Raw genomic sequence first — 54870 nt, forward strand, 5'->3', positions numbered from 1 at the left:
TTCCTGTTCAATTTCATTGAAACAAACTCCATTCGGCGCGGGACTCCATCCCCGCCAACATGTGATTGATGATTTCCACAGAACCATCACTACCCAAGCCACCGAAGTTATCAAGGATCGCGCCAAAAAAATTATGGTGTGAGTGATAAACCTATTGGCAGTTTCTGTCCAGGCAGATATTCTTTCAAGTATCCATACCCTATCCAAGGTTGTATATTTTCAACGCTAAACTCGTCAGCCAAAAAGATGGCTTCAATGAAAGCGTCTTGATCTAGTCCTTGCAAATCATAATCCATAATATTTAACGCCGTCTTCTTTTCAAGATAGTAAACAAAATAATTTGTAACCGTTAAACCTGGAGCCTGGTGTATATCAGCACTGGCACCGTCTGGCGTACCAAGCAAATCAATAAAATATTTTACCCGTATACAACACATTTGTTGCAAAGTTATAGATTTCACCACATTAGTCTCCGCCTTTATATATACTCGCATTAAGAAACGGTCTTTCCCCACATACCATTCGGCTTGAATCTCTTGATCCGCTATTTCAGAAAGTCGAACCCCAGATTTGCCATTACCAGCCAATAAGGCCACGGCATCATCTATAGTAGTTACACCGGGTTCAACTCCGAACCAGCATGCTGGCTTACATCTTTCATTAAATTCAAATGCACTCAAAAACTCAGAAGTATGTTGTTCAGATTTCTTTTCAAAATACTCCTGAGTTGCAAGAGCAGGGTCTTCCTGAGGAGTAGGCAGGGATTCAGTACAGGAACACAGAAGCAATAGCACACATAAGAATATTTTCTTGTCTATTTTCATTTACATAAATCTCCTCCATTCGGCAAAGGACTTCATCCCCACCATAATGTAACCGCCACTTTCATACTGCAAGTCTATCACCAACCTCCTTGCAGGTACAATTATCAAATGTCCACAAACAGTATTATCAATATCCTCGGTTGGGTTGGCACGATCTTATATCTCGTGGCGTATGCGTTGATCTCCATGAAAAAAGTGGAGGGCGATTCGGTTTTGTATCAGGGCATGAATGTTCTGGCGGGCGTTCTGCTTGTCGTCAATACGGTTTACTTGCGCGCTTATCCATCTGCGGGGCTAAACGTTGCATGGGTTGGCATTGGCCTCTTCACATTGGGACGAAAATGGCTGAATCGAAATTAACTCCGCGTTTCACGCTGAACGCCCAAGTCGAAGAGATTGCGTCCGAGCAGTATCGGTTGACGGTCCCTGCTGGGAAAGCGGATGCGTATCGACTCGCTCAACTGGATGATTATAGCCATCTCCCCCGTCGAAAGTTTCCGCATCATTCGCTGACGTTGAGTCTGTCCGCTCGCACCTCAAGCGACTCAATCCCCGGCACTTGGGGATTCGGCCTATGGAACGATCCGTTCGGGTTGTCGCTTGGGTTTGGTGGCAGGCCGTGGAGATTCCCTGCATTGCCGAATGCAGTTTGGTTCTTTGGGGCATCGGAGGAGAATTATTTGTCGTTTCGCAACCCTCGTCCTTCGACTACGGATGGAGCAATGAACGCTCCATCCTCCGCTCAGCGCGGATTTGCCAATGGATTTATGGCACAGACATTTCGTGCGCCGAAGTTTCATCCGCTGTTGATGTTGGCAGGGTTGGCGCTCCCCTTTTCGCGGAAGATGACACGGAGGTTGTTGAGCAAGGTCATTGCAGAGGATGCGGTCAATTTGAGTAAGGGCGACCAGCTGGTCGCCCCTACCGATTGGCACAGATACAGGCTGGAGTGGAGAGAGAGGCGAGTGCTATTCGAAGTGGATGATGTCACAGTGTTTGAGTCGGTTGTGAGTCCAAATCATCCCTTGGGCTTGGTCATCTGGATCGATAATCAGTATGCCGCATTTACCCCCGAAGGAAAAATCGAGCTCGGAGTTTTGGAAAACCCCGAACCCGCGTGGTTGGAAATCAAAGAACTACAAGTGGGTTAGATCCAGAAGTTGGGCAGGTAAATGCGCAGAAGAACGTCGATCAACAAGCCAATCATAAAGAGCGAACCGAATTTGCGGTTGTTGTAAAAGGCATAGCCAACGAAGTAAAGCGGCCAGCCGGGTTGCCCTTCGGGTCGTTCGGCTGGTTTGGGCTTGAGGAAGACAGGGTAGTATTGTAAGAAGGTGGGAATGGCAAAGAGCACAATAGCCATAATGGGCGTGAAGAATTTGATAACAATGAGATAGGCGGTAAGGAAGTAAGGGATAACCATCATCGCGATCACGGTATAACGTGAGGCTTTTTCACCGATGACAACAGGCAAGGTGTGAATGCCTTTCTTTTGATCCATATCGAGCTTGTCGATGTGCTTGCCAAAGATGACGGTGGTAACGCCCAATACATAGGGCAGGCTGGCGAGAACAACGTTCCAACTCCATTCCTGTGAAAGAACGTAGTATCCGCCACCGATCATCAACGGGCCCCAAACAATGAGAACCGCCACTTCACCGAGGGCAAGGCCCTTGAGAGGCCATGTGTAGAAGAGCAAAAAGAACGCGCCCAAGCCGAGTAATGTCCATTTGGTGGCATCGAAGCCTTGATAAGAGATGAGATACAACCCCAACACCAAAGCCATGAACACAGTAACAGCAAAATATGTGAGGTGCTGGCGTTTGGTCATCAAGCCACTGGCGATGGGTTGTGCCCCGTAGATGTTGCGGTAGTAGTTGTCTTTATCCACGCCACGCACGTAATCGGTGTAATCGTTAAAGATGTTGTTACTGGCGTGAGCAAGGATGAGGGCGAGTGTAAGCGCCAGCCAGGGCAGAAAACTAAATGAGTGGTTGCGCCAGGCAAAAAGTCCGGCAAGAGCCGCCGAGATGAAGGTCATCACGAGGACAGCGGCGCGGGTTGAGATGAGCCATTTAGAGACAACATCCAATTCATCCCACTCAGATTTTGAAACTTCGGGAATTACATTAAGTGCTTTCTTCCACATTGCGAAATTCATGCTAAAACTCCTTGGTTGAATTTGACAAATTATACCGAAGCAGGCCGATTTGTGTTTGAATGTTTATTAGGAGAGACTGTGGATGTTCATCCGGGCTTTGTTGATTCGCTCGGCAACGTAAAGAAGAATGTCGTGCCTTTCCCCGCTTCACTCTGGACCCAGATCCTGCCACCGTGAAATTCGATGATACGTTTCACCAACGCCAGCCCCACTCCCGTGCCTTCGGCTACAGGATCCAATTTATTGAAGAGATCAAAAATACGCTCATGATGTTCATGGGCGATCCCGATACCGTTATCACACACAAAGAAAATAGGCATGGCATTTTCGTAGCCTGACCAACCGATCTCAACCAATGGCGAAGGCCGGTCTGCTGAAAACTTTATGGCGTTATCGAGCAAGTTCTGCGTTACTTCCAACAGCCTGCGGCGGTCACCGTTGACATTCGGGAACGAATCAGCCACTTTAATTTGCACAGGCGTTGTCTGTAATCTGCCCGTTACAAGCGTCAGAGCTTCATCGACCAATGCACGAAACGGTATGATCACGGGCGAGTTCATCATGCGCCCAATTCGCGAAAGCTCAAGTAACTCATTCAAAAGGCGGTGCATTTTATCGACCGCTTCATTGATGCGGGTAATATCCCTCTCCAAACGATCCGGCCGTCCTGCACGCGCATCTTCTCCCAGAAAGCCAAGGAAGCCTTTGATGGTGATGATCGGCGCTTTGAGGTCGTGTGAAACCGTATAAGTGAATTGTTCAAGTTCGGTATTTTTCGCCGCCAACTCACGGATCAGCCGCTCTCGTTCTAATTCATCATCTTTTCGTTTCGTCACATCCACAACGGTGCCGGCCATGCGTATTGGCTTACCTTTTTCATTCCAATATACTTTGCCGCGTCCTTCCACCCAATGCACGCCCCCATCTGGCCATATAAGACGATGTTCGATCACGTAATCGTATTCCCTCTCCATCAAAGCTTCGCGGATCGCCTTCTGCACTTTGGAAACATCGTCTGGGTGGACGAGTGACAAATACGTATCATATTTTCCATCGAACTGCCCCTTCGCCAACCCAAACATCGCCTCTGTCCCCTCCGACCATGAGATGGATCCTGTTTCAATGTTCCAATTCCACGTCTCCATTTTTGCGGCATGAAGAGCAAGGTTGAGCTTTTCCTGCTCATCCCGAAGGATAACTTCCACGCGTTGGCGTTCCTCTAATTCTGTGCGCGCACTATTCAGAGACCGGGTTAACTCGTTGAGTACGAAATAGATCTCCAGAGATGCAATTACAAAGATAACTGTCAGGTCAACCGCAATCCGTATCGGATTACCCTGAAATTGTTGGATCAACCCCGCGGCTTCAAAAGCAGCCAGTACCCATACAGCAAGAATGGTCCATGTGGTCAACAATGTGACTACCCGCCAGCCAAGCAGGTAACCTGCCGCCAACAGAAGTAAGAAGTAAGCCACCACAGCCACATCATTAACGCCATCTACTTTGCTGGCGATCCATGTCAACGCGACCCAGAGCATAAACAGGAGAAAACCGCTGGCAAAACGGACTCGTCCACTACGCACGAGAAACTGAACAGGAATCTGCAACAAACCGATTCCGATAAGCACACTGTTGACAGAACGCTCTGCATCATTTCCAAGGAAAAGATTGAGCAATATTCCCATCAATGCGACAAAGAATATAGCGATGGACGCCATGCGCAAAAGGGTTGCATGGCGTGCTTTTTCGGGTTCATCTTTTAAAGATAGCAAAAAAAGCATACGACGAGCACGATTCATTCGATCACCTCGCCAGACATCGGTGGAGAGGGAAGCGTGAAGAAGAAGGTGGCACCCTGCCCGAGTTGTGATTCCACCCATATTGTGCCCTTGTGATACTCAATGATCCGCTTAACCAGCGCCAAACCTATGCCCGTGCCGTCGCTACGCGAGTCCAGTTTATTGAACAGGCCAAAGATCTTGTCTTTGAATTGAGGCGAGATTCCCGCACCGTTATCTTTGACATAAAACAAAGGCATGCCGTTGAGTTGATCCTTTTGCCCGATCTCAATCAGCGGATTCGATTGATCGCCCATGAACTTGGCCGCATTATCCACCAGGTTTTGAAGGACTTCAAACACCCTCTGACGGTCTGCATATACAAATGAAAGATTCGGCTGGATACGCACTTGGACATTTGCTTGTGTGATACGCCCATGGATAAGTTCAACGGTCTCCTCTGCAAGTTCGTTCATGTTGACCAATTCAAGCTTATTGACCAGCCTACCAACACGAGAAAGCTCCAACAGGTCACTAAGCAGTTTTTGCATCTTATCAGTGGCATCAGTGATACGCTGAATATCCACGCCGAGTCTATCTATGTTGCCAGCCCTTGCATCTTCTTGTACAAATCCCATAAAGCCCTTGATCGTGATCAAAGGAGACTTCAAGTCGTGCGAAACGGTGTATGTGAATTGTTCCAGCTCAGCATTCTTAGCTTCCAGTTCATCGATCAATTTCTCACGTTCGTTCATCGTCCAATTCCGCACGGTGACGTCGCGCACCATGGCGATGACCGTATCCACATCATTGCGGATCACGCTTGCCTCGTAATAGCGCGGGTCGTTCATCTCAAGGAGTTGATATTCGAACACCTGCAAGTGTCCTGTCTCAAGAGTACGGGAAATCGCGAACATGGTTTGTTCAACCACGTTCAAAGGCATGATCTCGGAAATATTTCTACCTAAAAATTGTTCGGGCGGCAGGAGTGTATTCATGGTCGAAGATGAGATAAATTGCAAGATCCTGCCATCACGATCAAATTCAAAGATCATGTCGGGTGTGGCTTCGAGCAAGGCTCGCAAACGAGCTTCACTTCGTTGCAGTGCAATCTGGGTTTGCTGAAGTGTTGTGACATCCAATTGTGTGCCCCATATGCCGATCAGGTTTTTATCCTTAAATACCCCAACAGCCGAATTCAAAAAATGGATCGTCCTTCCATCAACGGTCTTCTCAACCGTTTCACGTTCTGATGCCCTGTAATTTGCATGGACCAAGCCCAGCGTTGCCTGAAAATTAACATCGGTCACACTTCCCCCATGCAAGTCAAGCAATCGTACACCCAAAGCAGCATCACGAGACGCGTATCCGTACATTCGGGCAAACGTCTCATTACAATCTTGAACATAAGCGAACCGATAAATGAGCCGAACCTGCTCCTCTTCTGGGAGGTCGGTTGGGATCGGTTCATCGAAGGCTAGAAACCAAATCCCTTCTGCGCTGGTTTCTACGAAATTTTTATATTTTTCTTCTGAAGCCTGCAAAGCACGCTGGGAATTGACTTGTTCCGTAATATCATAAAAAATGGAGAGAACCGTTGGTTCACTCGCCGAGTCGATCAGTTCATGAAATACAGCGGTGACACGTTTCTCTCCTTTCGCGTTGATAAATTCAAACACAGGAAGATGAAGTGACCTTTGTTTCAGCATTGCATCCACAAATCGCTTATGCGATTTTTCATCAACCCATAGATTCAATTCTGTGACTAATTTGCCTAACGAGGTTTGCGCATCCAGGCCCATCAACTTCCAATACGCGTCATTGGCATCTAACAACTTCCCTGGTTGCAAGGCAATAACACTGATCGCCATTGGGCTTACACTAAAAATTTTGCTAAATTGTTCCTCGATCTTTTCCACGTCCCTGGCAGATTGGCGCATCACGCTCATCACCATATAAACGAGCGCGATCGCAAACAAAAAGACCACTGAAAGTTCCCAGGCTGTAACAAGTGGCGTCTGGGCTTGCGATATGCGGATGCCTAATGTTTCAGCCAGAGCCAGCCCCCAAATGGATGCCACGCTCAAAACTGTCATACTTACAACGAACTGCCAGCCCATTACCAAGGCACCTGCGAGAATGACCAGCAAATATACGATGATCGAAGAATCATGCACCCCCATTCCTCTCCATGCGTTATAGGTCATGCCCCCCCAAACAAGAATCGAGAGAACGAACGATACCTCACGGGTGTATCCCATGCGCGCAGGGATCAACAAAACGATCTGAACAAAAAACAGAACAATATTGACCATGTTCGACAAACCAAGCACAGCATCACCGCGCAGGGAATGTACAAGAACATATAAACCATTTACTACAATGGATATGATGAGAACTGACACAAGCAACTTCCCCGCCCAAGTGTGCCGCTCCATTTTGATCAAGGGATGAAATGCATTTCGAAGCCGATCAGTCATCGCAATCTCAACGATGGCAGTATATCACCAGCTATAACAACGCCCTTTCATATGACGCAATAATCCTATCAGACAATGCATCCCACTCCTTATCCACTGTTTGAAATTCGGGATGCGCCTCGAACCACGCCAGCGACTTGCGCAAGCCTGCCGCCCAATCCACTTCACAGTGGAAGTCTGGCACAAAACTTTTGATCTTGCTGTTATCAAATACAACTGTATTGGACTTATCGCCAATGAGGCTCCCCACCGCCTCTTCATCGAACCTCGCAATATAATCAGATGGGATGTGGATCACGTTCGGTTCCAGACCGAGAGCCTGATACGCTTCGAGATAAATTTGATCCCAGCTGAGAGCCTGATCTGACGTTATCTGAAACGCTTCGCCTACCGCTTTCTCATTGCCCAATAACCCGACCAAGCCTTTGGCAAAGTCTGAGTTCCAAGTGAGCACCCACAAGGATGAGCCATCGCCGTGACTGATGATCTTCTTGCCACGCTTCATGCGGTCAATGGACGTCCACGGATCACGCCAGGTGCAATAGCCAAAGGGGATTTGAGAATGTCCATAGGTATGCGAGGGACGAATGATCGTGACAGGGAAGCCGTTCTCGCGATATTCCTTCATCAACATGTTCTCGATAGCGATCTTGTTGCGCGAATATTCCCAATAGGGGTTCTCAAGCGGCGTCTCTTCTGTGATGAGATAATTCTTCACAGGCTTTTGGTATGCAGAAGCCGAGCTGATGAAGACGAACTGATCGGTGTTCTTGCGGAAGAGACGCAAGTCACGTTCAATGTCTTGTGTAGAAAAAGCAATGTAGTCCACAACTGCATCGAAGCGGTGACCAGCCAAAAGGGAGGTAAGATGCGCTTCGTCCGCGTGAATATCGCCTTTGAGCAGAGTCGCTCCCTTCGGGAAGGGATACTTCGTCGAAGTTGCACGATTCAAAATAAAAAGTTCGTGTCCGCGCGCGAGGGCGAGGTCGGCACATGCCGAACTGATGATGCCTGTTCCGCCGATAAATAGAATTTTCATTAGCCTTCTCCTAATTCAGGGATGGGTTGTGCAGTTGTACGACTTGCAACATAACTTTCGATGGCAAAAATGATGAGCGCCGCCCAAACGATACTAAAACCGATGAAGTGCGCCATATCAAACGCTTCTTTATATACAAGCACACCAATCAGGAATTGCAAAGTGGGAGCAATGTATTGCAACATGCCCACGATGGTCAGCGGAATTTGTTTGGCCGCCGAAGCAAACATGAGCAAAGGTATCGTGGTTGCGATACCCGCGCCGATCAAGAAAAGATCAACCCGCGTTCCATCATGCAGGAATGCACCTGTGCCAGTAACACCGACGAATACAAGATAAATCAGCGCAACAGGGAAAACAATTCCTGTTTCGAGCGTAAGCCCATACAAAGAGCCAAGTGGGGAAAGTTTTTTGATAAGGCCATACAAGGCAAATGAGAAAGCCAGAGAGAGAGCGATCCACGGTAAACGGCCGTATACAAACGTTAGATACCCAACACCGATGGCGGCAATCCCCACAGGAACCCATTGCAGAGGGCGTAAGCGTTCACGCAAGAAAATAACGCCCAACAGTACACTGAGCAACGGGTTGATGAAATATCCAAGGCTGGTCTCAACAATGAAACCCGAGTTGACGCCCCAGACATAGATCAGCCAGTTCAAGCTGAGAAAAACTGCCGCAACAGAATATACACCGATGGTCTTGCGAGTAAACGCAACCGAGCGGAAATCCTTCCATTGCCCGGTGACAACGATATAGATCATGAGCATGACAAATGACCAACCAATACGATGCCCGATCACTTGTAATGCAGAAACTTCATGTAATTGCTTCCAATAGAGTGGAAAAAGCCCCCACAGCGCATATGCGCCAATGCCATATAAAATGCCGTTATTCATTTTTCTCCAGTGCTTACTCAAAATGTTGTGATTGGTTGCCGCCCTATAAACCCTGCATCCACTTCATGCCAGAAAGCGATATCGTCCTCCCCATATTTCCAACAGAGATAGACTTCACGTCCCTCCCGCAAGGCAGAAAAATCCAGTAACCCTGTGTTGATATCTTTGATCTGTACACCTGTATCCATGATCTGATGGATGAGCGCATCCAACTTCTCAAAATCCACTACCATTTTACTGAGGGCTTTGTTTCCACCATTCCCTGCGGACTTTTCAATAGCAGGCCAAGCTTCCGGTTGATTATCAAGTATCTTTTGACGGATCGCCTGAACTTCGTCCATGATCGGGCGGATGATCTTCAAAGCCTCATTGGCTTGTTGTAGGGTAAAGTATTGGGGCATGGGCAGTAGTATAACGTAAACGGGTATACAGGTAAACAAGTCTGGCTTGTTATCTACTGTATACCCGTTTTCCATGTCCACGTGCTTACACAGGAATAGCTTGATATCCCTTTTTCTTTACAGCGGCGATGATCTCGTCTATTGTTAATTTGGCTTCATCATATTCAACGATCATTTGTTGTTTGTGATAACTGGCGTTGATCTCTTTGATGGCAGGGAAATCATCTTCGATGGACTCGAGTTTCATTGAGCAGTTGGAGCAGTGCATATCGGGAACGGAGAAAGTTTGTTTTTTCATAGTTTCCTCAAAAACCCTAAGAGGCTGTTTAATAAATAGGAAAAAGAGGAAAAATCGGGCAAACTTGGATGATGACCAAATCAAACCAAGAATACCCGACTAACCTGAATGATACCGAATGGAAGCAAATTGCGCCATACTTGCCCAGAGCAAAGCGCAAAGGCAGACCACGAGAAATACCTTGGCGAGCGATTATGAATGGCATCTTTTACATTGTCAAAAATGGTTGTGTTTGGCGAGATTTACCACATGAGTTTCCTGCTTGGCAAACAGTCTATTATTATTTTAGACAGTTTGGGAAGAACCGCATGTGGGAAAAGCTTAATACGATCATTCGAGAGCGCGTTCGAATTCAAGCAGGGCGTAGTCCACAAGCGAGTGCAATGATTCTGGATAGTCAAAGCATAAAAAGTGCAGAAGGTGGTGAAAAAATTGGTTTTGATGGTGGCAAACTGATAAAAGGACGAAAAAGAAATGTGATTACAGATACGATGGGGCTCGTAGTTCTGGCCAAAGTCACTGCCGCTGATGTACAAGATGTTTATGCTGGCGAAGAAACTCTGGTGAAATTGAAAAAGAGGAAGTCTCTCAGAGCGCGTTTGCAAAAAATCTTTGCTGATGGTGGTTATCGTGGGCACCTCGTTGATTGGGTCAAAAATGAACTTCAAGCTGAGATCACCTTCATCTTGAAGGTAGGCAACCAAAAGGATTTCAAGTTCTACCCAAACGCTGGGTCATTGAACGAACTAATGCTTGGATCACGCGCAATCGTCGTATGGCTAGAGACTATGAGCGCTTGGTGCAATCCAGTGAGTCTTTTATTTATATCTTGATGATCCGGCTTGGGCTACGACGTCTTGCTAAATTTAAGATTTATTAAACAGCCTCTAAAGGTCTTTGAGACCTTTAGGGTCTATAAATAAATCTTTATTCAAACACTATCGTCCCGGTGTACATGCCCATCGAGCAGGTGAAGAACATTTTTGTGCCTGCAGGTTGGGCAGGGATGGAGACTTGTGTTGTCCCTGTATCGGGGAGAAGCTGATAATAATTCAAAGAGGGGATGACAAAATCTCGTGAGCAGGAATAGGTCTGGTTTGTGACGAGGCTGAGGTAGATCGCCTCGTTCGCTGTTGCTTTGAGCGTCTGTGGGAAGTAGCCCTCGTTTTTAACCATCAGTGTAAGATCGGTTGAAGGGACAGAAGCAGTCGTCGGTGAGGAGGAAGCGGTTATCAATCCACGAGAGAGGTTGGTGAGGGAATAGGGAGAGCCCACGAGGTTGAGTCCGCCATCAAGGGTGACCAATCCCAAAACAAGCAGGACGATGGCGACAAAACGCATAAAGAATTTTTCAAGGCGTGCGCCGAGTTCGGTTGTTAAGTAAGCAACAATAAAAAAGACCGGGCTTGTGCCAAGGACAAAGGCGAACATGAGGGCCGCACCCATGAAGGCGCTACCTGTGCCAAGAGCGGTCGCCATCATCGCTTGGGTCACACCACAAGGGATGAAGACGGTGAGAAAACCGAGGAAGAGAGGTGTGGCAGTATCAGTTCCTTTGGCCGTACGACGGATGTAGCGTGTGATGAATTTGGGCGGCTCGACCGAGAAGTAACGGAAGATAGGATGCACATCGAACATACGCAATGCATTACCGATCATGAAGATGCCGATTGCAACCATGAGAAGCGCACGTGTGACAGGGCTGAGTGCAAGGAATGAGCCAAGCCAGCCAAGCAATGCACCAAGCAATGTATAGGCAACGAGTTTAGAAGCAAGGAAGAGAAGAATGGGTTGAGCAGAGTTTGTCCGTTTGACCTCGACTTGTTGATTGCGCTTGAGTTGTTTCCGTTTCTGCGGGGTCTGCTCAACGTAATCCTGTTCGATCTGGTGGGCAAGCGAGCTGGCCAGTAAACCACCTTGCACAGCGAGACAACTTAATCCGCCAGTGGTAATGCCTGTGACGAATGCAACCATGAGGTTGGCAGACCCTGAGCCCGAGCCAATGGAAATTCCTTGTTCGCCTAGATTTTGCGTGACCAGCATGATGATGGCAACGGTCAATAAACCGATACCAAGCGCTATGAGGATGACAGGGTCAAACGTCGTTTTGCGTTGATTGGACATGGAGCCTCTATACAAAATAGATGAAATACATACCAAAGACTTCGGAAGTCTTTGAGACTCCCGAAGTCTGAATTGCTTCTATCTCTGACCGCCATCCCATACAACGAACGGCATGTTGACTACAACACCAGGCTGGGCAATAGTTACTTCGCCTGCATCTTTCGCAGACATGATCTCAGCCACAGAGGTGAGCATGCGTGCCTTTGAAGGATCTGCCCATGTGACAACATTGATTCGGCGCAACGGTGAGTATCCTTCTACACCTGGAGGGTTATCGAACACATCCGCTTGAAAGCCGAAGGGGCCCATACCTTCAAGTCCGTTATCGAACACATAAACGTTCGCGAGCGCTTCATCGGGCACATTTGCCAGAGAGGGGACATGGATCACCGGCGACGACATCATAGTAGACAACAACTGCGCCACATCTGCATCAGATGCCTCGGTATGGACAAAGAAAATCTCTTTTCCTTCTGCAAAAGCCTTGCCAGCAGGTAAAGCCGCTGTGGGCATTTCCTCTTTTTTCGGGGCACAGGCCGCAAGCAATGAAATCAACAGCAGGACGATCAACATTTTAGTACGCATATTAAAGCTCCTTTTCTCTTCAATCTTTTATTATCAAACTGCGAGCTAACTAAATTTTCGCTTTTCGCAGTCTCAAACTATTTGTTACAACGAACACACTACTGAATGCCATTGCACCGGCGGCGAGCATCGGGTTCAAATATCCCAGCGCGGCGGCAGGAATAAGCACCACATTGTAGAAGAACGCCCAGAATAAATTCTGTTTGATTGTGCCAAGCGTTTTGCGCGATAGATTGATCGCACGAGCCACGCCACGCAAGTCACCACTCATCAATGTTACAGGAGCCGCAGCCATCGCCACATCGGTCCCCGTTCCAATCGCAATACCGACATCAGCTTGCGCAAGAGCGGGCGCATCGTTCACGCCGTCCCCCACCATCGCTACTACATTGACGCCTGACGATTGACGATTGACGATTGCTTGCTGGAGTTTCTTGACTTCGTTGGATTTTCCTTCTGGCAAGACCTCAGCGAGAACAACATCAATGCCAACCTGTCTCGCGATCGCTTCGGCGGTCTTTTGGTTATCGCCCGTGATCATCGCCACTTTCAAGCCCATCTTATGCAAATCTTCAATCGCATCCTTTGAGCTATCCTTGATCGTGTCAGCAACGGCGATCACGCCTTCCACTTTTCCATCCACGGCAACCAACATCGCTGTCTTCGCTTCAGATTGCAAACGGGCCACTTCGGATTGAAGTCCGTTGAGGGAGTAGTTGTGCGCTTCCATCATGCGGATATTGCCTACGGCAACGCTTCTTCCCTCGACTTCAGCCTGCACGCCATGCCCGGGCTCTGCTTTAAACCCAGCCGCTTCTCCCAAACTCAACCCTCGGGCAGTTGCGTCCGCCCAGATCGCTTCGCCGAGAGGATGCTCCGAGCCACGTTCGACACTTGCGGCAAGACGGAGTAACTCTTCGTTGGCAATCGGTGATTCGGGAATGGTAATTATGTCGGTTACGGCAGGTTGACCTTTCGTGATCGTTCCTGTTTTATCGAGAACGACAACCGAGACGTTTCCTGCACGTTCCAAGGCTTCACTGCTTTTGAACAGCACACCCAATTCCGCACCTTTACCAGAACCAACCATGACGGCCGTCGGCGTGGCGAGCCCCATCGCACACGGACAAGCGATGACCAACACCGCCACCATGTTGATGAGAGCACGGGTGAAATTGTCTACGTCTGCGTTGATAGGTAATGTTGGGCCAAAGAAATACCAGCCTGCAAAGGTTGTCAGTGCAATCGCAATTACGATAGGGACAAATACCGCTGAAACCTGATCTGCCATTTTTTGGATCGGCGCCTTGCTCCCCTGCGCATCTTCCACAAGCTTGATGATCTGTGCGAGAGCAGTCTCTTTACCAACCTTGGTCGCTTCGAATTTCAACATGCCCAACTTGTTGAGCGTTGCACCGATGACCGTGTCACCTTGTTTCTTTTCAACAGGCATCGACTCACCCGTCAGCATGGATTCGTCCACCGCACTGCGACCTTCAACGATCACGCCATCGACAGGAATGGTCTCGCCTGGTTTGACGAGGATCATGTCTCCGACGAGAACAGAGTCGATTGAGACCTCCGCCTCCACCCCGTCACGAATGACGCGAGCAGTCTTGGCGCGGAGTCCCATCAGCTTTTTGATCGCTTCGGAGGTGCGTCCCTTGGCTCGGGCTTCGAGGAATTTTCCAAGTTTAATGAGCGTGATAATGACGGCGGCAGTCTCGTAATAGACGTGCCCCATCAACAAACCAAATGTGATCGGGAGTGAATAGAAGAACGCGGCAGAGGAACCCATCACGATGAGTACGTCCATGTTGGCGGATTTATTGCGAAGGGCCTTGAAAGCGCCGACATAATATTGCCAACCCACATAGAATTGCACAGGGAGAGCAAGGGCGAGCATAAGCCAGCCAAACCAAGGCTGGGCGTCACGCATCCCGCCCATGGATGTTTTTGCGTAAACAAAATCGGGAAGGAGACTGAAGTCTTTTCCCATCGAAAGCAGGAAAAGTGGCACGGTGAAGATCAAGCCGATGATGAGTAAACGACGTTGCTCGTTGATCTCATGTTCACGTGCCATGGCTTCGGCATCTTCTGCTTCGCCACCCAGTTCCACGGCTTCGAAACCTGCAGAAGAAACCGCTCTGCGTAATTCGATCTGTGTGATAACGGTGGGAATGTATTTGACACGTGCTTTTTCGGTGGTGTACGTTACCTGTGCTTCAAGCACGCCTTCGAGATTGGACAAAGCTTTTTCAAGTCGGCGCGCATCGGTATCATCCGAGAGCCGTTTGATGACGAGGTCCGCTTCACCTGTAGCAACGCCATACCCCGCACGATTGACGCGTGCGATGACATCTGTCAACGCAAGTTTGGATGCATCAAAATCTACAGTGGCCCGCTCTGAGGAAAGATTAACCACTGCGGTTTGCACGCCGTCCAATTTCTTGAGATTGCGTTCGACGGTTGCAACACAGTTGGCACAGGTCATACCTGTGATGGGAAGTGTGAGTTGTTTTGTAGTCATGGCTTATACGGACTCCGTTACAGATTTGTGGATGAAAACAGACTTTCTTCTTCTATTCTGTTTTCATCCAATTTCAATAATGCACTTACTAATTTGGCTACGCGCTAAATCGTGATGAGACCTTCAGCAGGATAGTTGATCTCGGCCAACAAGGTTTTGATGCTTTCTTCACTGGCTGGCGCATCAAAAGAGATCACAACTTTCTTGGTGGTCTGGTCCGCTTTCACGGATTGGACTCCCTTCAACTCACCCACTTCGGTCTCGATCGTGTGGGTGCAATGTCCGCATGAGATGGCGGGGACGGTATAAGTAACTGTGGTCATGATATTTCTCCTTTTATTTGTTTATATTGATTTGATATTTATTCTTGTGCAACAACGATCAGTTCACCAGTCATACCTGCTTCAAGATGTCCTTCTACAGAGCAGAAGAATTTATAGGTTCCAGGTTCGTCAATGGTGATCTGGGCAACACTTGTATTCCCTGGCAAGGCAGAAAAGTGCAGATCGTATTTCTGGTCGCCATGCATGTGATGTTCGGTTGAGCCGCCATCCTGTTTGAGTTCGAACTTGGCATTGATCTTTTCGATGACGAAATCATGCTCCAATGCCCCTTTATTGACCAATGTCAGCGTGACGGGTTGGCCCGCAGGGATGGTGAAAGAGGGAGAGCTATAGGCAAAGTCTGTCAACTCCAGAGTAACTTCGGTCGCAGGTTTGGGCGAGCTCCCACAGGCAGAAAGTAAAAAGACGAGCAAGCTTATGGTAAGTAGTACTTTTTTCACGGTACAAGTTCCTTTGGTCATTTAAACTTTGGTTGACATTTCAAATACTTCGGTGATTTCCTTCAAGACACGTTCGCGTTCTGCCTTGTTGTTTCCTTGTATCGCAGTGGTCACACAAGAATTGAGGTGACTTTCCAATATCTGTGCGCTGACTTTGTTCAGAGCCGCCTCTACTGCCTGTATCTGACGGATGACATCGATGCAATAGGCATCTTCTTCCACCATGCGCGTGATGCCACGCAGGTGCCCCTCAATGGTCTTTAATCTTCGCAGAGTGTTGTCGTTTTCCATGTTTACCTCTACTTCTCTGATACAGGTCAAGTAACTTTTCTTACCCCCCCCAGGGGGGTAGGATTAACCCAAATATACCCAAATAGCCCGTCTCACGTCAACATGACAAACATCACTAAAATTGTGTGAATTCAACAAATAAAAAGAGCCTGTGGAACTTCCACAGGCTCACTCAATTATTCGTACAGCTTTTGGTATATGGTTTGTGCCCACAGCAAGATTGCGGCATTGTCGTCTTTAGATGGCCGCCCTGTACCATTTCCATACAGGGACAGTAACACTGTCATGCCGTCTGCTACGCCTTTAGGGTCGGATGCGTCTACATTAACCTGACCATATTTTGCGGTCCACGTGCTGAATTGTTTTCGCTCAGCAACAGAGAGCAGGTTGGCGAATGTGCCCATTCGCCCATCATTGGCTTTACACTGATTTCCATACACTTCACCAGAAAGGAAAACCACCAAGTTATCGCAAAAGCCTGCAATGCCACCTTCACGTTTCCAAGTCAATGCGAGGGTTGCAGGTTGGACGCGTGAACCATCAGCGCTGGTGTGATATTCATATTGAGCACCATTCGCTTCCAACACAATGATACGCCCCGGAGTAATGACCTGCGCACACATCAGGTCTAGCATGGGCACGCCCATGCAAGCATCATTAAATTCGGTGTCGACACTGCTGAGAACAGTAATATCCTCTTTATTCAAGCCGAGGTTGTTCGCAAGTTGTTCGATCACGATATCGTCAACTGAGTTTTGCCCAGACGTGTCATTTTTAGCAAGGACAGCGGCGCTTCCATTTTGGTTCGTGTGAAATTCATATTGTTTGCCATCCGCTTCGAGGATGATCTTGAAACCTTCCACAAGAGCTTGTGAACACATCATGCCCATGCGTTGCACACCGAGACAACCATCTGGCCAGGTAACGGCCTCAGTGGAGATCAAGGTAATTTGATCAGCGGGCAGGCTCAAAGTCTCAGAAAGAGCCGAGACCGCCGCTTGTTGGGCGGGAGTCAAATCCACAGGGATCGGTGTTGGCGTGGGTTTTGGCGCGCGGGCGGTCGGGTCCCTTACGATAAGAGATTGTGGCGGTTGTTCTGGCGTTGCGGGCGCACAGGCGGTCATCAAAAATAATAATGTGATCAAACCCATAAAAACTTTTTTCATTCATGCTCCTTTACAGGAAGGACGCCTGGCCGTTCAGGAATGTTCCGAGATAGCCAGGTCAGGGCGTTGTATAATCGACAGATGCGTTACAAACTTATCTTCCTGCTCGTCGTAATTCTATCAGCCTGCACCTTCCCTGCAAACTCAAATACGGATTTGCAAGTGCAACAAGCGGTGGCGGCAACTCTCGCAGCCATTCCGCAAAACACGGCACAACCCATCCCAACCCCTTACCCATCGCCTACGCCATTCGATCTCAAAGGATTGTTCTGCGAGTATCAATTTTGCGTGGGGCATCCCATAGATATGTCTTTCTTCGATGTCAGTGCGAAGAACAATGCCGCTTCGCCCAGCACCTATTCACAGGGACTGATCGCGGCGTTCAACACCAATCTTTTTATTCAGATGGTCTGGCAAACGTCACCCGGGAGTTCGGACCCGCAATTCATGCTAGACCTTATTTTGGATGACGTGGACACGCGCGTCGGCAACCTGGACGTGAAGCTGATCCGCGATATGAACGTGATCTACACCCCGATCACCACCACGGCAACACCCGTCCTGCCATTCGGCGCCGCCGGGGCATGGATCTGCGGCGACCGCGCCTTTGCATGGAAGGTGTACAGTCCACAAGCGGACAATACGCAGGCATTGTTCGAGCAAGCCATTGACCGTTTTCGATGTAACCGATGAGTAGATCGCTTGCAACCAAACAAGGGACTGTCTTCATTCGCGAAGCGAACCTTGGAGATGTAGTTCAATTCCGCGAGTTGCGGCTTTTTGCGTTGCAGGATAGCCCCACTGCATTTAGTGCAGATTACGAGGTCAACGCGAATCACCCCATGAGCTTTTGGGAAAGCAGATTGAAACCCGATGAGCATGGGACGATCTTCGTTGCAGAACACAATTCGCAACTGGTCGGCTTGACGGGAATCCGTAAAGGCGAATCGCCAAAGACAAAACACAACGCGCTCATTTGGGGAGTTTTCGTCCGCCCGCCGTGGAGAGGACTGCACCTCGCCGAAGAATTGATCACCACCTGCATCGAATGGGCAAAAGCGCGGGATGTTGAGATCGTCAAACTGGGCGTCATGACTGACAACACACCAGCCATTCGCTGTTACGAGCGTTGCGGATTCACAGTCTACGGCACAGAACCACGCGGCATTTTTTATGAGGGTAAGTATTACGACGAGTATTTGATGTACAAGATATTGGATGAATAGCAACCTAAGTTGTGAATACAGGCTGGATGTATAATCTGCATATAGGATGTTACACAAGTAATTTGCTGTACACATGTCCCCAGTGGGATAACCACCCTACGGTGGATTATCTGGTTAAGATGTAGTTGGGCGATTACAAAGATGACCTAAGCTTTTATAACATAAATATTCGATAAGCACTTGAAAAAAGTTATGAACTGTACATCTTATAAATGGTTTATTGGGCTTCGCTTCTATCTTATGGCTAAATCAAATCGAGTTTGTATAATCAAACTGTTCTCATAATGCAAATTTCGGATTTGATTGGATTTGATCTAATTGAATTGTCCATTAGTTTTTTCATAAAGCAAAGGATTTCTGTTTTAGAAGGAGATTGTTATGCCTAAATGGGAATATTGTGCAATTGGACCGATACAACAAGACGAAGCGGCTAAGTGGAAAGGATTCTATCCCCAATTGATTTACTTTTTAAAAGATGGATTAAAAGAACAGAGAATATCTAAAGAGGGCAATATCTCTGAGCGGGACATTCTCGCAAAAACTATAGCTGAACTCGGAGAAAACGGTTGGGAATTGATTAGCACTGGTGATTCTGTTATAACTTCATCAAAAGGTATGCATTACCTTTATTTCAAAAGAATTAAACAATCAACATAATTTATTGTTTCCAAATCAGCCACGCATGTCGCGGGGCGGAAATTTCGTGTACATTAAGGAAGTAGAAATCATGGCAACAGTATGGATTACCTACGCTTGGGATGACAATAAAGACTCTGACGTGGATTTCATTGCCCAAGAGCTTAAGCAAGCTGGCTTAGTAGTCAAATTAGATAGGTGGAATATTGCAGCAGGTAAACGTTTATGGCAACAAATCGAGGATTTTATTTGTAACCCTAACCAGTCAAATGCTTGGATTCTTTATGCGACCCAGAATAGTCTTGGAAGTGAAGCATGTAAAGAAGAATATTCTTATGCGCTTGATCGCGCCCTACGCCAACGTGGATCAACTTTTCCAATTATTGGTCTTTTCCCTTCAACAGTCGATAATACTCTTATACCAGCAGGTCTTCGGACAAGGCTGTATGTGAGTATTACAGACCCAGATTGGAAAGAACGAATTAAGTCTTCTGCTGAAGGTCGTACCCCAAGTTTCACTTCGCCTGTTATACAACCTTATACAATTGGTGTTCATAAGGTTGATTCACGTTTTGTTATAGAGGTCCGACCAAGAGCAGGTACTTGGTCACCCTTTATCGCTGCCATACCAAATACTGAAAAAGAGCGTGTAAATCCAAACATCCTTCATGGTCCCCGTGGACGGATTCCGCATGGAGGTATGCTATCCATGTCAGGATCAGGTGTAAGTAATGATGGTGCATGGTATTTTCACTTTGCACAAAACGAGGCGACGCCAACTCAGAGCTACTTCATTTTTTGCAATGAACTTCCGTCCAAGTTGGTTTTCGGTGTAATGGATGGTCAGCCACAATATATGATTGACGGTTTTGAAGTCAAATGAAAATATCAAGCTATAGCTGAGTCCATGGTCCACTACGCCACAAACAGATACCTATACAGGGACAGGCCAAGTAAATCATCACTCCCCTTTCTTCTTCGCCTCGTTCCAAAACACGTCCATCTCTTCCAGTGTCAAGTCTGATAAATTTCGTCCCTGTTTCTTTGCGCCCTGCTCTACATACCCAAAACGTTTCTTGAACTTCATATTCGTCCCCCGCAACGCGGACTCGGCGTCCACGTTCTTCCAGCGCGCCAGATTGACCAGCACGAAGAACAAGTCACCGATCTCGGATGCGAGTTCAAAATCTGACTCGGCTTTCTTGATCTCTTCGATCTCTTCCTTCACCTTGTCCAATACGCCGTCTATTTCAGGCCAGTCAAAGCCAACACGCGCGGCGCGGTCTTGATATTCCTGCGCCTGACTCAAGGCGGGCAAGGCAAGAGGCACACCGTCGAGCAGTCCCTTTTCCTTTTGGCCTTTGTCCTTGCGTTCAGTTTCCTTCAATTTTTCCCAATTCGCCAGCACACCGTCCACGCCATCCAATTTCAATTCGCCGAAAACATGCGGATGCCTCCGCACGATCTTCGAATGGATTCCATGCACCACCTGATTGACGTTGAACTGTCCCTCATCATTGGCGATCTGTGACTGTAACACGACCTGCAACAACATATCACCGAATTCCTCGCGCATATCGGCGAAGTCTCCCGAGTCAATGGCGGAGATGGCTTCATAGGATTCTTCAAGAAGATGCTTGCGCAACGATTCGTGGGTCTGCTCTTTATCCCACGGGCAACCATCCGGTGCGCGCAAATGGGCAACGATCTCCGCGAACGATTCGAAGGAGGTCCCTTCGCCGAGGGCGGGCACGTACAAACATGCTCTTGCAAAAATACCCGTTCCACTGATCTCGTCCACCCGTTCTTCTTTTATCTTCCCATCACTCACCCACTGCACCAAATGCTCTTTCGGGTAGGTTGTCAACAGAACGGTCTTCAATTGCAAAGCCAGTTCGCTGGAATCAATATCAGTAAACAACACCGGCATATCGGGCGGATAAGGCGGAACATGTGCAGAGGCAAGAGTCCGCGCTTCGAGCAGGGTCAACTTCGAGGGCGGAGTGATGCGAAGCGTCTCAAATGTAGAAGTGACGAGGGAAAAGTCCATGGGAACTCCTTGTTAAAACGAAAAACGTAATCCGTAGATTGTATCCCACGAATTACGCATTTCGTATTGGTTTGAAATTGAAAATTAACGCTTGGTGTAGGTCGGGGCCTTGCGGGCTTTCTTAAGGCCTGGCTTCTTGCGTTCCTTTTCGCGGGCATCGCGGGTGAGCAAGCCCTGCTTGCGGAGTGCAGAAGTCCATGTGTTGTTGACCAAAAGGAGCGCGCGGGAAAGTCCCAAACGCACGGCTTCGGTCTGCCCGGTAACACCACCACCCATTACTTTGACGGTGATATCGTATTTCCCGGCGTCTTCGCCAACAGCGGTGAATGCACGCAGAATGTCGTTCAGGTCGCCGAGACGGGTGAAGTAGGCGGCGCCGTCCTTCTCGTTAACAGTAACCTTGCCCGAACCGGTCATCACACGCACACGCGCGGTGCTTTCCTTGCGACGGCCTACAGCTTCATAATATTGTGCCATATTTCTTCTTCCTGTTTTCCCTACGCCATTGGCTCGGGATTATTTGTGGTATGCGGATGGACGGGGCCTGCATAGACCTTCAAGCGCTTGAGCACGGAGCGTCCCATGCGGTTGTGCGGCAACATGCCCCACACAGCTTCGCGCAAAACACGATCGGGGTGCTGTTGCAACTGGTCACGCAATGAAATGGATTTCAAGCCACCCGGGTAGTTCGAGTGCTTGTAATACATCTTGGTTTCCATCTTGGTGCTGGTCTTCGTGCCGGTCACCGTTACGCGCTCGCAGTTGATCACAACCACGTTATCGCCCATCTCCACGCCGGGCGTGAAGGTTGGTTTGTGTTTGCCGAGCAAAACATGCGCAATGCGTGCCGCAAGGCGTCCGAGGTTCTGGCCATTGGCATCCACCAAAACCCATTTACGTTCGATCTCACTAGCTTTCGGATAGTACGACTTGTACACTTTCCAAATCTCCGTTTCTTTATCTTTTTGACAATTAACTCTTAATCTTTATATTCAACATTGACCAGCGTCAGCCCGGCCGCAGGAGCCAGACCAGACGGAAGTACGCTTCGCTTGCCAGCCGCGGCCTGCTTCGCTAAAGAGCGGGCAATGGCCTCCGCTGGGAGCTTTCCCTGCGCAACCACAGCCTGGATAAACACCATTCTGCGAACCATGCGGTAAAGGAAGGCATCTCCCTGTACTTCAAAATGCCATTCGTCGGCGGTGGCTTGTATCCACTTGGCTGTCATGATGGTCCGCACGGTCGTGCCTTTGGGAGTGGTCGGGGAACCGAAGGCATGAAAATCGTGCGTCCCAATGAACTGCTTCGCGGCAACCGCCAGAGCTTCACCGCTGATCGAGGGCCAAACCCGCCAGGCAAATCGCTCGCGGATCGGGTCTCTTAGCGGTTGGCAGAACAGTCTGTATCGGTAAGTTCGTGATATTGCATCGAACCGCGGGTGAAATGTTTCATCCACTACAGATGCAGACCACACAGATACATCGGCAGGCAACAGAGAGTTCAACGCACGAACGAGAGCATCATCCGTGCCAGACCAGTTCAGGTCAACCGAAGCAACCTGCCCTGTAGCATGAACGCCTGTGTCCGTCCGTCCCGAGATGAGTATCGAGCGTCCAGTCCACCCAAGGTTTTGCAAGGCTGTTTCAAGCTCGCCTTGCACCGTTCTGCTTTTTGCCTGCCGCTGGCTTCCGGAGAAGCTGGCGCCGTCGTAGGCAAGAGTCAATTTGTAACGTGCCATTTTAGCTTCCAGCTTCACCTGCACTTGCGTGCGGCGCAAGTGTTAGCAATGAGCCATCAGCCGAATGCTCAAATCACTATTCTTCAACCAATTCCAGGATGACCATTTCGGCCGAGTCACCCATGCGGGGACCAAGCTTCAACATGCGGGTGTAACCGCCGGGACGATTGGCATAACGAGGCGCAATTTCGTCAAAGAGGCGCTTGATCACCTGATTGTCTCCAAGTTTGGAAACAGCCTGACGGCGGGCATGCACCTTTTCAGCGTCACTGGCTTGCGCACTGTTGCGTGCCAATGTGATCAAACGCTCGGCATCACCGCGAATTGCATCGGCTTTGGCGCGCGTGGTTGTAATACGCTCGTGGGTAAAAAATTGTTTTATCAGATTGCGACGCAGTGCAACTCTTGCACCTGTACTGCGCCCAAGTCTATAACCAGAAATTTGATGTCGCATCTCTCAATTACTCCGCAGAATTCGAATCGCTCTTCATGTAGCCCTTTTCCTGCATCTTCTGACGGAGCTCATCGAGGCTCTTTTCGCCAAAGTTGCGGATGGACATTACCGCTGTCTCGCCCTTCTCAAGAAGTTCGAGCACATCACCAACTGTTGTAATTCCCGTTCGTTTGAGGGAATTGAACACACGCACCGAAAGGTCAAGCGCTTCGACGGGTGTATCAGCCAGTTCGCTGGTGATGCGGCTGGCGCCAACTTCTTTTTCGACCGCAATGGTCAGGGTCTCTTCACTGACACCGGCAATGTAGCGCAAGTGGTCAATGACGATCTTGGCCGCCGTGCTCAAGGAGCGTTCCGGCGAAACTGTACCATCGGTCCAGATCTCAAGAATGAGTTTGTCGTAGTTCGTGCTCTGTCCTACGCGGGCGGATGTTACTTCCCAATTCACGCGTTTGACCGGGCTATAAATGGCATCGATCGGCAATTCACCGATGGGCATATGGCCACTTCGCTCGTTTGCAGGCGAATATCCACGGCCACGTTCCACTGTGAACTCAAGATCAAGTTTTGTTTTGGGGTTGTCCACTGTAAAGAGGTACAACTCCGGGTTGACGATCTCCACCTCGGCAGATGTGATGATATCCGCCGCAGTGACCGTCCCTTCACCGCGCACTTCCAGATGCATGCGTGTGCTATCCACACCATCCAACTTGAGGCGCAATTGTTTAACCTGCAATGTCACCTGGATGACATCTTCGCGTACACCAGGAATTTCGCTGAACTCGTGCAACACATCCGCAATACGGATGGATGTCACGGCCGCGCCTTCCAACGAAGAGAGCAGAACGCGGCGCAACGCATTGCCAAGAGTTACGCCATACCCGCGTTCGAGCGGGCTGATAATGAATTTGCCGTAGTTTCGAGCTTCTGCTTCACGCTCGATCTTCGGCATAACCATGTTCGAGATACCCGTCACGGTTCACCTCTCCCTGTCATTACAATAGAACCTCCGGCGGGCAAATACCCGCCAGAGGAGAAAATCCAATCACTACTAACGAGAGTAATATTCAACGATCAACTGCTCGTTCAGGCTGCCGTCAATTTCAGTGCGTTCAGGAAGACGTTGAATGTTTCCTGACAACTGCGCTGTATCGCGGCTCAACCAACCAGGAGATGTGCGGGCATTCGCCAGATCACCAAGGCCCTTGAAATATTCAAGTGCGCGGGAACCTTCACGAACAGCCACAACATCACCTTCATGCAACAGCATGGAGGGCACATCCGTGCGGCGATCATTGACGGTAAAGTGACCGTGAGTGACCATCAAACGGGCCTGTGCGCGGCTGGATGCATATCCGAGGCGGTAGACCACATTATCCAGACGGGATTCGAGGATCTGTAACAGGTTCAAACCTGTCAGACCACGGCGCTGAAGCGCAACTTCATAATAACGGCGGAACTGGCGCTCTAAAACTCCATATACACGGCGAGCACGCTGTTTGGCGCGCAACTGGCGCAGATAATCGGACTCGCGTCCAGTGCGGCTTCCGCCGCCACGATTGCCTGTGCGTCCGTGCTGACCCGGAGCATAACTTCTCCGTTCAAATGAGCACTTGGGTGTGTAGCATCGTTCACCCTTGAGATAGAGTTTTTCGCCTTCGCGCCGGCAGAGTTTACAAACCGGACTAATATTCTTCGACATAAATCACTTTCCTCTATATCAATATCAAATTACACGCGTCGCTTTTTGGGCGGGCGGCAACCGTTGTGTGGAACCGGCGTAATATCAGCAATGGAGCGAACTTTCAAACCCATTGCCTGTACGGCACGGATGGCATTTTCACGGCCAGGGCCGGGACCTTTGACAAACAAGTCCACTTCCTGGATGCCCAATTGCTGGGCAGCCTTGATGGCCTGTTCGGCGGCAAGACGTGCCGCAAAAGGAGTGCTCTTGCGTGAACCTTTAAAACCGGCTGAACCAGCGCTACCCCAGGCAACAGTGTTGCCTTCGGTATCGGTCACCGTAACGATCGTATTGTTGAAAGATGCAAAAATATGTACTTGTCCGGAGGACAATACACGTTTGCTCTTCTTTGCGCCTGTAGCGCGGCGCGTGGAACGTACACTTTGAGCCATGTTCTCTCCAACCTTTATTTCTTGGCACCACGACGGCGTCCGCGACCGGCAACGGTCTTCTTGACACCTTTTCGTGTGCGTGAATTCGTCTTGGTGCGCTGGCCACGGGCCGGTAAATTGCGGCGGTGGCGCAAACCACGGTAAGAACCGATTTCAATGAGACGTTTAATGCTCATCTGGACTTCGCGTCGCAGATCGCCTTCCACTGCGTAATGCTTGCTGATATATTCGCGGATCGCAGATACTTCGGCCTCAGAAAGATCCTTCACCCGTGTATCCGGGCTAACCTTCGTATTGGACAGAATTTCGCGCGCACGCGTAGGGCCTATACCATAAAGGTAGGTCAGACCAACTTCCACCCGTTTATTACGGGGCAGATCAACACCTTCAATTCTCGCCATAGTTCACACTATCCCTGTCGCTGTTTATGTTTTGGATTTTCGCAGATGATAAAAACTCTGCCTTTGCGCCTTACAATTCTGCATTTGGCGCAGCGTTTCCGTATTGACGGTGAAACTTTCATATCAAAAATTCTCCTTGCACACCGGCTGTTTTAGTATAAACAGCCAAGAGTATAATTATATACTTTCATTCTTCTTTCGTCCAGATTACGCGCAACATCGCGATGGATTTATGGGACAGTCAGGAGAAGAGGTTCTCCTTCGGTGACAGCAACAGAATGCTCAAAATGTGCCGTCAATGATCCATCAGCCGATACTACAGTCCACTGGTCAGATAAGACGCGGGTCTCTGCAGTCCCAACAAGCACCATGGGCTCTATGGCAATCGTCATGCCAGGCTTGAGAGGCATGCCCGTCCCTGCCCTGCCATAGTTGGGTACTTGTGGGCCTTCGTGCATTTGACGCCCAACACCATGACCGGTGTACTCGCGTGTCACATAATAATTTCGACTCTCCACATATTTTTGTACCGCCGCAGATACGTCACCAGTGCGATTTCCAACCCGCATTTTTTCAATAGCGGCGTGGAGCGCACCTTCCGTAATATCGAGCAGGGCTTGTGCTTCGGGAGAAATCTCCCCTACTCCGGCTGTAAAAGCCGAATCTCCGACAAAACCATCGAACACAGTGCCGCAATCAACCGAAACAATGTCACCGTCTTTCAGTTTACGGCTCTTGGAAGGTATGCCGTGGACAAGTTCCTGATTGATACTCACCGTAATGGACGCCGGAAAAGGCGGGTGCCCATACCCTTTAAAGGGCGATATACATCCGTGTTTCTTTAGCACTTCCTCAGCAGCCGCGTTGAGGTCGGCAGTGGAAACACCCGGTTTTAAAAGTGCTTTGACTGTTGCCAGTACAGTTGCGTTGATGCGCCCTGCTTCGCGCATTACCTGCAATTCCGCAGGGCTTTTTAAATGGATCTGGCGTGACCAACTCATAATTATTACATCTTCAATGCAGATACAAGTGAGCGTGCCACTTGATCGATGGTTTGCATACCATCTATTTCAACTAATTTGCCACGTTCACGATAATAAGCGATCAAAGGAGAAGTCTGTTCCAAGTAAACTTGAATTCGGTGCTTCACCGTATCCGCTTTATCATCATCGCGTTGATAAAGTTCCGAGCCGTCAAAATCGCATACACCAGCTTTTTTAGGCGGATTGAACTTCTGATTGAAGGTATGTCCATTTGAACGGCAAGTCCATCGTTCACTCAAACGTTCTACAAGTACATCTTCTGCACTGTTAATGAACGGGACTGCGTCAACCTGCCCCTTGAATTCCTCAAGCATGACTTCAAGAGCATCGGCCTGAGTCGGAGTGCGAGGAAAACCGTCGAGGATTGCACCAATTTCAACGTCCGGACGACTGAGGCGATCACGTATCATAGCAATCGTGACGTCATCAGGTACCAACTCGCCTTTACTAATAAATGTCTGGGCAAGTTTTCCCAACTCTGTTTGGTTTTTAATGTTCTCTCGAAACAACTCGCCCGATGAAATATGCACCAGACCAGTCCGTTCTGAAAGGATTTCTGCCTGGGTCCCCTTACCGACACCCGGAGGTCCAAGAAGGACAAGAATTTTTGCCATGAATAGCCCTTAGCTAACAAGCAGCTTTTCTTGATACCCGTGTAGCTTAAGTTCTGCTTCGATGTTCATGAAAGTATCACGAACGACGCCAACCACAATGAGCAAGCCCGAGGACGACACAAGGAATAAACCAGCGCTTGAAGCCGCAGCAGGCAAGACCAGCTGAAGAAGGAACGGCATGATCGCCACCACTCCAAGTAACAAGGCACCTGGCAATGTAATACGCGCTTGAATGCGACTTAGATACTTCTGTGTGGCGACACCGGTATGAACACCTGGGATCTGGGCACCAGAGCGCTTCAAGTTATCACCATAGTTTTGTTGTTCAAACAAGACTGTCGTATAGAAGTAGGTAAATGCTACAACCATGAAAAAGTAGAGTGTCCAATAGCCCCAGGAGCTTGCACCGCTTCTATTGAAAAACGACTGAACACTGGCGGCAAAAGTCTGTACCCATACTGTTTCGGAGCGGACAAAAAAGCCAGCTACGATCGCAGGGAACTGCAAAAGAGCACTGGCAAAAATCAGAGGGATCATCCCTGCCAAGTTAACCATAAGAGGCAGTGTAGGTTGTGGCATGCGGACGCTTTTACCGCGTTGCATGGCATAGAACACAGCACTTTTTTGCGGATATATAATCGGGACATTTCTGCGTCCCTGCTGAACATATACGACTGCTAAGATCGTCAACAACATGACAACGATCATGGCGATCATCAAAGGCCAACGATTAATTTCGTCGCTCCACAAAGAGATGATGTTTCGAGGAATTTGTGAAACGATGCCAGCAAAGATCACAAGGGAAAGGCCTTGACCACGAATACCATATTCAGAGATCAATTCACCCAACCAGATTGCAAACATGGTACCGGCAGTCATAACGACCAAAGTTGTGGTGGAAGTTAACCACAAGTCTGATGTAAAACCGAACGGAAGAACAACTCGTCCGATCTGCTGACTGGCAAGGGCATTAAAAGTATTAATTTGACCGATGGCAGAAAGTGCAGCCATGGGGACAGCCAAATAATATGTCCATTTTTCCATCCAACGGCGCCCCTCGCGTTGATCTTCTTCCATCCTCTTTTGGAGAGCTGGGATGATTGGGATCAATAACTGAAGGATGATCTGGGCAGTGATATAGGGATACACACCCATGGACAAGACGGAGAAATTCGAGATAGTGCCACCGGAAAGAAGGTTCAAAAAGCCTAACAAACCTCCTGAGCCAGAGCCACTTAAAAAGATTTGCAGAGCTTCACGATCAACACCAGGCGCAGGCACATTTGCAGCCAGACGGAAAAGTATCAAAATGCCCAATGTAATGAGCAATTTTGAACGAATGTCCTGCGAGTACCAAAGATAGCGCCAGGCAGATTGTTTCTTTTCAGGCATGATTGTTTCCTTAGTCCGAATTAGCCGATCAACTCAATACTGCCGCCAGCCTTCTCGATCTTGGTCTTGGCACCGGCAGTAACGCGATGGGCACGCACTTTGAGAGCGACTTTCACTTCACCACGACCAAGGATAACCACAGGGTTTCTCAAGTCGCGAAGCAAGTGAGCATCGGCAAGTGTCTCAGGTGAGACTTCAGCATTAGCCTTAAAGGCCTCGGTCAACTGATCCAGGTTAACTTCATTGTATTCAACCCGGTTCAGAGGGGTAAAACCCTGACCACGCATGAACGGAAGGCGACGATAAAAAGGAAGGTTACCGCCCTGACGATAAAGGCTTCCGCCTTGACCGGAGCGCGCTCCCTCACCTTTTGTACCACGGCCTGCGGTCTTACCTTGACCAGCAGAGATACCACGTCCTACGCGTTTTCGATTCTTTTTGGAGCCCGGATTGGGCACGAGATCATGTAATTTCATTGTTCGTTCCTGCTACTCTTCGATCTGAAGCAAATGAACAATCTTGCGGATCATCCCGCGCAAAGCCGGGGTATCCTTATGTTCGACTGTCTGATTTAAACGACGTAACCCAAGCGCCTTTGCTGTAGCCCTTTGGTCTTTTGTATAACCGATCGGACTACGGACAAGCGTCACACGCAAGGTCTTATTGCTATCTTGATTCTTAGGCATGTTGCTTCCTCCGTTCCCAGAACGGCACCAATTCGCTGACATTCTTTCCACGGCGAGCAGCCTCTTCTTGGGGGGACTTCAACTGGGAAAGTGCGTCAAAGGTTGCCTGCACGACATTGAGGACATTCGCGCTTCCCTGAGACTTGGTGAGAATGTCACGAATACCGGCAACTTCAAGCACGGCACGCACACCACCACCAGCAATAACGCCAGTACCAGGTGAGGCGGGCTTCAACATAACACGAGCACCAGCGACCTTGCCAAGTACTTCATGAGGAATGGTCGTGCCGGAGAGATTGACAACCTGCATGTTCTTGCGAGCACGTTCAGATGCCTTTCGCATGGCGTCGGGTACTGCATTGGCCTTACCCACACCCATGGAAATGGTACCTTTTTTATCACCGAGTACAACGGTCACGCGGAATTGGAATCTGCGTCCACCCTTGACCACCTTGGCAACGCGCGCAATCTCAATAACACGTTCCTCGAATTGGTCTTGACCTTCGTAATCCTGTTGTTGTTCGTTTCTTCTATTGTCTGCCATGTGTTTCTCCACTAAAACTGCAAGCCATTTTCACGGGCGCCATCGGCAAGAGCCTTGACACGGCCGACATAGCGATAACCACCGCGATCAAAGACAACTGCTGTGATGCCCTGACCCTTTGCACGATCTGCAACGGTCTGGCCCACTAGTTTAGCCTGTTCGGATTTCTTCAAGCCCTTTATCTTTTCACGCAGGTCACGGTCCACTGTGGATGCGGAAGCCAGTGTTCGTCCCGCTTGGTCATCGATCACCTGGGCATAAATGCCGGTGAGACTGCGGAAAACGTTCAAACGTGGACGTTGGGCTGTTCCAGCCAAATTTTGGCGTACGCGCGCGTGACGACGTGCGCGTGCAATTGCACGAGATTTATTAGCCATGTTTTACTTGGCTCCTTTCCCGGCCTTACCGGCCTTGCGGCGGATCTTCTCGCCTGCATATCGGATGCCCTTACCATGATAAGGTTCCGGAGGACGAACGCCACGAATTTCCGCAGCAGTTTGTCCGACCACATCCCGATCAAAACCCAATACCTTGATTTGGCGGGACTTTTGATCAGATTCAAATGAAATACCGGCAGGCGGTTCAACTTTAACCGGGTGAGAATACCCGACATGCAAAACGAGGGTTTTGCCTTCCATTTCAGAGCGGTAACCAACACCTTCGATCTCAAGTGCTACTTGAAAACCAGTGCTAACACCATGCACCATATTGGCGATCACGGCGCGGGTTGTACCATGCAAAGCGCGTTCTTCAGGGCTGTCAGAATTGCGGGTCACAACCACCTGGTTGTTTTCCAAAGCAATACCAATTGCCGATGAAAAGGTTCGTTGCAGTTCGCCCTTGGGTCCTTTTACGCGGACATTCGCGCCCTGTACATTAACCTGTACACCGGCCGGAACATCCACGGGTAAACGTCCTATGCGAGACACTTTGTACCTCCTGCCTTTCCTACCAAACCTTGCAAAGAATCTCGCCACCCACACCCAACTGGCGGGCACGGGCACCGGTCATTACACCCTTGGGAGTGGAAAGAATTGCAACACCAATTCCTGAAAGCACCCACGGGATATTCTGTTTCTTCGCGTAAATACGGCGGCCTGGTTTGCTTATACGTTCCAAACCAGAGATCACCGGGCGGCGCATTCGGCGCTCACCTACATATTTGATCTTGATCCGCAAAACTTTTTGGATCTGATTTTCACCTTCGACCAATTCAAAGCCTTCAAGATAACCTTCATCCTTCAAGATCTTTGCGATCTCAAGTTTAATCTTTGAGCTGGGCATTGCGACCAGGGTCTGGCCTGCCAACACGGCATTGCGGATGCGAGTCAGCATATCAGCGATTGGATCATTTATAGCCATGCTTTTTCCTCCATCCTACCAAGATGATTTCACAACGCCGGGGATTTGACCCTGCAGTGATAATTCACGGAAGCAGATGCGGCACAAGCCAAAGCGGCGGATGTATCCGCGTGGGCGTCCGCAACGACTGCAACGGTTCCGAACACGGCTCGGAAAACGACGTCGGGCTTCACGATATTGCATGCATTTCTTTGCCATAATTACGCTTCCTTCTTATAGAACGGCATGCCAAGCAGTTGCAATAAAACACGTGCCTGGTCGTCATTTTGAGCGGTTGTCACAATTGTGACTTCCATGCCGCGCAGTTTGTCGATTTTGTCGTATTCGATCTCCGGGAAGATCAATTGATCACGCAACCCAAGAGTGTAATTGCCGCGACCATCGAAGGCATTGGCCGAAACACCGCGGAAATCGCGTACACGTGGTAACGCAGCATTCACCAAACGGTCAAGGAATGACCACATGCGTTCACCACGCAGGGTCACCTTGGTACCAATCAAACGGCCTTCACGCAATTTGAAATTAGCAATGCTCTTTCGGGCCTTGTTGGTAATCGGTTTCTGTCCGGTGATAATCGTCAGATCAGATACAGCGGCCTCGAGGGCTTTGGGGTTATCCATCGCCTCGCCCATTCCGATATTAATCACGATCTTCTCAATGCGCGGCACCTGCATTACATTCTTAAGTTCAAAAGCCTTGATCAGCGCCGGGACAATTTCATTTTTATAGCGTTCTTGCATTATATTCATCACACATCACTCCAAGGCTAATCAACCAATGCCTGGCACTGCTTGCAAACACGATGTACACCATCTTCAACCCGTTGCACAGAAATACGGGTAGGCTGTTTGCATTTTGGGCAGACCAACATTACGTTTGAAATATCGATTGAGCCTTCGAATTGGATACGGCCGGGATTCATATTGCGCCCATTGGCAGTCTGCACCTGTTTCTGATGCTTGGTGCGAACATTCACACCCTGCACCACCACACGGCGCTCATCCAAAAGGACATTGATCACCTGACCACGTTTGCCCTTATCTTCGAGGCGTCCACTGACCACTTCCACTGTATCGCCTTTGCGAATCTTTACCTTCATAACCTATACACTCCTAAACCTTAGAGCACTTCCGGCGCCAGCGAAACGATCTTCATGAAACCTTTTTCACGAAGCTCTCTCGCCACAGGGCCGAAAATACGGGTACCCTTTGGGTTTACGCCGTCAGCGTCAAGGATAACCGCGGCATTATCATCAAAGCGAATATAGGAACCATCCTCGCGACGATACTCTTTCGAACAACGGACGATGACAGCGCGTACTTTCTCGCTCTTCTTTACGCCGCCTTGCGGAGACGCAGATTTTACGCTGGCAACGACTACATCGCCGATACCGCCATATTTGCGGGTGGAACCACCCAATACATGGATAACCAGCAGTTCACGTGCGCCGGAATTATCCGCAACTTTCAAACGAGACTCGTGCTGGATCATGGCTTACCCCTCCACTTTCAAGCTATCAACACCGGTGTCTTCGGTGCGGGTCTCGTGCTTCACAACTTTTTCAACGACCCAGCGTTTATCACGGGAAATAGGCTGTGATTCTACGATCTGAACCTGGTCACCAATCTGGCAACCAACCTCATCATGAGCCTTTACGCGCTTGCTGGAATACACCACCTTGCGATACAGGGGATGGCGAAATTTGCGTGTGATCTCAACCACAACTGTTTTGGTCATTTTGTTGCTGGTGACCACACCAATGATTCGACGACGATTGTTCATGCTTCACCTTCCACAGCTTCGACCTGTCCCTGTTGTTGCAGGATGGTCATCATGCGGGCAATATCACGCTTCAATATTCTTATGTGAGTGGTATCAGTCAACTGACCAGTCACTTGCTGAAAGCGTAACTTCATCAATTCTTCACGGGCATCAGAAAGCTTGGTTTCGATCTCGCCTGTGCTCATATTTCGCAACGCACTTGGTTTCATCGGCTTCATGATTGATCTCCTGCATCAGTTCTCGACACGATCTTTGTTTTGATCGAGAACTTATACTGGGCATTCTTGAGCGCCTGAAGAGCAGTCGCGGAATCTAAGCCACCTACTTCGAACATGATACGGCCCGGCTTGACTACAGCCACATAATATTCAACATTACCTTTACCGGAACCCATACGAGTTTCGGGTGGTTTGTGAGTGAACGGCTTGGATGGGAAGATACGGATCCAAACCTTACCACGGCGCTTCATTTCTCGGACGATGGTCCTGCGTGCCGCTTCGATTTGACGGGCAGTCACCCATCCTGGCTCCAAAGCTTGCAAGCCAAACTCACCAAAACTTACTTCTGCACCGCGAAGGGCTTTTCCCTTCATACGGCCGCGCATTTGCTTGCGCCACTTTACACGTTTAGGCATCAACATAATTTCATACCTTTCAGAATACAACCTAGGCCGTGGCTATTCGCTCACGTAGACGCCTTCGGTCGCCTCCGCTTTTTCTTCAACTTCAGGAACAGCTTCACCTTTATAGACCCAGACTTTTACACCGATCTGTCCATAGGTTGTGCTGGCTTCTGTTATGGCAAAATCCACATTGGCACGCAGAGTCTGCAAAGGCACACGGCCTTCACGCAACCAAACATCGCGAGACATTTCCGCTCCACCCAAGCGACCGCCCACCATGATCTTGATGCCTTGGGCGCCCTGCTTGATAGCCTGCTGAATGGCACGCTTCATGGCACGGCGGTACGCAATACGACGCTCAAGCTGATCGGCCACGTTCTTTGCCACCAGCATCGCATCAGTATCGGGAGAGGCAACTTCCTTAATATCGAGATCAACTTTCTTGCCGACAAGCGTCTCAAGGCTGGAACGAACCTTCTTGACACCCTCACCTTTACGACCGATCAAAATACCGGGCTTGGCAGTGTAGATCGCCACGCGGATCTTTCCGGGAAAGCGCTCAACTTCAACGCGGGATATACCAGCTTTACCGTTTCGTACGGTATCGGGTAATTCCTTGCGGAGTTCGCGGACATCAGCGCTCTTTGCCGCACCACCCTTGGATACAATTCCCAGCAACAAACTGCGAATTGCAAAATCCTGGTGTAATTGATTGCGGTACTGGGAGCCTTCTGCAAACCAGCGTCCCTGCCAACCCTGGTTAATTCCAAGGCGCATACCAATAGGATGAACTTTACGACCCATAATATCTCCTTCTCTCCCGGTTATGACCCACGCTCACGCAGTACAACTGTGACGTGTGAACTGCGGCGCAATATCGGCTTGAAACGTCCGCGGGCACCAAAGCGGCGCCACTTGCGCGTGGTAGCTTCATTCGCAAAGATCTGTGCAACGTACAGATCATCACGACTGACGCCAAAGTTTTCCTCGGCATTCGCTACGGCAGATGCGAGTAGTTTTCGGACCGGCAATGCCGCGGCTTTGTTTACAAAGCGGAGCATTTCCAATGCGTCATTGGCATTCCTGCCGCGGACCAGGTCCACAACAAGACGTACCTTCTGCGCAGACATTGGGAGAGAACGCAAATGTGCTTGAATATCATGCATGATTTTAACTCTCCTGCGTTACGCGGCTTTCTCAGCGGCCATGTGGCCGCGGAAAGTACGCGTCGGGGCAAATTCGCCCAATCGATGGCCGACCATATTCTCGGTAATATAGATCGGGACGTGTCGTCGTCCATCATGGACTGCAATGGTGTGTCCAACCATTTGGGGGAAGATCACGCTTGCACGACTCCAAGTCCGCAAAACCTTCTTCTCACCTTTTTGGTTCATTGCTTCAACTCGTTTCAACAATTTGGGCTCAATGAAAGGGCCCTTTTTCAATGATCTTGACATATCGTACCTCTACCTTTTAGCGGCTCTTCTTGCTGCGACGACGAACAATATATTGATCGGTCTTCTTATTGCGACGCGTCTTGTAACCCAATGTGGGCTTACCCCACGGGCTTTTCGGACCAGGCAAACCAATCGGTTGACGTCCTTCACCACCACCATGTGGATGGTCGCGTGGTGTCATCGCGGAACCGCGGACTGTCGGGCGAATACCCAAGTGGCGTTTGCGCCCGGCTTTACCAAGTTTCACATTTCCATGATCGAGGTTGCCAACCTGGCCAATGGTGGCGTAACAGGTCTGGCGGATCAAGCGAACTTCACCAGAGGGCATACGAATTTGGGCAAAGTCGCCTTCTTTTGCAAGCAACTGAGCCGAACCACCAGCTGAACGAACTAGCTGGCCACCGCGCCCTTCGTGAACTTCAATGTTGTGGATCAGAGTACCCACAGGGATACTCGAAATCGGAAGCGAATTACCAGAACGTATTTCAACTCCAGGACCCGACACAATTGTGTCACCAACTTTTAAGTCGAGCGGAGCGATAATATAACGTTTTTCGCCATCTACATAATTGAGCAACGCCAAGCGAGCAGTGCGGTTGGGATCGTACTCAATAGCCGCAACCTTGGCAGGAATATTGTGCTTATCCCGTTTGAAATCCACAATACGGATGAAGCGACGATGTCCACCACCGCGATGGCGAACAGTAACGCGTCCATGAGCATTGCGGCCACCGCTCTTGCGCAAGGATACAAGCAGAGAGCGCTCAGGCGTGGACTTTGTGATCTCATCGAATGTGTAACCGGTCATCCCACGGGTGCCCGGAGTTACCGGTTTATATTTTTTTACAGGCATTACTGCACCCCTTCAAATATAGGTAGGGTTTGTCCCTCAGCCAATGTAATGATCGCCTTTTTGAAAGCTGGCTTGCGAATGGACATGCGGCGGCTTCGTAAACGACGACCACGTTTCGCAGGGACATTGATGATGTTTACTTGTTCCACACGAACATCGTAAAGGGTTTCAATTGCATCCTTTACCTGTGTGCGTGTGGCAGTACTCGCAATAACAAATGAATACTGATTCAACTTGCCGGACTGATAACTGGATTTTTCCGTGACAAGCGGACGACGAAGGATTTCGTAAATGATACTCATGTGCTTGTCTCCTTAACCAAGGTTCGCCACAAGGGCATCAAGCGCCTTGACCGGTAGAATCAGTTTGTCAAACCCAAGCAAATCGCGGATATTCAGGTAACTCGCCAACAACACTTTTGTGTTATCCAGATTGTCTGACGAGCGCATGGCGACATCGTAAGATTGGTCTTTCACTGGCATAAGAATAAGCGCCGTTGAAGTTCCTACAAGGCCGGAGAGAGCAGTTGCCATCACGCGCGTTTTGGCTTCATCCAATTTCAATTCATCGACCAAAACAATACCAGCATCAGCAAATTTGGCTGAAAGAGCAGACCGCAGTGCAGCTTTTCGCATCTTTTTGGGCATGCGCTGTTCATAACTGCGAGGGTGCGGGGTATGAATACGACCACCACCTACAAACTGAGCAGCACGGCGCGAACCCTGACGAGCACGGCCAGTGCCTTTTTGCTTGTAAGGCTTAGCGCCACCACCTGCAACTTCGCCACGCACCTTGGTCTCATGTGTACCAAGACGGGCATTTGCCAGCTGGCGGATATAAGCCTGGTGCATCAAATCAACATTAATAGGGGCTTCAAAGATCGCGGACGGGAGTTCCATCTCGCTAACCTTTTTACCTTCCATATTCAACACATCTAATTTCATAATACCTTGCTCCATTTCCTCTCGACGCCTATTGCTTGCGCGCTTCCTTGATCAGGACCAAGCCACCTTTTCCACCAGGCACTGCACCTTTAATGCCAAGCAGATTGCGCTCAGAATCGATCATAACGATTTTCAGCGCCTGCACGGTTACCCGGTCAGTACCCATGTGACCAGCACCACGAGCGCCTTTATAAACACGCCCTGGAGTAGTGCCTGAACCACGGGAACCCGGCGCACGGTGGCGATCAGATTGACCATGAGTTTTCTTGCCGCCAGCAAAATGATGTCTCTTTACCCCGCCCGCAAAGCCCTTACCCTTGCTGGTACCAATAACGTCCACACGCTCGCCAACAGAAAAGACCTCAACTGTCAGCTTATCACCTACGTTTACGGCTTCTTTTGAACGGAACTCCCGCAAGAAACGCATGGGAGTCAGGTTGTTAGAATTGAGGTGTCCCAATTCTCCACCAGTCAAACGCTTAGGGTGAACTTCGCCAAACCCAAGTTGTATCGCTGTATAGCCATCCTTTTCAGGATTGCGAACCTGGGTAACGAAACATGGCCCAGCTTCGATGATCGTCACAGGTTGTGCGACGCCTTGCTCATCGAAGATCTGGGTCATGCCGATCTTCTTTCCAATAAGCCCTTTCAACATACTCGGTTTTCTCCTTCAAAAAATATTTATTGAGACTGCCAACCTGGGCTTAGGTTGCATCATCTCCGGGCAGCGCAGTCAAATGGTCCCGCGGGATGTTTTATGTGTGTGATCCCGCACAGGTACCTTTCTTACGCTGTCGAAATTCGAGAGTAGAGATTTGTTTTGTGGGTCTCTACTCTCGCTTGACGACCAATTTAAATTTTTATTTCGATATCCACACCTGCAGGCAGGTTAAGGCGCATCAACATATCAATTGTTTTTGAGTCCGGGTCAAGCACATCAATCAAGCGATTGTGTGTGCGGATCTCAAAATGCTCGTGCGAGTCCTTGTCTATGAATGTCGAGCGCCGTATTGTAAACCGTTCAGTACGAGTTGGCAAGGGTACGGGGCCCACAACATGGGCTCCACTTCGTTCAGCAGTTTCAACGATCCGCTTCGCGGATTGGTCAAGAACACGATGATCATAAGCCTTGAGGCGAATACGGATTTTTTGCTTCGTCATGCCTGCACCTATTCAATGATTTTGGTAACGACACCCGCACCGACGGTCAGACCGCCTTCACGGATGGCGAACTTTGAACCCTGTTCCAACGCCACAGGCACAATCAGTTCCACTGTCAGGTTCACATTGTCACCCGGCATCACCATCTCGACACCTTCCGGCAATGCGATGTTCCCTGTCACATCCATTGTGCGGATGTAGAACTGCGGTCGATATCCGCTGAAGAATGCCTTGTGGCGACCACCCTCTTCCTTCTTCAACACGTACACTTCCGCCAGGAATTTCTTGTGCGGTGTCACGCTACCAGGCTTTACCAACACCTGTCCACGTTCCACATCGTCACGCTCGATACCGCGAAGGAGGATACCAGCATTGTCGCCAGCCACCGCTTCGTCCAGTTCCTTGTGGAACATTTCGACGCCCGGTGATGACGGAGGATTTCGTCTCGCGTAAACCTACGATTTCGATCGGGTCGCCCTTCTTGGCCATACCACGATCCACACGTCCAGTCACGACCGTTCCGCGTCCCTTGATCGAGAACACGTCTTCTACGGCCATCATGAACGGCTTGTCTGTTTCACGCTTCGGTTCGGGGATGTACTCATCCACCACGCGAAGGAGTTCTTTGATGCATTCGTATTCGGGGGCATTTGGGTCAGTGCTGGCGCTGTCCAAGGCGATCTTGGCTGAACCACGTACGATCGGGGTGGTGTCGCCGGGAAGCCGTAGCTGCTCAACAGTTCGCGCAGTTCCAGTTCCACCAGTTCCAACAGTTCAGGATCGTCCATCTGATCCACTTTGTTCAAGAAGACCACGATGCTCGGCACTTCCACCTGGCGAGCCAACAACACGTGTTCACGTGTTTGGGGCATCGGACCATCGGGGGCGGCCACAACCAAGATGGCACCATCTACCTGCGCGGCGCCGGTGATCATGTTCTTGATGTAGTCACGGTGTCCGGGCATGTCGACGTGGGCATAGTGGCGCTTGGCCGTCTGGTATTCCACGTGGGCGATGTTGATCGTGATACCGCGTGCTTTTTCTTCCGGCGCGTTGTCGATTTGGTCGTAGGCACGAAATTCTGCGTTGCCCATCAACCCTGATACTTTTGTGATCGCAGCCGTTAATGTCGTCTTCCCATGGTCGATGTGTCCCATGGTCCCTACATTCAAGTGCGGCTTGCTCCTGTCAAATTTTTCCTTCGCCATTGATGATCTCCTTATTTATCCAAAAAAGAAATATATTATTTTAGTAATTCCTGCGCAACTGACTGAGAAACAGGCGCATAGTGGTCAAATTCCATACTGAAAACACCACGTCCCTGTGTAGCAGAACGAAGCTGGGTAGCATAACCGAACATTTCAGCCAACGGAACCATGGCGCGTATGGCCTGTGCATTACCAGGGCGAACATCCATGCCTTGGATCAAACCGCGACGACCATTGAGTTGTCCCATCACATCACCAAGATATTCTTCTGGAACAACAACTTCAACTTTCATCATAGGTTCAAGCAAAATGGGATTTCCTTTTTGCACACCTTCCTTGAAACCAATGGATGCAGCAAGTTTGAAGGCCATTTCGCTTGAGTCAACCTCATGGAATGAACCATCGAACAATGTGATTTTCAAGTCAACAACTGGATATCCGGCCAACACACCGTTTTCAGCCGCCTCTTTGAAACCCTTTTCAACTGGTCCAATATACTCTTTGGGGATTGAACCACCTACGATCTTATTCTCAAATACCACACCGCTACCACGTTCACCCGGCTCAAGGGAGAACACCACGTGACCATACTGACCCTTACCGCCAGATTGTTTCGCGTACTTGTAATTTACTTCTTTTACGGGCTTGGTAATCGATTCACGGTATGATACGCGCGGGGCACCGACATTTGCCTGCACCTTGAACTCGCGTAAAAGACGATCCACAATAATATCAAGATGAAGTTCACCCATACCACGAATGATGGTTTGGGCAGTGTTCTCGTCTGAATTAACGCGGAACGTCGGATCTTCTTCAGCTAACTTGCGAAGAGCCTCCCCCATTTTTTCCTGATCGGCAGAGCTTTTAGGTTCAATAGCAATAGAGATTACCGGCTCAGGGAATGAAATGCTTTCCAAGGTGAGAGCTTTGGTATCACACAAAGTGTCACCAGTGAAGCTATCTTTGAAACCAAGAACCGCACCAATATCACCCGCACGAATCTCGGTGATGTCTTCACGGGAATCCGCGTGCATACGAATTAAGCGGCCGATTCTTTCTTTTCGGCCTTTGGTACTATTTTGAACGGTCTGACCCTGGCTCAAAACACCAGAGTAAATACGAACATAAGCGAGACGACCTACATACGGATCCGTCACGATCTTGAAAACCAGAGCGCTCAACGGGGAGTCGTCTTGGGCCGCAAGTTCAAACTCATTTTCTAGGTTACCGGGTTCTGTTGCCTTAATTGTTGGCTTATCAGCCGGGGAAGGCAAATAATCAATAACTGCATCCAGCATAACCTGAACACCTTTATTTTTTAAGGAAGAACCGCAAAATACCGGGGCACATTTTGTTGCCAAAACTCCCTTGCGGAGTGCTGCCTTCAATTCATCAACACTGATTTCCTGAGCTTCCAGGAATTTCATGGTCAATTCATCGTCAAGCTCTGCAATCTTCTCAACCATTTTGGCACGAGCTTCTTCAGCTTGTTGTTTCAAGTCAGCGGGAATCTCGATGCTTTTGGGTTCTTTACCAAGATCATCTTCCCAGACCCAAGCCTTCATTGTTAGAAGGTCAACCATGCCTTTGAATGTAGCTTCAAAACCGATAGGAATTTGCATAGCAATCGGGTTGGCACCCAGCCGGTCGACGATCGTATCAATCGTCCGTTCGTAAGAGGCGCCAACTCGGTCCATTTTATTGACAAAACAGATGCGAGGAACACCATAACGATCAGCTTGACGCCAAACAGTTTCTGACTGAGGCTCCACACCCTGCACAGCATCAAAAACAACAACGCCACCATCCAGCACGCGCAATGAACGCTGAACCTCGGCAGTGAAATCGATATGTCCCGGGGTATCGATGATGTTGATTTGGTATCCCTTCCATTCGGCCGAAACAGCCGCGGAAACAATGGTGATACCACGTTCACGTTCCTGCACCATCCAGTCAGTAACTGTAGTGCCATCATCTACGGAACCAATACGATGTGTCATGCCGGTATAGAACATAATACGCTCGGTAGTTGTCGTTTTACCGGCGTCAATATGGGCTATGATTCCAATATTTCTATATTTTTCAAGCGGATATTCGCGTGCCATGCTTTTACAGACCTAACCTATCAATTTATGATTATTAAACACGATAATGTGAGAATGCGCGGTTGGCTTCAGCCATTTTATGGGTTTCATCACGCTTGCGGATGGCCGCACCCGTTTCATTGGAAGCATCAATAAGTTCAGACGCCAATTTATCTGGGAAAGATTTCCCAGCGCGCTCGCGGGTTGCGGATAAAATCCAACGGATCGCCAGGGTTGTGCGGCGATCTGATGATACTTCCATAGGAACTTGGTACGTTGCACCACCCACACGGCGAGGGCGAACTTCCATCACCGGGGAAACGTTCTTGAGAGCAGTATCAAAAACGTCTATAGCATTTTTGCCAGTGCGTTCTTTGACCAAATCCAAAGCATCATAGACAAGCCTTGTCGCAACGCTTCTCTTACCCTGCTTCAATACATGTTGCATCAAAGTTTTGAGGTTGATGCTGTTATAACGGACATCGGGAATTAATTCCCGCTTTTCGGGTTTTGCTCTACGCATTCTTTAATTCTCCATCAAAACTATTTCGGACGCTTCGCGCCATATTTTGAACGGGCCTGCTTACGATTTGCCACACCGGTGGTGTCGAGTGATCCACGCACGATGTGATAACGAACACCAGGCAGATCCTTCACACGGCCACCACGGACAAGAACCACAGAGTGTTCTTGCAACTGATGACCTTCACCTGGAATATATGCTGTCACCTCTATGCCATTGGTCAAGCGCACACGAGCGATCTTCCGCAAAGCCGAGTTTGGCTTTTTAGGAGTCATGGTACGCACAACAGTACATACACCACGCTTTTGTGGAGCGCCCTTAGCCTGACGGACACGACGTTGTTTAAATGAGTTCAACGTGTATTGCAACGCAGGGGCCTTACTCTTGGCCTTTTTGTTCTTGCGGCCCTTGCGGACCATTTGATTAATTGTCGGCACGTTTGCCTCCGATTTCCTATCTCACAGATATTTAATGTGTATTCGCAAGAAATGAGGCCATCCATAAACTTGCTGATGGCCTCATTTGTAAACGCCATGCTTGTGCGGGAGTTATAGCCGCATGTTTGATTGGCAACGGAGCATGATTTTATCATGCTGCCATCCCAACGTCAAGATTACCGCTTGCCTATAAACTTCTCTCCGATACCTAATAAGCCAGTATCCATCTTTGGTGGATGTTGTTTTTCTTCATCCTTACCGAACTTGACAACATCACCACTATCGTTTACAGCCTCGACAGCAAGGCCAAGGGATTGAAGTTCTTTAACCAACACGCGGAATGATGCAGGGATGCTCGGTTCCTCGATTGCCTCACCTTTAACGATGGCCTCGTAGGTATTTACACGTCCCTGTACATCATCAGACTTGACAGTGAGCATCTCTTGCAAAGTATAAGCAGCACCGTATGCTTCAAGTGCCCACACTTCCATTTCACCAAACCGTTGTCCACCAAACTGAGCCTTACCACCCAAAGGCTGTTGCGTGACTAAACTGTATGGGCCGGTGGAACGAGCATGTACTTTATCTTCAACAAGGTGATGCAATTTTAGAATTGTCATCACGCCAACTGTTACAGACTGATCATAAGGAATGCCAGTTTTACCATCACGCAAAACCTGTTTGCCAAGTGTTGGGATGGGTTGATTGGTTGCATGCATAACTTCCTGCGCAACTTCCATCAAGCGCGCTTCTGCAATGCGACTTCCATGTCCTTGAGTTTCGATCCACAAACGTAAACAGGCATTGATCGCTGCCTTATCGTATGTTTCACGTTCACGAGGATTAATATCTTCGGGATAGAAAACCGTATCTGGGTCATAACCACGATCACGTAACCACTCGATAACTGTCGACATACGTGCATACGCCGGGTCTTTGAGATCATATGGATCATAGTCACGTTCGCCAAGCCATTCAGCAAGATACAGGCTACGAACTTCATCGTCATCTTGAATAGACTCAGGAGAGTACTCCTGCTCCTTGATCCAATCCCAAGCGGTAACTGCTGTTTCTTTCCAAGCCTGATCGTGGAGCCACGCGCGAGCGAGTTCGGCCTCGATCTCCTCTTCAGAAGCGCCGTCAAACACAGGGGTGATGGCACGATACCCAAGTCGTTTCGCCGCCCATCCTAAATGGACTTCCAAAACCTGACCGATGTTCATACGACCAGGAACACCAAGCGGATTTAAGATGATGTCTACAGGTGTACCGTCTTCAAGGAAAGGCATATCTTCAACAGGAACAATCTTCGAAACAACACCCTTGTTCCCGTGACGACCTGCCATCTTGTCCCCTGCCGCCAACTTACGGCGCTGGGCAACAGAGACGCGTACCATCATATCCACACCGGCGGACAAATCCGAGTTCTCTTCGCGAGTGAACACTTTGACATCAACAACCTTGCCACGCTCTCCATGAGGCATACGCAGGGATGTATCTTTCACATCACGTGATTTTTCACCAAAGATCGCACGCAGAAGTCGTTCTTCGGGTGTCAATTCTTTCTCACCTTTAGGCGTGATCTTCCCAACTAAAATGTCGTTAGGACCAACCTCAGCGCCAATGCGGATAATGCCGTTTTCATCCAAATCTTTGATCGCGTCATCACCAACATTCGGGATGTCGCGCGTAATCTCTTCGGGACCTAACTTTGTGTCACGGGCTTCGACTTCATACTTCTCAATGTGAACAGATGTGAAGCGGTCATCCTGCACCAAGCGTTCGGAAATCAAGATGGCATCTTCAAAGTTCCCGCCTTCCCACGAAACGAACGCGACAACTGCATTCTGTCCTAAAGCCAATTGACCGTTGTCGGTGGATGAAGAATCGGCAATGATATCGCCTTTCTTAATCACCTGTCCTTTGACTACAGCAGGGCGCTGATCAATACAAGTGCTTTGGTTTGAGCGCTGATACTTGCGCAAGGGATACGTGTGGATTCCGCCTCGTTCTTTAACGGTGATCGAATTTCCAGTAACTGAGATCACTTCCCCATTGGCATCCGCAACAACCACCTGACCGGAGTCTACTGCGGCATGATATTCCATACCGGTCGATACAAGCGGAATCTCAGGACGGACAAGAGGCACAGCTTGCGTCATCATGTTCGAACCCATCAACGCGCGGTTCGCATCGTCGTGTTCAAGGAATGGGATCAAAGCGGCGCTAATACCGACCACTTGATGCGGAGCAACATCCATGTAATCAACCGCGTCAGGTTGTGAAAAGATAAAGCTGGAGTGATAACGAGAAGACACACGCTCGCGAACATATTCGCTATCGTCAGTTAACGGTGCGTTTGCCTGCGCGATCACGTACTTATCTTCTGCATCTGCAGAAAGATAGTCAAATTGAGAAGACACATAAGGTCTAATCGATACCGGCACACCGATCTTAGCGATCTTCTTCATCATTTTGGCGTCAATCTTCTCGCCAGCCTTGAACAAGACTTCTTCGGTTTTCGGGTCGACTACATGCTCGCGTAAAGTACGACCTTCCAAACGTTCATCTTCGGCTTCCATGACACGGAAAACTTTGCGATAAGGCGTCTCGATAAAGCCATATTCATTGACGCGGGCAAAGGACGCCAAACGTCCGATCAAACCAATGTTCGGGCCTTCAGGTGTTTCAATTGGGCAAATACGTCCATAGTGTGAGTGGTGGACATCGCGGACATCGAAGCCTGCGCGCTCACGGCGCAAACCGCCTGGTCCAAGCGCTGAAAGCGTGCGCTTGTGGCGCAACTCGGCCAACGGGTTGGTTTGATCCATGAACTGCGAAAGCTGGGACGAACCGAAGAACTCGCGCAACGCTGCAACGACCGGGCGAATATTGACGAGTGTCACAGGCGATAACTGCTCCTGGTCACGAATGGACATGCGTTCTTTAATAACGCGTTCCATACGTCGGAGGCCAATGCGCAACTTGTTCTGGATCAACTCACCCACCGTCTTGACGCGGCGGTTGCCCAAGTGATCGATATCATCTGGGGGTTCGACTCCGTTGTTGATCTGGATCATGCGGCGGATCAGTCGAATCACATCGCTCTTGGTTACGGTGCGATGTGGAATGGGAATATTGAGGTCGAGCTTTTGATTGAGTTTATAACGGCCCACGCGTTCAAGGTCGTAGTGACGCTGGTCTACTAACTGCTCTTCAAGGAATTGGCGAGCATTATCGAGTGTAGCGGGATCGCCAGGGCGCATCTTGCGGAAGAACTCGATCAAGGCGGCTTCGGCAATCGTTTGACCGCCGGAGAGATCCCATTCGGGTTCCTGTTTAAAAGTAGAAGCAATGAACAAGCGTTCAGGGTTGTTATCCACATCCTTAAACAAGGACATCAACTCTTCATCGGTACCGGTCTTCAAAGGTGAATCTTTGATACCGTCATCCACTGCGGCCAAAGCACGCAGGAAGACTGTGATCGGCACAGTGCGTTTGCGGTTGAACTTTAAGATAATGTAGTCAGACTTGCGGGTTTCGAACTCCATCCAAGCCCCTCGATCAGGGATAAGCTTGGACATGGCGAGCAAACGTCCCGTAGCACGATCCGTAGGGGCTTCAAAGTACACACCAGGAGAGCGGATCAACTGCGAAACAACGACGCGCTCCGTCCCATTGATAATGAAGGTGCCCTTGTCGGTCATCTCAGGGAAATCGCCAAGGAAAATATCCTGCTTGATCGGCTCGGGAACATCAGTACCCGCCAATAAGACAGAAACATACAACGGGCTGGCATAGGTAAGATCGCGTTCCACACACTCTTCGATCGAGTGTTTCGGATCGCCAAACCAATACTTTAAGCCCCATTGTTTCGACTCAGGGCTACGGCTGGGGAAATATAACTTCATCCCCTTGTTATAGGATTCGATTGGCGACACTTCATGGAAGAGATCGCCAAGCCCCTCACGCTTGAGGCGCTCAAAAGAGTCCAATTGGACTTCGATCAGATTGGGAAGATTGATATTGACCGGAATACGCGCATAACTCTTTTTGGGCAAAGTAGAAGACATTCGGTTCACTCCTGACCTTGGGTATGTGCGCCGTTACGAAATACCTTTTCTCATCCCTAAACTTAGTTCTCGCCAGGTAACAGTTGCAATTCAAGTTTAGGTGATCACACAAGAAACGGTAAACACACGAAGACATCCCGCTTGAGTGGCGGGATAGCAAAAAGCAATTATATATGAGGGGTTATATATACGCAAGGGATTTTTGGTATTAATTTTCAAATTCGTCCCTCTTCCTTGCATATGCGGATTCTACCATAACCTAATCTTAACGCATCAAACGGAGACAAACAGGGTTTTGACTGATAGAATCGACAAAACAAATTTCCGGAGGAAGCATGGCAACATCACAAACGATGGTTAACGATCGGAAAGAGATATTCGGCTGGGCCATGTACGATTGGGCAAACTCAGCTTTCAGCACAACAGTGGGGACAGTATTCCTTGGCCCATACATAGCAGGGCTTGCGGCAACATCCGCCGCGGCAAATGCCGACGGTATGGCTCGTTTTCTTGGTATTCCGATAGCACCCGACTCCTTCCTCCCTTATTGCATTTCATTTTCAGTCGGCCTCCAAGTACTCTTCCTCCCCATTCTAGGCGCTATCGCAGACTATTCTCATTTGCGCAAACAAATGATGCAACTTTTCGCCATCATAGGCGCCATATCAACCATATTGATGTTCTTTATCACAGGGGAGTTATGGTGGCTGGGAGGTGTCCTATTTATCATCGCCAACCTAACCTTCGGAGCAGCGATCGTTTTCTATAATGCTTACTTGCCAGATATCGCCAGTGAAGAAGAACGTGACCGTGTTTCCTCTTACGGCTGGGCAATGGGATATCTGGGAGGCGGCCTTCTTCTCGCGCTTAACCTTGCGTTCTTCATCTTTAGCGAAGATATTGGTGTTCCAAGTGCATTGGCTGTTCGTATCAACCTTGCATCTGCCGGTATATGGTGGATTGGTTTCTCTTTCTTCACATGGGCCCGCCTTAGACCAAGACATGCGGCCCATCCGCTTCCTGAAGGTGAGACATATGTCAGCATCGGTTTCAAGCAATTGGGAAAAACTTTCCGCGAGATCAAAAATTTCCCCGAGACGCTCAAATATCTATTAGCGTACTTCCTCTACAACGATGGGATTCAAACGGTGATCGCAGTTTCATCCACGTTCGCGGCGGCCCCCCTCCTCCGCGGTGGACTTGAGTTACCACAAGACACATTGATCGCCGTTATCTTGATGATCCAGTTCGTGGCATTCGGTGGCGCATTGCTGTGGGGCAAACTCGCCAAATGGATCGGGGCCAAGCAATCCATCATTGTCAGCTTGGTCATTTGGTCTGGCGTGGTTATCTATGCATACGGTGGCTTAAAAGGTGACTCGCGCACAGCTCAATTCTTCGTACTTGGTGTCTTTATTGCATTGGTGATGGGAGGCTCGCAAGCCATTAGCCGAAGTCTCTTTGCCCAAATGATCCCCACTGGAAAAGAAGCAGAATATTATTCCTTCTACGAAGTCAGCGAACGTGGCACTTCATGGACAGGTCCGTTGATCTTCGGTCTTGCAAATCAGATCGGCGGAAGTTTACGCTACGGCATACTTGCCCTCATCTTTTACTTCATCGCAGGGCTAATCCTACTACCACTCGTCAATGTGCCCAAAGCCATGGATGATGTAAAGAAATACAACACAGACCACGCATAAAATATGTAAAATTAAAGAAGGCCGAGGAAATTTCCTCGGCCTTCTTTAATTTATAACTTCGGCAATACTATCGACTTCTGCCCCTGATATTTTCCTTTTTTATCCGCATACGAGACTTCGCACTCCTCGTCCGCTTCGAAGAATAGGACTTGTGCCAGGCCTTCGTTGGCGTAGATCTTTGCTGGCAAGGGTGTGGTGTTCGAGATCTCGAGCGTGACGTAGCCTTCCCATTCGGGTTCGAACGGCGTGACGTTCACAATCAACCCACAGCGCGCATACGTGGACTTACCCAAACAGACCGTCAACACCTTGCGTGGGATGCGGAAGTACTCGACCGTGCGCGCCAAAGCGAACGAGTTGGGTGGAATGATGCACACTTCGCCTTGAAACTCGAACATGGATTTCGGGTCAAAATTTTTCGGGTCCACGATCGCAGAGTGGACGTTCGTAAAGATCATGAACTCATCCGCCACACGGATATCGTATCCATACGACGAAACGCCGTAAGAGATCACTCCCTGCCGAACCTGTTTATCCACGAACGGTTCGATCATCCTTTGTTCCAAAGCCATCTTGCGTATCCAGTGATCAGGTTTCAAACCCATAATTCTCTCCTAAAATTAGTTTGCTCAAGCCGCCATCCTCGGCGGCGAAACGCTACCGAGAGCATTGCTTATAAGTTTTTATTTCAAAACAACGACAACCTTCGTAAGTTTCCCCGATTGTACTTCAACCCAGCGTTCATAAAACTGACCGTTGTGTTTTAAAACGACATAGTAATAGCCCGGCGGCAGATCGCCCAGCGCGGCATTCTCTTCCAAAAGCATCATGTCCTTTGAATACGTCACAATGTAATGAGACTTGATCTTGGGTCCGTTCTTATCGAGGTAATAGCGGGCAGTGAACTCGGCAAACTGAGGCTGGGAATTCTTATCAAGAACCGAGAATGCTATCGCGCCAAACGGGTTACCCGCTTCATCCTTGTTCGGTACCAGCCAAAGCTCAGGGTTTTGCGTTGAGAAGTAATCCGTCCCATCGCCGCCCTTGCGAACCTCAAAATGCAAATGGCTCCCTGTCGCCACGCCGCTGTGACCGACCTCTCCGATCAGGTCACCAGCTTTGATCTCGTCCCCGGCTTGCACATTGATCTTGGAAAGATGTGCATATAGCGTATACATCCCGTCGGCATGGCCGATAACAATGACGTTACCGTAGAAATCCTTCCATGGGCTGTAGATCGCTTCTTTATCTGGACCTGCAAACTGGATCACCCCATCCCCCGCGGCATGGACCGGCGTCCCGAACTTGTTCAGGAGTTCCACGCCATGATGCGGTTCGCGCTTGTTCTCTTGAGTCGAACCGTAGCGATAGGTAATATCAACGAATGTAATATCTGGTGGGAAGATGGGATTCTGAAAGGCAAAGTGTCCGTCAGTAATGCAGAAGTCTACGGTGAGAGGATCACAAGAGGAAACCTGGGTTGCCGTCGGCGAGGGAGGAATCAACGTAGGCGTTGACTCGGGTGTTGAGACAACAAACGGCGTCTCTGTGGAAGTGGGCAAAGATTGAGCGACAGCCGTCTGCACGGCAGGCGTGCAGGATGTGATGAGAAGGAGGGAAAGGAAAGAGAAACTATGTTTCATAAGCACAATTATATGGACTCAGCCAGCTTGCTGGCGCAATTTCGGGAGCAAGCTCCCTGATTCCATATGTCTTTGGATTCAGCCAACTTGCTGGCAAGGTTACGGGAGCAAGCTCCCGATTCCAAAGTTATAATCAAAATATGGAGACCCTATACAAGACCTACCTGCATAATCCACCGCATTACTTTGTTCCAAATGCGATGTATATGGTTACAGGGGCTATTTTACACAAACAATATCTATTGCGCGAAAATAGGCGAAAAGAATTTTTCCTGAAAACTTTATTTGAAAAAGCGGAATCACTTGCATGGAACATGGAAGCTTGGTCAGCTTTGCATAACCATTATCATTTTATTGCTCAGGCTCCTGAAGACCCAACAACCTTGGCAAAGCTACTTCAACAAGTTCATTCGATTACTGCAATTCAATTCAACCGCTGGGACAATACCCCGGGCAGGCAGGTCTGGCAAAACTATTGGGATACATGCATCACTTACGAGAAATCGTATCTGGCGAGGCTTCGCTATGTCCACGAAAACCCTGTAAAACATGGACTTGTTGACAACGCGATAGATTACCCGTTTTGTAGTTATAGGTGGTTTATTGAGCAGGGTGAAAATGATTTGAAGGAACAGGTTGTCAATCAGCCAGTTGATAAAGTAAACGTGTTTGATGATTTTTAAATCCAACAGCGGATATGGACTCAGCCAGCTTGCTGGCGAATTACGGGAGCAAGCTCCCTGATTCCAAAATTAAATCCCACCCCGTTCTTTCATTACGGACTGGATCTCCAATTCGAGTTTATCGGCTTCGAATTCCAATTCAGCGAGTTCGGCGAGCATCTTCTCCCCCACTGATTTGTCGTCCAGTGAGTTGAGGTTAATTCTCACGTTGTAGCCTGCGGCTGTCAGCGCGGCGCGGGACATGGCAAAGCCAGACATGGCATCACTGATGGCGCTTTGGAGTCCGTGCTTGGCACATTTGATCGCAAGTTCCATCACTTTGACGGCGTCCGACGCAACATGCAATGGGACATGTGCCGCGTTGAGCGTGGCTTGCACGATGGCAGCGTTGCGCGTGGTTTGTTCTTCTTCCGTCGCTTTGGGGAGTTTGAAGGTCGCCATCAACGTTTCGAATGCACCCGCATCGTCTTCGACAGCAAGCGTAAGTTCTTTGCGCAGATTTTCAGCGACGACTCGAATGGCTTGCATTTCTGCTTCCACTTCGGCGTATTTCTTTTTGCCGATGGTAACGCCTGCCACCATGGCGACCAATGCCGCGCCCATCGCGCCTGCATGCGCGGCGGCGGAGCCACCACCAGGAGTCGGTGTGGGGGCGGCTAACTCTTCAATGAAAGAGGGACAGTTTCCAGCGGGGCTCGAAGCGTCGGCGGATTGAGAAGAGAAAAGCCGGGTTTCAAGAATCTGTTCTTTGGAGAATTGATCCAATTGTGTGTACCAGACCGCCGCATCCACCAATGCTTCTTGCGGGATCAAGCCAACGAGTTCGCTGTGATGAATGCCAACACCGTATCGCTCGGCTTCGCGTCGAATGAATTCAACCACGCGGGCGATGGGCGTTTCGCGGAAGTTGGTGAGGTTCATCGAAACTTGCGCGCGTCCTTCGACGAGCAGACCAAGACCCTTGACGTAACGAAGCCCGCCCGATGATTGACGCACAGCCTTGGCGATCTTTTTGGCGATGTCGACATCGTCGGTGGTGAGATAGACGTTGAACGCAATGAGCGGAGCGCGCGCGCCGATGACGGTTGCGCCCGCCTTGGGCAATTTGCTGGGACCGAAATCGGGCGCCCGATTCGGATCGGTCTCGATGGCAGACTTGAGCCCTTCGTATTGACCCTTGCGGATGTTTTCGAGATTCGTGCGTTCGGGACGAGTTGCCGCCGCTTCATACAAATAGACGGGGAGGCTGAGTTCGTCTCCCACACGTTGACCTACTCTTTTGGCGATCGCCACACACTCTTCCATCGTGGCATCCGATAGCGGCACAAACGGGACAACGTCCGTCGCGCCAATGCGTGGGTGTTCGCCCGTGTGCGAGTCGAGGTCAATGAGTTCGGCGGCGGTTTGAATGGCGCGGAACGCGGCCTTCTCCACTGCGGATGGCGAACCCGCAAAGGTCAGCACCGTGCGGTTGTGGTCGAGGTCGGAGGAGCGGTCGAGCAGGCGCGCACCTTCGACAGATGTTATCGCGGCGACGATCTGGTCAATGACTTCAGGTCGCCGTGCTTCGGAAAAGTTGGGGATGCATTCGATTAGGGTAGTCATATAGTCTCTTAGTCTGATAGTTTTCTTGTCATTTGATTATTAATTGGCGACAGTAATTATACGGTGATTTGTATTCTAGCTGTGCTATACTCACAAAAGTCGTATCAATCAGGTTTTCAAATTTGAGGTGGCTAATGAGTGAAAATCCATTAATCAACATCGGCGAACTTTCAAAACCCGCCACAGTATTGATTGAAAAAATATCTGATGCGGTTGGCGGAATTTTTGAACCCTATCAAATAAAGCGAGTAGCAAAAGCAGAGGCTGAGGCCAAAGTTATCGAAGCAAAAGCTGAGATCGAGGTCACTGAGCTTCAGCGAAGAGCCTTTAGGCGGTTTTTGAAGGAAGAGGAAAGAAAACAAAGGAATATTGAGGAAATTACCAAGAAAGCCCTTCCTCAACTTAGTGAAGCTGCCCAGCCTGACAAAGTAGAAGAAGATTGGATTGCTAATTTCTTTGATAAATCGCATCTCATTTCAGATGACGAAATGCAGACTCTGTGGTCACGTGTATTGGCAGGTGAAGCCAACTCTCCAGGTACGTATTCGAAAAGAACCATCAATTTTTTATCAAGTCTTGATAAAAGTGATGCCGATTTATTTACCCGCCTATGCGGTTTTGGATGGAAGCTTTATGAAGAAGAAATCATACCTTTAATTTACAACTTGGAAGAAGAGATATATAGTGACAATGGCATGAAATTTGAAGTTCTTACCCATTTGGAAAGTATTGGATTAATTACCTTTAGCAGTATAGGCGGCCTATCTCAAACGGAATTACCCGAGAAGATAAATGCAAATTATTTTGGTAAGACAGTCGAATTATTTTTACCTCAAAATGAGAAAACCTTAGCTATTGGCAAAGTTCTATTAACAAAGGTTGGCCAAGAACTCGCCCCTATAAGTGGAGGGCTTCAAATAAAGGGGTTCTTTGAATACATGTGTGAAAAATGGGCAAGTCACGGTTTTATCAAAAAAGAAGAACTACCTGAAGATAACCAGCCAACAGTTAAAATCGAATAGAGGCTCAGTCTCCCATCCACCACGGACGGGAGATTTTTGTTTATGGCTTCGCCCCACCCCCCAAGTGGCGGAGACAATGACTCCCTGACAGGCGGATGTGGCTGGAAAGGCTTCGTTGTATGATGAGTGCATGGCCCTCACATATGTCTAACCCTGTGTCAGTCAGTGTGTCACGGCCATGGAGAACTCATCATGAATACCGAAAAACGTAACACAAAAACGTTCAACATCTTTTCCATCGTATTTCTTGTCGCGATACTGCTCACCATCGTCGGCGGGGTCCTTATTCAGCGCACGGGTATGGCTTCGATGGTTGGCGAAAGAAATGTTGGAAGGGGCCACACTTTCATGCAACCCTATTTAATGCACACCAGCCCCACCGGGGAACTGGCTGTGACTGCGGGCATCATCCTTCTTATCATTGGGTTTGTCATGACCGTAGTGATATTACTGGTCAGGCGTAATCGGTTAAGTCATAATCCCTCTTAAATCTCAAAAACACCAATCATAGTTTCAACCATAAAGATCTTCTGGCAACAACCAGGAGATTTTTGTTTGTTGGTCTATCAAAGAGCAGTAATTCACCCGTATAATCAACCCCATTATGGAAAAATCCCGATTAGAAGCGTTCAGTGATGGTGTGTTCGCCATCGTGATCACTTTATTGATCCTCGATATTCGTTTTCCCGAAGTGGACTATAGTCAATTTTGGGAAACTCTGGCTTCTGTGTTGCCGCGCATCCTTGCCTATGTGATGAGCTTTATTATTATTGGGCTGTATTGGGTGATCCATCACAACTCGATGCATGCGATCAAGAAAACGGACCGCGGCTTTTTGTGGCTGAACATCCTGCTTTTGCTGTGCGTGAGTTTTATTCCGTTCCCCACTTCGTTGCTGGGTCGGTATCCCTTTGAGGCGGGGCCGATCATTATTTACGGCCTGACCTTGATCACTTGCAATGTTGTCGGGGTCATCATGGTGTTCTATGTCTATTACCATCCCCAACTGGCAGTCACAGAGTTCAGCAAGCAATACATGCGGAGTCACATACCCAATTATATTATTATCAATGGCGCGTATCTCGGGGCGATCTTATTGGCAAATCCGCTTCCGCTCCTTAGCTATTTGATCTACATTACTGCTGTCGTGCTTTTGATCATCTTCCTACCGAAGTTGGATGATGGCATCAATTATCAAGTGAAAGAATAACTGTATGAACCCAATCGACCTTCAACATCTCCGCACGGCCATTGAGGTGGCGCAAAGCGCACGCGAGCATGGCAATCATCCCTTTGGCGCGATATTGGTGGATGAAAACGATCAAGTGTTGTTGCAAGCCGAGAACTCGGTGATTACTGGCAGGGATTGCACCGGTCACGCCGAGACAAATCTGATGCGGCTGGCTTCTCAAAATTATTCGGCAGAGA

Annotated in this window: 70 protein-coding genes and 1 pseudogene (2 of these 71 cut by a window edge); 13 read left to right on the forward strand and 58 right to left on the reverse strand. The window is 49.1% G+C overall.

All coding sequences use genetic code 11. From position 1 onward, the window contains the following. Both IPP66_20940 and IPP66_20945 read right to left on the reverse strand, forming a co-directional pair. Positions 1 to 32: the 5' end (the start) of a hypothetical protein gene (locus tag IPP66_20940; protein ID MBK9927746.1), read on the reverse strand. Its footprint begins 676 nt before the window's first position; the window shows 32 of its 708 coding nt (coding positions 1-32); its start codon is at positions 30 to 32; its stop codon lies beyond the left edge, outside the window. Between the two features lie 99 nt (positions 33 to 131). Further along, complete coding sequence (locus IPP66_20945) at positions 132 to 824, reverse strand: hypothetical protein (GenBank protein ID MBK9927747.1); 693 nt, start codon at positions 822 to 824, stop codon at positions 132 to 134. A gap of 108 nt (positions 825 to 932) precedes the next feature. Between IPP66_20945 and IPP66_20950 the strand changes: the two genes are divergently transcribed. Next, positions 933 to 1184 carry a hypothetical protein gene (locus IPP66_20950; GenBank protein MBK9927748.1) on the forward strand — a complete coding sequence of 84 codons (252 nt, stop codon included), beginning with the start codon at positions 933 to 935 and terminating at the stop codon, positions 1182 to 1184. Beyond that, positions 1166 to 1975, forward strand: a complete 810-nt coding sequence (locus tag IPP66_20955; protein MBK9927749.1) for a hypothetical protein — start codon at positions 1166 to 1168, stop codon at positions 1973 to 1975. The genes IPP66_20950 and IPP66_20955 overlap by 19 nt, the downstream gene beginning before the upstream one ends. Here IPP66_20955 and IPP66_20960 read toward each other — a convergent pair. The 7 genes from IPP66_20960 to IPP66_20990 form a co-directional block, all read right to left on the reverse strand. Then, positions 1972 to 2985, reverse strand: a complete 1014-nt coding sequence (locus IPP66_20960; GenBank protein ID MBK9927750.1) for a prenyltransferase — start codon at positions 2983 to 2985, stop codon at positions 1972 to 1974. The genes IPP66_20955 and IPP66_20960 overlap by 4 nt on opposite strands. A gap of 86 nt (positions 2986 to 3071) precedes the next feature. Next, positions 3072 to 4784, reverse strand: a complete 1713-nt coding sequence (locus IPP66_20965; GenBank protein ID MBK9927751.1) for a PAS domain-containing protein — start codon at positions 4782 to 4784, stop codon at positions 3072 to 3074. Next, entirely contained in the window at positions 4781 to 7243 is a 2463-nt protein-coding gene (locus IPP66_20970; protein MBK9927752.1) for a PAS domain S-box protein, read from the reverse strand. Before IPP66_20970 ends, IPP66_20965 begins: the two co-directional genes overlap by 4 nt. Positions 7244 to 7274: 31 nt before the next feature. Continuing rightward, positions 7275 to 8282 (reverse strand): SDR family oxidoreductase, encoded by a 1008-nt coding sequence (locus IPP66_20975; protein MBK9927753.1) that lies wholly within the window; start codon positions 8280 to 8282, stop codon positions 7275 to 7277. Further along, positions 8282 to 9181 (reverse strand): EamA family transporter RarD, encoded by a 900-nt coding sequence (gene rarD, locus IPP66_20980; GenBank protein MBK9927754.1) that lies wholly within the window; start codon positions 9179 to 9181, stop codon positions 8282 to 8284. Before rarD ends, IPP66_20975 begins: the two co-directional genes overlap by 1 nt. Positions 9182 to 9198: 17 nt before the next feature. After that, positions 9199 to 9657 (reverse strand): DUF2203 domain-containing protein, encoded by a 459-nt coding sequence (locus IPP66_20985; protein ID MBK9927755.1) that lies wholly within the window; start codon positions 9655 to 9657, stop codon positions 9199 to 9201. Between the two features lie 10 nt (positions 9658 to 9667). Beyond that, positions 9668 to 9880, reverse strand: coding sequence for a cation transporter (locus IPP66_20990; protein ID MBK9927756.1), 213 nt, complete (start codon positions 9878 to 9880; stop codon positions 9668 to 9670). 68 nt (positions 9881 to 9948) lie between these two features. Between IPP66_20990 and IPP66_20995 the strand changes: the two genes are divergently transcribed. Then, entirely contained in the window at positions 9949 to 10713 is a 765-nt protein-coding gene (locus tag IPP66_20995) for an IS5 family transposase (GenBank protein MBK9927757.1), read from the forward strand. Between the two features lie 94 nt (positions 10714 to 10807). Here IPP66_20995 and IPP66_21000 read toward each other — a convergent pair whose 3' ends face one another. The 7 genes from IPP66_21000 to IPP66_21030 all read right to left on the reverse strand — a co-directional run bounded on the left by IPP66_21000 (position 10808) and on the right by IPP66_21030 (position 17360). Further along, complete coding sequence (locus IPP66_21000) at positions 10808 to 12004, reverse strand: sulfite exporter TauE/SafE family protein (GenBank protein MBK9927758.1); 1197 nt, start codon at positions 12002 to 12004, stop codon at positions 10808 to 10810. Between the two features lie 78 nt (positions 12005 to 12082). Next, positions 12083 to 12589, reverse strand: a complete 507-nt coding sequence (locus IPP66_21005; protein MBK9927759.1) for a hypothetical protein — start codon at positions 12587 to 12589, stop codon at positions 12083 to 12085. 49 nt (positions 12590 to 12638) lie between these two features. Then, positions 12639 to 15119, reverse strand: a complete 2481-nt coding sequence (locus IPP66_21010) for a copper-translocating P-type ATPase (protein ID MBK9927760.1) — start codon at positions 15117 to 15119, stop codon at positions 12639 to 12641. Between the two features lie 104 nt (positions 15120 to 15223). Beyond that, complete coding sequence (locus tag IPP66_21015; GenBank protein ID MBK9927761.1) at positions 15224 to 15442, reverse strand: copper ion binding protein; 219 nt, start codon at positions 15440 to 15442, stop codon at positions 15224 to 15226. 38 nt (positions 15443 to 15480) lie between these two features. After that, positions 15481 to 15903 (reverse strand): cupredoxin domain-containing protein, encoded by a 423-nt coding sequence (locus IPP66_21020; GenBank protein MBK9927762.1) that lies wholly within the window; start codon positions 15901 to 15903, stop codon positions 15481 to 15483. Positions 15904 to 15924: 21 nt separating this feature from the next. Beyond that, positions 15925 to 16194, reverse strand: a complete 270-nt coding sequence (locus tag IPP66_21025) for a metal-sensitive transcriptional regulator (protein MBK9927763.1) — start codon at positions 16192 to 16194, stop codon at positions 15925 to 15927. A 176-nt stretch (positions 16195 to 16370) separates the two neighbouring features. Continuing rightward, on the reverse strand, positions 16371 to 17360 hold the full coding sequence (locus IPP66_21030) for a hypothetical protein (protein ID MBK9927764.1): 990 nt from the start codon (positions 17358 to 17360) through the stop codon (positions 16371 to 16373). An 81-nt stretch (positions 17361 to 17441) separates the two neighbouring features. Between IPP66_21030 and IPP66_21035 the strand changes: the two genes are divergently transcribed. From IPP66_21035 to IPP66_21050, 4 genes are all read left to right on the forward strand, one after another. Further along, a complete protein-coding gene (locus IPP66_21035) occupies positions 17442 to 18053 on the forward strand; it encodes a hypothetical protein (GenBank protein ID MBK9927765.1) in 612 nt (203 codons plus the stop codon). Beyond that, positions 18050 to 18586: a GNAT family N-acetyltransferase gene (locus IPP66_21040; protein MBK9927766.1), complete on the forward strand. Its 537-nt coding sequence runs from the start codon at positions 18050 to 18052 to the stop codon at positions 18584 to 18586. Before IPP66_21035 ends, IPP66_21040 begins: the two co-directional genes overlap by 4 nt. A gap of 378 nt (positions 18587 to 18964) precedes the next feature. After that, positions 18965 to 19243 carry a hypothetical protein gene (locus IPP66_21045; GenBank protein MBK9927767.1) on the forward strand — a complete coding sequence of 93 codons (279 nt, stop codon included), beginning with the start codon at positions 18965 to 18967 and terminating at the stop codon, positions 19241 to 19243. A 70-nt stretch (positions 19244 to 19313) separates the two neighbouring features. Next, a complete protein-coding gene (locus IPP66_21050) occupies positions 19314 to 20105 on the forward strand; it encodes a toll/interleukin-1 receptor domain-containing protein (protein MBK9927768.1) in 792 nt (263 codons plus the stop codon). A 78-nt stretch (positions 20106 to 20183) separates the two neighbouring features. On the opposite strand, the gene mazG is transcribed toward IPP66_21050, so the two are convergent. From mazG to IPP66_21245, 39 genes and pseudogenes are all read right to left on the reverse strand, one after another. Then, positions 20184 to 21272, reverse strand: a complete 1089-nt coding sequence (gene mazG, locus IPP66_21055) for a nucleoside triphosphate pyrophosphohydrolase (protein ID MBK9927769.1) — start codon at positions 21270 to 21272, stop codon at positions 20184 to 20186. Between the two features lie 84 nt (positions 21273 to 21356). Continuing rightward, positions 21357 to 21749, reverse strand: a complete 393-nt coding sequence (gene rpsI, locus IPP66_21060; GenBank protein MBK9927770.1) for a 30S ribosomal protein S9 — start codon at positions 21747 to 21749, stop codon at positions 21357 to 21359. Positions 21750 to 21769: 20 nt separating this feature from the next. Further along, positions 21770 to 22210: a 50S ribosomal protein L13 gene (gene rplM / locus IPP66_21065; protein ID MBK9927771.1), complete on the reverse strand. Its 441-nt coding sequence runs from the start codon at positions 22208 to 22210 to the stop codon at positions 21770 to 21772. Positions 22211 to 22251: 41 nt separating this feature from the next. Beyond that, positions 22252 to 23010: a tRNA pseudouridine(38-40) synthase TruA gene (truA, locus tag IPP66_21070; protein MBK9927772.1), complete on the reverse strand. Its 759-nt coding sequence runs from the start codon at positions 23008 to 23010 to the stop codon at positions 22252 to 22254. A gap of 76 nt (positions 23011 to 23086) precedes the next feature. Further along, positions 23087 to 23464: a 50S ribosomal protein L17 gene (gene rplQ, locus IPP66_21075; GenBank protein MBK9927773.1), complete on the reverse strand. Its 378-nt coding sequence runs from the start codon at positions 23462 to 23464 to the stop codon at positions 23087 to 23089. 7 nt (positions 23465 to 23471) lie between these two features. Then, positions 23472 to 24422: a DNA-directed RNA polymerase subunit alpha gene (locus tag IPP66_21080; GenBank protein MBK9927774.1), complete on the reverse strand. Its 951-nt coding sequence runs from the start codon at positions 24420 to 24422 to the stop codon at positions 23472 to 23474. A 93-nt stretch (positions 24423 to 24515) separates the two neighbouring features. After that, positions 24516 to 25166 (reverse strand): 30S ribosomal protein S4, encoded by a 651-nt coding sequence (gene rpsD, locus IPP66_21085; protein ID MBK9927775.1) that lies wholly within the window; start codon positions 25164 to 25166, stop codon positions 24516 to 24518. 29 nt (positions 25167 to 25195) lie between these two features. Continuing rightward, positions 25196 to 25600, reverse strand: coding sequence for a 30S ribosomal protein S11 (gene rpsK, locus IPP66_21090; protein MBK9927776.1), 405 nt, complete (start codon positions 25598 to 25600; stop codon positions 25196 to 25198). A 14-nt stretch (positions 25601 to 25614) separates the two neighbouring features. Next, positions 25615 to 26001, reverse strand: coding sequence for a 30S ribosomal protein S13 (rpsM, locus tag IPP66_21095; protein MBK9927777.1), 387 nt, complete (start codon positions 25999 to 26001; stop codon positions 25615 to 25617). Positions 26002 to 26009: 8 nt separating this feature from the next. Further along, entirely contained in the window at positions 26010 to 26123 is a 114-nt protein-coding gene (gene rpmJ / locus IPP66_21100) for a 50S ribosomal protein L36 (protein MBK9927778.1), read from the reverse strand. Between the two features lie 108 nt (positions 26124 to 26231). Next, positions 26232 to 27002, reverse strand: a complete 771-nt coding sequence (map, locus tag IPP66_21105; protein ID MBK9927779.1) for a type I methionyl aminopeptidase — start codon at positions 27000 to 27002, stop codon at positions 26232 to 26234. Between the two features lie 5 nt (positions 27003 to 27007). After that, complete coding sequence (locus IPP66_21110) at positions 27008 to 27658, reverse strand: adenylate kinase (GenBank protein ID MBK9927780.1); 651 nt, start codon at positions 27656 to 27658, stop codon at positions 27008 to 27010. A gap of 9 nt (positions 27659 to 27667) precedes the next feature. Next, the gene (secY, locus tag IPP66_21115; GenBank protein MBK9927781.1) at positions 27668 to 29050 is read right to left on the reverse strand and encodes a preprotein translocase subunit SecY; all 1383 of its coding nucleotides are present in this window, start codon (positions 29048 to 29050) and stop codon (positions 27668 to 27670) included. Between the two features lie 20 nt (positions 29051 to 29070). Beyond that, complete coding sequence (rplO, locus tag IPP66_21120; protein ID MBK9927782.1) at positions 29071 to 29526, reverse strand: 50S ribosomal protein L15; 456 nt, start codon at positions 29524 to 29526, stop codon at positions 29071 to 29073. A gap of 12 nt (positions 29527 to 29538) precedes the next feature. Beyond that, a complete protein-coding gene (rpmD, locus tag IPP66_21125) occupies positions 29539 to 29736 on the reverse strand; it encodes a 50S ribosomal protein L30 (protein ID MBK9927783.1) in 198 nt (65 codons plus the stop codon). Further along, positions 29729 to 30280, reverse strand: a complete 552-nt coding sequence (gene rpsE / locus IPP66_21130; GenBank protein MBK9927784.1) for a 30S ribosomal protein S5 — start codon at positions 30278 to 30280, stop codon at positions 29729 to 29731. Before rpsE ends, rpmD begins: the two co-directional genes overlap by 8 nt. Positions 30281 to 30291: 11 nt before the next feature. Then, complete coding sequence (gene rplR, locus IPP66_21135) at positions 30292 to 30657, reverse strand: 50S ribosomal protein L18 (GenBank protein ID MBK9927785.1); 366 nt, start codon at positions 30655 to 30657, stop codon at positions 30292 to 30294. A gap of 3 nt (positions 30658 to 30660) precedes the next feature. Beyond that, entirely contained in the window at positions 30661 to 31209 is a 549-nt protein-coding gene (gene rplF / locus IPP66_21140) for a 50S ribosomal protein L6 (protein MBK9927786.1), read from the reverse strand. 19 nt (positions 31210 to 31228) lie between these two features. Then, positions 31229 to 31642 carry a 30S ribosomal protein S8 gene (rpsH, locus tag IPP66_21145; protein ID MBK9927787.1) on the reverse strand — a complete coding sequence of 138 codons (414 nt, stop codon included), beginning with the start codon at positions 31640 to 31642 and terminating at the stop codon, positions 31229 to 31231. Positions 31643 to 31657: 15 nt separating this feature from the next. Further along, positions 31658 to 31840: a type Z 30S ribosomal protein S14 gene (locus tag IPP66_21150; GenBank protein ID MBK9927788.1), complete on the reverse strand. Its 183-nt coding sequence runs from the start codon at positions 31838 to 31840 to the stop codon at positions 31658 to 31660. A gap of 2 nt (positions 31841 to 31842) precedes the next feature. Continuing rightward, positions 31843 to 32391, reverse strand: coding sequence for a 50S ribosomal protein L5 (rplE, locus tag IPP66_21155; GenBank protein ID MBK9927789.1), 549 nt, complete (start codon positions 32389 to 32391; stop codon positions 31843 to 31845). A 17-nt stretch (positions 32392 to 32408) separates the two neighbouring features. After that, positions 32409 to 32741 carry a 50S ribosomal protein L24 gene (rplX, locus tag IPP66_21160; protein MBK9927790.1) on the reverse strand — a complete coding sequence of 111 codons (333 nt, stop codon included), beginning with the start codon at positions 32739 to 32741 and terminating at the stop codon, positions 32409 to 32411. A gap of 20 nt (positions 32742 to 32761) precedes the next feature. Continuing rightward, on the reverse strand, positions 32762 to 33133 hold the full coding sequence (rplN, locus tag IPP66_21165) for a 50S ribosomal protein L14 (GenBank protein ID MBK9927791.1): 372 nt from the start codon (positions 33131 to 33133) through the stop codon (positions 32762 to 32764). Positions 33134 to 33136: 3 nt separating this feature from the next. Further along, positions 33137 to 33424 carry a 30S ribosomal protein S17 gene (gene rpsQ, locus IPP66_21170; protein ID MBK9927792.1) on the reverse strand — a complete coding sequence of 96 codons (288 nt, stop codon included), beginning with the start codon at positions 33422 to 33424 and terminating at the stop codon, positions 33137 to 33139. Beyond that, positions 33421 to 33633: a 50S ribosomal protein L29 gene (rpmC, locus tag IPP66_21175; GenBank protein ID MBK9927793.1), complete on the reverse strand. Its 213-nt coding sequence runs from the start codon at positions 33631 to 33633 to the stop codon at positions 33421 to 33423. Before rpmC ends, rpsQ begins: the two co-directional genes overlap by 4 nt. A gap of 5 nt (positions 33634 to 33638) precedes the next feature. Continuing rightward, the gene (gene rplP / locus IPP66_21180) at positions 33639 to 34064 is read right to left on the reverse strand and encodes a 50S ribosomal protein L16 (protein ID MBK9927794.1); all 426 of its coding nucleotides are present in this window, start codon (positions 34062 to 34064) and stop codon (positions 33639 to 33641) included. A 36-nt stretch (positions 34065 to 34100) separates the two neighbouring features. Continuing rightward, entirely contained in the window at positions 34101 to 34850 is a 750-nt protein-coding gene (gene rpsC, locus IPP66_21185) for a 30S ribosomal protein S3 (protein ID MBK9927795.1), read from the reverse strand. A gap of 20 nt (positions 34851 to 34870) precedes the next feature. Continuing rightward, positions 34871 to 35212, reverse strand: coding sequence for a 50S ribosomal protein L22 (gene rplV / locus IPP66_21190; protein MBK9927796.1), 342 nt, complete (start codon positions 35210 to 35212; stop codon positions 34871 to 34873). Positions 35213 to 35230: 18 nt separating this feature from the next. Next, positions 35231 to 35503, reverse strand: coding sequence for a 30S ribosomal protein S19 (gene rpsS, locus IPP66_21195; protein ID MBK9927797.1), 273 nt, complete (start codon positions 35501 to 35503; stop codon positions 35231 to 35233). 16 nt (positions 35504 to 35519) lie between these two features. Then, positions 35520 to 36356, reverse strand: a complete 837-nt coding sequence (gene rplB / locus IPP66_21200; GenBank protein ID MBK9927798.1) for a 50S ribosomal protein L2 — start codon at positions 36354 to 36356, stop codon at positions 35520 to 35522. After that, positions 36356 to 36658, reverse strand: coding sequence for a 50S ribosomal protein L23 (rplW, locus tag IPP66_21205; protein ID MBK9927799.1), 303 nt, complete (start codon positions 36656 to 36658; stop codon positions 36356 to 36358). The genes rplB and rplW overlap by 1 nt, the downstream gene beginning before the upstream one ends. Before the next feature lie 12 nt (positions 36659 to 36670). Beyond that, positions 36671 to 37300: a 50S ribosomal protein L4 gene (gene rplD, locus IPP66_21210; GenBank protein ID MBK9927800.1), complete on the reverse strand. Its 630-nt coding sequence runs from the start codon at positions 37298 to 37300 to the stop codon at positions 36671 to 36673. A gap of 28 nt (positions 37301 to 37328) precedes the next feature. Beyond that, on the reverse strand, positions 37329 to 37955 hold the full coding sequence (rplC, locus tag IPP66_21215; protein ID MBK9927801.1) for a 50S ribosomal protein L3: 627 nt from the start codon (positions 37953 to 37955) through the stop codon (positions 37329 to 37331). A 197-nt stretch (positions 37956 to 38152) separates the two neighbouring features. Beyond that, positions 38153 to 38461 (reverse strand): 30S ribosomal protein S10, encoded by a 309-nt coding sequence (gene rpsJ, locus IPP66_21220; GenBank protein MBK9927802.1) that lies wholly within the window; start codon positions 38459 to 38461, stop codon positions 38153 to 38155. An 8-nt stretch (positions 38462 to 38469) separates the two neighbouring features. After that, positions 38470 to 39669: pseudogene (tuf, locus tag IPP66_21225) on the reverse strand (elongation factor Tu). A 35-nt stretch (positions 39670 to 39704) separates the two neighbouring features. Next, positions 39705 to 41774: an elongation factor G gene (gene fusA / locus IPP66_21230; GenBank protein MBK9927803.1), complete on the reverse strand. Its 2070-nt coding sequence runs from the start codon at positions 41772 to 41774 to the stop codon at positions 39705 to 39707. A gap of 34 nt (positions 41775 to 41808) precedes the next feature. Beyond that, on the reverse strand, positions 41809 to 42276 hold the full coding sequence (gene rpsG, locus IPP66_21235) for a 30S ribosomal protein S7 (protein MBK9927804.1): 468 nt from the start codon (positions 42274 to 42276) through the stop codon (positions 41809 to 41811). Between the two features lie 20 nt (positions 42277 to 42296). Next, positions 42297 to 42713: a 30S ribosomal protein S12 gene (rpsL, locus tag IPP66_21240; protein MBK9927805.1), complete on the reverse strand. Its 417-nt coding sequence runs from the start codon at positions 42711 to 42713 to the stop codon at positions 42297 to 42299. A 176-nt stretch (positions 42714 to 42889) separates the two neighbouring features. Beyond that, on the reverse strand, positions 42890 to 46786 hold the full coding sequence (locus IPP66_21245; protein ID MBK9927806.1) for a DNA-directed RNA polymerase subunit beta: 3897 nt from the start codon (positions 46784 to 46786) through the stop codon (positions 42890 to 42892). A gap of 335 nt (positions 46787 to 47121) precedes the next feature. Between IPP66_21245 and IPP66_21250 the strand changes: the two genes are divergently transcribed. Then, positions 47122 to 48489, forward strand: coding sequence for an MFS transporter (locus IPP66_21250; GenBank protein ID MBK9927807.1), 1368 nt, complete (start codon positions 47122 to 47124; stop codon positions 48487 to 48489). A 50-nt stretch (positions 48490 to 48539) separates the two neighbouring features. Here the strand turns inward: IPP66_21250 and IPP66_21255 are convergent, their stop codons facing one another. Next, complete coding sequence (locus IPP66_21255) at positions 48540 to 49094, reverse strand: dCTP deaminase (protein ID MBK9927808.1); 555 nt, start codon at positions 49092 to 49094, stop codon at positions 48540 to 48542. A gap of 78 nt (positions 49095 to 49172) precedes the next feature. After that, positions 49173 to 50132, reverse strand: a complete 960-nt coding sequence (locus tag IPP66_21260) for a M23 family metallopeptidase (protein ID MBK9927809.1) — start codon at positions 50130 to 50132, stop codon at positions 49173 to 49175. 206 nt (positions 50133 to 50338) lie between these two features. On the opposite strand from IPP66_21260, the gene IPP66_21265 reads away from it, so the two are divergent. Then, positions 50339 to 50815 (forward strand): transposase, encoded by a 477-nt coding sequence (locus IPP66_21265; protein MBK9927810.1) that lies wholly within the window; start codon positions 50339 to 50341, stop codon positions 50813 to 50815. Positions 50816 to 50884: 69 nt separating this feature from the next. Here the strand turns inward: IPP66_21265 and ftcD are convergent, their stop codons facing one another. Then, positions 50885 to 52420, reverse strand: coding sequence for a glutamate formimidoyltransferase (gene ftcD, locus IPP66_21270; protein MBK9927811.1), 1536 nt, complete (start codon positions 52418 to 52420; stop codon positions 50885 to 50887). A gap of 134 nt (positions 52421 to 52554) precedes the next feature. Between ftcD and IPP66_21275 the strand changes: the two genes are divergently transcribed. The 4 genes from IPP66_21275 to IPP66_21290 form a co-directional block, all read left to right on the forward strand. Continuing rightward, on the forward strand, positions 52555 to 53442 hold the full coding sequence (locus tag IPP66_21275; GenBank protein MBK9927812.1) for a DUF2806 domain-containing protein: 888 nt from the start codon (positions 52555 to 52557) through the stop codon (positions 53440 to 53442). 192 nt (positions 53443 to 53634) lie between these two features. Further along, on the forward strand, positions 53635 to 53931 hold the full coding sequence (locus IPP66_21280) for a hypothetical protein (GenBank protein MBK9927813.1): 297 nt from the start codon (positions 53635 to 53637) through the stop codon (positions 53929 to 53931). A gap of 115 nt (positions 53932 to 54046) precedes the next feature. Further along, positions 54047 to 54652: a DUF1211 domain-containing protein gene (locus IPP66_21285; GenBank protein ID MBK9927814.1), complete on the forward strand. Its 606-nt coding sequence runs from the start codon at positions 54047 to 54049 to the stop codon at positions 54650 to 54652. A gap of 4 nt (positions 54653 to 54656) precedes the next feature. Next, positions 54657 to 54870: the 5' portion of a nucleoside deaminase gene (locus IPP66_21290; protein ID MBK9927815.1), read on the forward strand. Its footprint extends 260 nt past the window's final position; only the first 214 of its 474 coding nucleotides appear in the window; its start codon is at positions 54657 to 54659; the stop codon falls past the right edge of the window.

The organism is Candidatus Defluviilinea proxima, from assembly GCA_016721115.1.
GTDB lineage: Bacteria > Chloroflexota > Anaerolineae > Anaerolineales > Villigracilaceae > Defluviilinea > Defluviilinea proxima.

What these genes read in the sequence shown, in the direction of transcription:
- rpsE (MBK9927784.1), bottom strand. Translation starts at nt 30,280, where the DNA reads ATGGCAGACAATAGAAGAAACGAACAACAACAGGATTACGAAGGTCAA.
- IPP66_20970 (MBK9927752.1), bottom strand. Translation starts at nt 7,243, where the DNA reads ATGACTGATCGGCTTCGAAATGCATTTCATCCCTTGATCAAAATGGAG.
- IPP66_21150 (MBK9927788.1), bottom strand. Translation starts at nt 31,840, where the DNA reads ATGGCAAAGAAATGCATGCAATATCGTGAAGCCCGACGTCGTTTTCCG.
- rplW (MBK9927799.1), bottom strand. Translation starts at nt 36,658, where the DNA reads ATGAGTATCATTTACGAAATCCTTCGTCGTCCGCTTGTCACGGAAAAA.
- IPP66_21110 (MBK9927780.1), bottom strand. Translation starts at nt 27,658, where the DNA reads ATGGCAAAAATTCTTGTCCTTCTTGGACCTCCGGGTGTCGGTAAGGGG.
- IPP66_21265 (MBK9927810.1), top strand. Translation starts at nt 50,339, where the DNA reads ATGGTTACAGGGGCTATTTTACACAAACAATATCTATTGCGCGAAAAT.
- rpsJ (MBK9927802.1), bottom strand. Translation starts at nt 38,461, where the DNA reads ATGACGAAGCAAAAAATCCGTATTCGCCTCAAGGCTTATGATCATCGT.
- rarD (MBK9927754.1), bottom strand. Translation starts at nt 9,181, where the DNA reads ATGAATAACGGCATTTTATATGGCATTGGCGCATATGCGCTGTGGGGG.
- rpsM (MBK9927777.1), bottom strand. Translation starts at nt 26,001, where the DNA reads ATGGCGAGAATTGAAGGTGTTGATCTGCCCCGTAATAAACGGGTGGAA.
- rplR (MBK9927785.1), bottom strand. Translation starts at nt 30,657, where the DNA reads ATGGCTAATAAATCTCGTGCAATTGCACGCGCACGTCGTCACGCGCGC.
- rplD (MBK9927800.1), bottom strand. Translation starts at nt 37,300, where the DNA reads ATGAAATTAGATGTGTTGAATATGGAAGGTAAAAAGGTTAGCGAGATG.
- IPP66_20985 (MBK9927755.1), bottom strand. Translation starts at nt 9,657, where the DNA reads ATGGAAAACGGGTATACAGTAGATAACAAGCCAGACTTGTTTACCTGT.
- rplE (MBK9927789.1), bottom strand. Translation starts at nt 32,391, where the DNA reads ATGAATATAATGCAAGAACGCTATAAAAATGAAATTGTCCCGGCGCTG.
- rpsQ (MBK9927792.1), bottom strand. Translation starts at nt 33,424, where the DNA reads ATGAACAATCGTCGTCGAATCATTGGTGTGGTCACCAGCAACAAAATG.
- IPP66_21000 (MBK9927758.1), bottom strand. Translation starts at nt 12,004, where the DNA reads ATGTCCAATCAACGCAAAACGACGTTTGACCCTGTCATCCTCATAGCG.
- rplO (MBK9927782.1), bottom strand. Translation starts at nt 29,526, where the DNA reads ATGAAATTACATGATCTCGTGCCCAATCCGGGCTCCAAAAAGAATCGA.
- rplN (MBK9927791.1), bottom strand. Translation starts at nt 33,133, where the DNA reads ATGATCCAGCACGAGTCTCGTTTGAAAGTTGCGGATAATTCCGGCGCA.
- IPP66_21255 (MBK9927808.1), bottom strand. Translation starts at nt 49,094, where the DNA reads ATGGGTTTGAAACCTGATCACTGGATACGCAAGATGGCTTTGGAACAA.
- secY (MBK9927781.1), bottom strand. Translation starts at nt 29,050, where the DNA reads ATGCCTGAAAAGAAACAATCTGCCTGGCGCTATCTTTGGTACTCGCAG.
- IPP66_21280 (MBK9927813.1), top strand. Translation starts at nt 53,635, where the DNA reads ATGAATACCGAAAAACGTAACACAAAAACGTTCAACATCTTTTCCATC.
- IPP66_21080 (MBK9927774.1), bottom strand. Translation starts at nt 24,422, where the DNA reads ATGGTTATGCCGAAGATCGAGCGTGAAGCAGAAGCTCGAAACTACGGC.
- rplP (MBK9927794.1), bottom strand. Translation starts at nt 34,064, where the DNA reads ATGTTGATGCCTAAACGTGTAAAGTGGCGCAAGCAAATGCGCGGCCGT.
- IPP66_21015 (MBK9927761.1), bottom strand. Translation starts at nt 15,442, where the DNA reads ATGACCACAGTTACTTATACCGTCCCCGCCATCTCATGCGGACATTGC.
- rpsD (MBK9927775.1), bottom strand. Translation starts at nt 25,166, where the DNA reads ATGTCGAAGAATATTAGTCCGGTTTGTAAACTCTGCCGGCGCGAAGGC.
- mazG (MBK9927769.1), bottom strand. Translation starts at nt 21,272, where the DNA reads ATGGACTTTTCCCTCGTCACTTCTACATTTGAGACGCTTCGCATCACT.
- rpmJ (MBK9927778.1), bottom strand. Translation starts at nt 26,123, where the DNA reads ATGAAAGTTTCACCGTCAATACGGAAACGCTGCGCCAAATGCAGAATT.
- IPP66_21275 (MBK9927812.1), top strand. Translation starts at nt 52,555, where the DNA reads ATGAGTGAAAATCCATTAATCAACATCGGCGAACTTTCAAAACCCGCC.
- truA (MBK9927772.1), bottom strand. Translation starts at nt 23,010, where the DNA reads ATGGCACGTTACAAATTGACTCTTGCCTACGACGGCGCCAGCTTCTCC.
- rpsK (MBK9927776.1), bottom strand. Translation starts at nt 25,600, where the DNA reads ATGGCTCAAAGTGTACGTTCCACGCGCCGCGCTACAGGCGCAAAGAAG.
- IPP66_20990 (MBK9927756.1), bottom strand. Translation starts at nt 9,880, where the DNA reads ATGAAAAAACAAACTTTCTCCGTTCCCGATATGCACTGCTCCAACTGC.
- IPP66_21005 (MBK9927759.1), bottom strand. Translation starts at nt 12,589, where the DNA reads ATGCGTACTAAAATGTTGATCGTCCTGCTGTTGATTTCATTGCTTGCG.
- IPP66_21025 (MBK9927763.1), bottom strand. Translation starts at nt 16,194, where the DNA reads ATGGAAAACGACAACACTCTGCGAAGATTAAAGACCATTGAGGGGCAC.
- fusA (MBK9927803.1), bottom strand. Translation starts at nt 41,774, where the DNA reads ATGGCACGCGAATATCCGCTTGAAAAATATAGAAATATTGGAATCATA.
- rpsC (MBK9927795.1), bottom strand. Translation starts at nt 34,850, where the DNA reads ATGGGTCGTAAAGTTCATCCTATTGGTATGCGCCTTGGAATTAACCAG.
- rpsG (MBK9927804.1), bottom strand. Translation starts at nt 42,276, where the DNA reads ATGCGTAGAGCAAAACCCGAAAAGCGGGAATTAATTCCCGATGTCCGT.
- IPP66_20995 (MBK9927757.1), top strand. Translation starts at nt 9,949, where the DNA reads ATGATGACCAAATCAAACCAAGAATACCCGACTAACCTGAATGATACC.
- IPP66_21040 (MBK9927766.1), top strand. Translation starts at nt 18,050, where the DNA reads ATGAGTAGATCGCTTGCAACCAAACAAGGGACTGTCTTCATTCGCGAA.
- rplX (MBK9927790.1), bottom strand. Translation starts at nt 32,741, where the DNA reads ATGAAGGTAAAGATTCGCAAAGGCGATACAGTGGAAGTGGTCAGTGGA.
- rplB (MBK9927798.1), bottom strand. Translation starts at nt 36,356, where the DNA reads ATGCCTGTAAAAAAATATAAACCGGTAACTCCGGGCACCCGTGGGATG.
- rpmD (MBK9927783.1), bottom strand. Translation starts at nt 29,736, where the DNA reads ATGCCTAAGAATCAAGATAGCAATAAGACCTTGCGTGTGACGCTTGTC.
- map (MBK9927779.1), bottom strand. Translation starts at nt 27,002, where the DNA reads ATGAGTTGGTCACGCCAGATCCATTTAAAAAGCCCTGCGGAATTGCAG.
- IPP66_20960 (MBK9927750.1), bottom strand. Translation starts at nt 2,985, where the DNA reads ATGAATTTCGCAATGTGGAAGAAAGCACTTAATGTAATTCCCGAAGTT.
- IPP66_21260 (MBK9927809.1), bottom strand. Translation starts at nt 50,132, where the DNA reads ATGAAACATAGTTTCTCTTTCCTTTCCCTCCTTCTCATCACATCCTGC.
- IPP66_20950 (MBK9927748.1), top strand. Translation starts at nt 933, where the DNA reads ATGTCCACAAACAGTATTATCAATATCCTCGGTTGGGTTGGCACGATC.
- IPP66_21245 (MBK9927806.1), bottom strand. Translation starts at nt 46,786, where the DNA reads ATGTCTTCTACTTTGCCCAAAAAGAGTTATGCGCGTATTCCGGTCAAT.
- rplV (MBK9927796.1), bottom strand. Translation starts at nt 35,212, where the DNA reads ATGCATGATATTCAAGCACATTTGCGTTCTCTCCCAATGTCTGCGCAG.
- IPP66_20955 (MBK9927749.1), top strand. Translation starts at nt 1,166, where the DNA reads ATGGCTGAATCGAAATTAACTCCGCGTTTCACGCTGAACGCCCAAGTC.
- IPP66_21010 (MBK9927760.1), bottom strand. Translation starts at nt 15,119, where the DNA reads ATGACTACAAAACAACTCACACTTCCCATCACAGGTATGACCTGTGCC.
- IPP66_20945 (MBK9927747.1), bottom strand. Translation starts at nt 824, where the DNA reads ATGAAAATAGACAAGAAAATATTCTTATGTGTGCTATTGCTTCTGTGT.
- IPP66_21250 (MBK9927807.1), top strand. Translation starts at nt 47,122, where the DNA reads ATGGCAACATCACAAACGATGGTTAACGATCGGAAAGAGATATTCGGC.
- IPP66_21045 (MBK9927767.1), top strand. Translation starts at nt 18,965, where the DNA reads ATGCCTAAATGGGAATATTGTGCAATTGGACCGATACAACAAGACGAA.
- ftcD (MBK9927811.1), bottom strand. Translation starts at nt 52,420, where the DNA reads ATGACTACCCTAATCGAATGCATCCCCAACTTTTCCGAAGCACGGCGA.
- rpmC (MBK9927793.1), bottom strand. Translation starts at nt 33,633, where the DNA reads ATGAAACCAAGTGCGTTGCGAAATATGAGCACAGGCGAGATCGAAACC.
- IPP66_21285 (MBK9927814.1), top strand. Translation starts at nt 54,047, where the DNA reads ATGGAAAAATCCCGATTAGAAGCGTTCAGTGATGGTGTGTTCGCCATC.
- rpsS (MBK9927797.1), bottom strand. Translation starts at nt 35,503, where the DNA reads ATGTCAAGATCATTGAAAAAGGGCCCTTTCATTGAGCCCAAATTGTTG.
- rpsI (MBK9927770.1), bottom strand. Translation starts at nt 21,749, where the DNA reads ATGGCACAATATTATGAAGCTGTAGGCCGTCGCAAGGAAAGCACCGCG.
- IPP66_21030 (MBK9927764.1), bottom strand. Translation starts at nt 17,360, where the DNA reads ATGAAAAAAGTTTTTATGGGTTTGATCACATTATTATTTTTGATGACC.
- IPP66_21050 (MBK9927768.1), top strand. Translation starts at nt 19,314, where the DNA reads ATGGCAACAGTATGGATTACCTACGCTTGGGATGACAATAAAGACTCT.
- rplC (MBK9927801.1), bottom strand. Translation starts at nt 37,955, where the DNA reads ATGTTGAAAGGGCTTATTGGAAAGAAGATCGGCATGACCCAGATCTTC.
- IPP66_21035 (MBK9927765.1), top strand. Translation starts at nt 17,442, where the DNA reads ATGCGTTACAAACTTATCTTCCTGCTCGTCGTAATTCTATCAGCCTGC.
- rplQ (MBK9927773.1), bottom strand. Translation starts at nt 23,464, where the DNA reads ATGCGACATCAAATTTCTGGTTATAGACTTGGGCGCAGTACAGGTGCA.
- IPP66_20975 (MBK9927753.1), bottom strand. Translation starts at nt 8,282, where the DNA reads ATGAAAATTCTATTTATCGGCGGAACAGGCATCATCAGTTCGGCATGT.
- rpsH (MBK9927787.1), bottom strand. Translation starts at nt 31,642, where the DNA reads ATGGCTATAAATGATCCAATCGCTGATATGCTGACTCGCATCCGCAAT.
- IPP66_20965 (MBK9927751.1), bottom strand. Translation starts at nt 4,784, where the DNA reads ATGAATCGTGCTCGTCGTATGCTTTTTTTGCTATCTTTAAAAGATGAA.